The following is a 57,197-nucleotide window of genomic DNA, read 5'->3' on the forward strand; positions in this document are numbered from 1 at the left end:
TCCAGGTACGCCTATTGGTCACGCTTAGTTGCAAGGAGGTTGCATCGGGGCCGATCACCTCAGGCTGCTCCCGGCCAACCCGCCGCGCCGACCCGAACGTATTGACGGTCACCGATGACGTGACTACGGTCGACTGTGGGAGCGCTCCCGAAGGGCTGTGAGACACCCCGCCAGGCACCGTCGCCCGTCAAGGAGGGCCCCGTCATGCCACTCCCACGAACCCGCCGGCTCGCCGCCCTCGGCGCCGGCCTGCTCGTCGGCGTCAGCACGATCACCACCGCCGGCGGCGTGGCCCGCGCCGCCGACCTCTCCCTCGCCGTCGACCTGACCGCCGCGACCCACCCGATCAGCGCGTACGTGTACGGGATGAACTTCGCCGAGGAGGCGCTGGCCAAGGAGTTACGCCTGCCGGTCCGCCGGTGGGGCGGCAACGCCACGACGCGCTACAACTACCTGCTGGACACGACGAACCGCGCCTCCGACTGGTTCTTCGAGAACATCCCCGGCAACACCCCGGATCCCACGAAGCTGCCGGACGGGTCCGAGTCCGACCAGTTCGTCGACCAGGACGTGCGCACCGGTACCGACTCGATCCTCACCCTCCCGCTCATCGGCTGGGCGCCGAAGGCCCGCGAGAAGGCGTGCGGCTTCAGCGTGGCGACGTACGGGCCGCAGCAGAGCACCGATCAGTGGGCACCGGACTGCGGCAACGGGGTCCGGCCGGACGGCACCCAGATCACCGGCAACGACCCCCACGACACCAGCGTCGAGATCGGACCGGAGTACATCAAGGGCTGGCTGGGCCACCTGGCCGGCCGGTACGGCGACGCCGCGCACGGCGGGGTGGCGTTCTACAACCTCGACAACGAGCCCGACATCTGGTTCTCCACGCACCGCGACGTCGCACCCGTCGGCGCCACGTACGACGAGATGCGCGACCGCACGTACGCGATCGCGGGCGCGGTGAAGGCCGCCGACCCGGCGGCGAAGACCCTCGGCCCGGTCGGCTGGGGCTGGTCGTCGCTGACGCTGTCCGGGTACGACCAGCAGACCTGCTCGAAGACCGGCTGCTGGAGCAACCCGCCGGACCGGGCCGCGCACGGCGGCGTCGGGTTCGCCGAGTGGTACCTGGCCCAGATGAGGGCGTACGAGCAGGCGCACGGCGTCCGCATCCTCGACTACTTCGACAACCACTGGTACCCGCAGGGCAGCGGGGTCACCAGCGGCGACCCGGGCGACGCCGCCACCCAGGCGCTGCGGCTGCGCCAGACCCGCACCCTGTGGGACCCGACGTACACCGACGAGAGCTGGATCAACCAGCCGGTGAACCTGATCCCCCGGATGAGGCAGATGGTCGCCGCCAACTACCCCGGGACGAAGATCGCGATCACCGAGTACAACTTCGGCGCGCTGGGCTCGCTCAACGGCGCCCTCACCCAGGCCGACGTGCTGGGCATCCTCGGTCGGGAGGGTGCCGACCTCGCCACCCTCTGGGCGCCGCCGTCGTCGGCCGACCCCGGCGCGTACGCGTTCCGGATGTACCTGAACTACGACGGCAACGGCGGCCGGTTCGGCGACGTCTCGGTCTCGTCGACCAGTACCGACCAGGGCCGGCTCGCGGTCTACGGCGCCCGCCGCTCCAGCGACGGGGCGTTGACGCTGATGGTGGTCAACAAGACCGGTACCGATCTGACCGCACCGCTGACCGTCACCGGCGCGCTGCCGGGCCGGACCGGCCAGGTGTACCGGTACAGCGGCGCGGACCTGGCGTCGATCGTGCGTGCCCCGGACGTCACGTTCGACCAGAACGGCGCCCTGACCAGCACCTTCCCGGCCAACTCGATCAGCGAACTGGTGGTACCCGACGCCGTGGCACCTGGCGCGCCCGGTGCCGCGACGGCGGGCCGGCCGTCCCGTACCGGCGTCACGCTCTCCTGGTCGCCGGCGAGCGACAACGTCGGCATCGCCGGGTACGACGTGTGGCAGCGGTACGGAGACACCGTCGTCAAGGTGGGTAGCACCACGTCGACCAGGTTCGCGGTGACCGGCCTGACACCGGGACGGCAGTACACGTTCTGGGTGCGGGGCCGTGACGCCGCCGGGAACGTCGGCCCGCCGTCGAGGCCGGTACGCGTCACGACCCCCCGCTGACGCCGGCCTTCCCCCTGTCCCCTCTCCCCGCGAGAGGGGACAGGGTTCGAAAGATTTCCACACTTCACTCTCATCGACGGGTACTTTTTTCCGGGCGCGACGTAGATAATGGCCGGTGGTTGGCGTCGCATCCGGGAGGTCCCATGTCGTGGCATCCACGTAGTGCCCGCACCGTCTCCGCGCTGATCGCCGCGGCCGTCACGGTGGCCCTCGGCGCCGTCGGCCCCGGTTCGGCCTCTGCCGCCGACCGCGCCCCGCTGCCCGGCTGCCATCGGCCCTCGGACCTGCGTGCCTGCGCCTGGGCGCTGGCCACGCTGGCGCGGATGAACCTCGAGGAGAAGGTCGGCCAGCTCTTCGTCACGTACGCGTACGGCTCCACCGTGGACACCACCGACGCGGCGGACGTCGCGGCCAACCGCTCGGCGTACGGCGTCGACAACGCAGCAGCGCTCGTCGACAAGTACAAGCTGGGCGGCATCATCTACTTCGCCTGGTCGCACAACGTCAACAACCCGGGCCAGATCGCGGCGCTGTCCAACGGCGTCCAGCGCACCGCGGCGAAGGCCCGCGTACCGGTACCGATGCTGGTCGGCACCGACCAGGAGCAGGGCATCGTCGTCCGGATCGGCTCGCCGGCCACCCAGTTCCCGGGCAACATGGCGCTCGGCGCCGACCGCCGCACCGCCGACACCCGGACCGCCGCGTCCATCACCGGCCAGGAACTGCGCGCGATGGGAATCAACCAGGACTACGCGCCGGTGGCCGACGTCAACGTCAACCCGGCCAACCCGGTCATCGGGGTCCGGTCGTTCAGCTCCGACCCCACCCTCGCCGCCACGCTGACCAAGGAGGCGGTGACCGGGTACCAGGGCGCCGGGATCATCGCCACCGCGAAGCACTTCCCCGGCCACGGTGACACCAATGTGGACAGCCACACCGGGATACCGGTGATCGGGCACACCCGGCAGCAGTGGGAGCAGCTCGACCGGCCGCCGTTCGCCGCGGCGATCGCGGCGAAGATCGACTCGATCATGACCGCGCACATCGTGGTGCCGTCGCTGGACCCGTCCGGCGACCCGGCGACGCTCTCGCAGCCGATCGTCACCGGCATCCTGCGCAAGGAACTCAAGTACGACGGCGTCGTGGTCACCGACTCGCTGGGGATGGCGGGGGTACGGCAGAAGTACGGCGACGACCGGGTGCCGGTCCTGGCGCTGAAGGCCGGCGTGGACCAGTTGCTCATGCCGCCCGACCTCGACCTGGCGTACCGGTCGGTGCTGACCGCGGTGCGCGGTGGTGAGCTCACCGAGCGCCGCGTCAACGAGTCGGTCCTGCGCATCCTGGTCCTGAAGTACCAGCGCGGCCTCGTGGCGAACCCGTACGTCGACGAGTCCACGGTGTCGACCACCGTCGGCACCGCCGATCACGTGGCCGTCTCCCAGGCTGTCACCGACCGGACCACCACCCTGGTCCGCAACGACCGGTCCACGCTGCCCGTGGCGGCCCGGCCGGGCCTTGCCACCCTGGTCACCGGCTGGGGCGTGGCCACGACCTCCACCCTCGCCGCCACCCTCGGCCGCCGCGGCCTGGCCACCGACGCTCTGACCACCGGGATCAGCCCGACGCAGGCCCAGATCGACGCCGCCGTCGCGGCCGCCGGCAGCCACGAACTGACCGTGGTCACCACCAACGGGCTGCGGTCCAACCCGCAGCAGCGGCGGCTGGTCGAGGCGCTGCAGGCCACCGGTACGAAGCTCGTCGTGGTGGCCGTGGCCGAGCCGTACGACATCGCGTACGTCCCATCCGTACCCACCTACCTGGCCACCTACAGCTACACCGCGGTCGGACTGGAGTCGTTGACCCGCGTGCTGCTCGGCGAGGTCTCCCCGACCGGCCGCCTGCCGATCACGATTCCCGCCGCGGAGTCGCCCTCCACCGTCCTCTACCCGTTCGGGCACGGGCTGAGCTACCCCGGCTGACGGATCACCGGCTGACGGATCACCGGCCCAGTTGGTGCACCATCGGGTAGAGCGAGAGGGCTGGAGCCGCCGGGTGGCTGTCCAGGACGGCCACCTCGTCCACCGGGCGGTTGTCGACCGGGTGATTGTCGACCGGGCGGTTGTCGACCGGGCGGTTCTCGACCGGGCGGTTGTCGACCGGGCGGTTGTCGACCGGGCGGTTGTCGACCGGGCGCGGATCGTCCGGGCCGAGCGGCGGCGGCTTGATCCGGTCGAGGTGCGCGCCGAGGCGCTCACCGGTCACGGTGGCGCGCTCGCGCAGCGCGGCCAGGCGTACCGCCATGTCCCCCGCGCGTAGCGGGCGCTCGTCCCACAACCGGTCCACCGCGGCCATCAGCGGGCCGCACGCCTCCCGTACCACGCCGCGAAGCGCGGGCGCGCCGATCTGCTGGGCGAAGTCGAAGACCTTGCCGGCGTAGGGCAGCGGGAGCACCGGGACGCCGGTCATCGCGGCGAAGATCAGGAAGTGCAGCCGCATGCCCACGGCCAGGTCGATGTGGCGCATCAGGCCCAGGATCTCGCTGGGCCGGTAGGTGCCGTGCAGCACCCGGCACTGGTCCACCGCGGTCATGTACGACAGCACGGCGTGCGCGTGGCCGATGTCCTGGCGCTCCATCGGCACGAACACCACGTTCGCGTCCAGCCGGTGCACCATGAAGTCACCGAGATGGGCCAGGAGCTGGTGGTACGCGTCGACGTCGAGGGTCTGGGCGGCCCGCCCCGGCTCCCGTACGCTCATCCCGACCAGTCGCCGGCCGTTGCGCACCACCCATTCGCCGCGCTCCGGGTCACCCGGAAACTCCTCCGGCTCCAGCAGCAGCGCCGGATCGGCGGTCACCGTCACCGGGCAGCCCAGGCCGGCCTCCTCCAGGGTGAGCTTCGACTCCTCGTCGCGCACCGTGATCTCCAGGCAGCGCTGCAGGACGCTCCGGGCCATCCCGCAGTCGAGATCCTCGGTCAGCGGGCCGGCGCCCAGCGCGTACACGAAGACCGGCACCCCGAACTCCTGGGCCGCGGCGACCACACGCAGGTACCGGCGGGCCTCGGTGTCGTACAGGATCCCGCCGCCGCCGAGGACCAGCAGGTCGAGCCGGCGCAGGACCTGGGCCATCCGCTCGCGGATGACCCCCTGCCAGCCGATGGCTTCGACGTCGGGGAATGCCCAGCGGGTGTGCTCGGGCTCCCGGGAGAACACCACGACCCGCGCGTCGGGGCGGCGGCGCCGCAGGTCGCCCAGCACGCTCGTGAGGATCGCCTCGTCGCCGAGGTTCCGCCCGCCGTACGAGCCGAATACCCCGACGGTGAGGACAGGTTCGTTTGCCATCACCGGACCCCTTGGCGTCAACCCCGCGACCGATTCCCACCCGCAGCCCCGTCGCGACCGCCACCGATCCGACCATGACCGGCGTCGCCTACGGTGTCCGGCGCGGTCGCCCGGGTCCGGCGTACGACCCTGCAGTGGAGGGCGGCCACCGCTGTAGCAGCGCGAAGGGAACGGCCGAGAACGGCAGATGCAAAGACCTTGTTCGAGGGTCGGCATCACCCGCCTCACACTCGCCGTGGCCGAACGAACGGCCTCGTGGTGGACCCCGGCGCGGACTACCCCCGCCCGGAGGGCGGAAACGCACCCGCCGCAACTCGTGCGGATTCAGTACGTACCGGTCGGCGCCGCCGGTCACGGACGGTCGTCGAGCCCGTGGTTGTGGCTCCAGCAGCCACCGACGGGGCTGTTGTCGAAGCGCGCGGCCTCGACCGCGTTGCCCTCGAAGTTGTTGTCCTCGATCCACCCGTACCCGCACCTGCCCCGTTCGGTGATCCAGAAGCCGTGCGTCTGGGTCTTCGGGTGCTGGCTGTCCCAGACCCGGTTGCCGCGTACGGTCATCCGCTCCGCGACCTCGGCCAGGGTGACACCGGCGCGGGTGGCGGGCGAGTGCGCGAGCCGGTACGGCGCGCCCTGGGGCGGCGGGTCGGCGGTCCACGCGGTCGTCTGGCCGGGGCTGCGGGGCGCCAGACGCAGTTCGGTCGCGGTGTTGCCGATCACGATCACGCGCTCGGTGCCCACCGCCAGCCACTTGCCGAGGTGGCCGTCCGGCAGCCAGTCGGCGCTCGGGTCGCACAGTGACGCGGGTCCGTAGCTGACGTTCTCCGCCTCCCTGCAGACGCCGGGTTCGCAGCGCCTGCCGTTGTTGCGGATCCGGTTGTCGACCAGGGCACCATCGGTGAGCGCCGCGTCCACCCGGATGCCGTCCAGCGCGTTGGCCCAGATCTCGTTGCCGTTCAGGGCGATGTCTCCGGCCGGCTCGCCGTTACCGCCGCCGATGTTGTGCTGCCAGTACCCGTACCGGCCGTTGCCGCTGATCCGGTTCGCGGTGAAGGTGTACGGGCCTGGGGTGTTACCGATCCCGAGGCCGTCGCGGACGTTGCGGTCGATGACGCAGTTGGTCACGATGCCGCCGCGCCCCGCAATGGTCGACGTGCCGAGCGCCGAGACGTCGTACCCGGCCTCGTGGTTGCGGATCATCGTGCAGGCCGACACGATCAGCCCCTCCGCGCCCCAGTCGGAGATGCCGAACCGGTTGCCCTCGGCGTGGCAGCCGATGATCCGGATGCCAAGGGGCGGCGGCCACAGGTGCTGCTGCATCTCGACGAAGATCCCGTTGGCGCCGTTGTCGACGGCGGTGCAGTCGGCGATCGTGAGGCGTTCGACCGCGCCCCAGCCGCCGATCCCGATGCCGATGCCGGCGCCGCCCATCTCCACGCCGCTGCCGAGCCGGCCGCAGCGCTCGGCCACCACGCTCTCGATCATCGTGTCCTGCAGGTGGTCGCAGCCGAGGCCACTGGCGCCGGTGTCGTGGATGTACAGGTCGCGGAACCGGGCCCGCAGCATGTACTGCATGCCGAGCCCCTTGGCGAGCACGTTGTACTTCGACAGCGCCACCCCGGAGCCATCGATCTCGAAGCGCGCGAACGTGCAGTCGGCCAGGTGGTTGTCCCGACTGGCGCCGTGCTGCACCGCGGTGAAGAAGGCCAGCGGCGTCGGGTCGGCGTGGTTGCCGGGGTTGGCCAGCAGGAACCGGGTCACGCCCGGGCCGGCGCCGACCAGCGACACCCCGCTGCGCCACCGGGTGCCCTCGTCGCGGATCGAGTACCGGCCGGGCGGGCAGTAGATGATGCGCCCCTGGCCGTCGGCTTCGTACGCGTCGCCGACCGCGTCGACCAGCGCGGCCAGCGCCGGCTGGTCGTTGGTGATCCCGTCGCCGGCCAGGCCGTGCTCGCGAGCGTTGTAGATCAGCGGGTCCGCCGGCCGCGGCAGGACCTGGACGCCGCTGCCGCGCCCGTCCCCGCCGCTCGGCTGGGTACGACCGGATGCCGTCACCTCCCCGCGCCGGCCGTCCCCGTTCCCGTGCGACGCGGCGGCCAGGCTGACGGTCCGCTCGGTCGCCGGCAGCTCCATGGAGTACGTGCGGCTGGGGGCGTCGGACCACCGCTCGGTCACCCGGTACGTCCAGCCCGCCGGCGTGACCCCCTTGGCGTCCGTGGCGAGCAGTTCGAGGCTGAACCGGCCGGACTCGTCGAGCCGGGCCTCCGCCCGGCCGAGCACGATGAGGCCCTGCTCGGCGCTGCTGAGTTGGGCGGGCTCCGGCTCGACGAGTACGCTGCCGCGACACGGTCGGCCGTCCGGGTGCAGGTACTGCCCGGTCACCACGACCGTCTGCAGACCCTCCGGAAGACTCATGTCCGGTTTGCGATTCCCCCGTTGCCGCCGATCAAACGCGGATCACCGATACTTGCTCCGCGCTTACTCCGCTGCTCACTCCACCAGCGGCGGCGTGACCTTCGTGATGGCACCGCCGGGCAGCCACCCCCCTCGTACGCCGTGGTCGTGCGCGAACTGCGCCGGCAGGTAGGAGACGGTCGCGGCGGCGTACAGGTGGACCGGCCCCCCGGCCGCGGCGCCGGCCGCCGGGCCGGCCGTGGCGCCGGCCGCCTCCAGCCAGTTCTCGTACCCGGCGGCGGTGGCCGGTTCCCCGGCGAACGCGTCGCGCAGGGCCTTCGCGTACCGCAGCGGCAGCGGATCGCGCGGGTCGTACCGGAGCGCCACGACGGCTCCGGAGCCGTACCCGAGCAGGCGGGCGTTGGCCAGCCACGGCGCCAGGTAGGTACCGGCGCCGGGCACCTCCCCCCTGGCCACGCCGCGCACCGTCGCGTCGCCCGCGGACCAGCCGGAGACGACGACGACCGTGCTGTCCGGCCGGGGCGCCGGGGTGAGCTCCACCCCGTGCAGCGCCGCCGCGTCGCGGACCACCCCGGCGGCCGTACGGGAGCGGGGCGAGGGGTCGTCCAGCACCGTGACCGTACGGACCCCACGGCCGGCGAGGAACGCCACGAGGGCGCGCAGCGAGGCCGCGTCGCGATCGGCCAGTCGGTCGGCCGGGCAGGTGTCCGGTGTCCGGTCCTGCCCGGCGGCCAGGTAGCCGAGGACCGCGCTCACGCACTCCGGTCCGTCCGGGCCGGTGATGCCGTCCGTCGGCACGGCGGTCCCGGTTCTTCCGGTGCCGGTTCGTCCGGTCCCGGTTCTTCCGGTGCCGGTTCTTCCCGTGTCCAGGCGCAGCGACGCCAGCCGGCCGCCCTGCCGGACCCACAGCCTGCTCTTGCCCACCGGCAACCGGACGGCCGCCCAGCCGCCGGTGACGCCGGGCCGGGGCGTGGCCGGTACCGGAGCGCTCCGGTCCACGCCGACGGCGGCGTCGACCGCGCCCACGTGTACCAGGTTCCACCCCGGCCGCTGCGGCACGACGACGACCGGCAGCCGGGTGGTGCCGGTGGCGACCGACCGCAGCAGCGGCACACCCGGTACCGGGGGCGCGGGCGGGGCCTCGACCGCCGCCAGCGCCGCGCCCGCGACGAGCGCACCGGCCAGGCCGAGCGCCGAGGCCCCCGGGAGCCCGCCGGGCACGCGCCGGTGGGCCGGCCGGCGGCGTACCAGTCGCCGATGGGCGAGCAGGCCGAGCCCGGCCGCCCCGGCCAGCAGTACGGCCTTGAGCGCGACCACCCGCCCGTACGCGCTCTCCACGGTCGTGGCGTCCGGGCGCAGGCCGTCGAGCCGGGCCTGTGCCGCGCCGGTGGCCGCGACCAGGACGGCGGCGCCGACGGCGACCGGCGCGAGCCGCCGCAGCAGGGCCGCGCGGGTACCGGGGTCGGCCGCCGCCACCGCGGTCGCCGCCGCAACCCAGACGGACCCCGCCGCGGCATGCGCCACCCCGACGGCCAGTACCACCCACCCGCCCGCCGGGACCGCCTCGACCGCGAGGGTCCCGGTCACGACGAGACCGCCGACGGCCGCGACGACCGGTCGACCCAGGACGGCGGCTACCGCCGGGAGAACGAGCGCCTGGGCGCCGGCCACCCACCACGACGCCCGGCCCGAGGACGCCATCTGGAGCAGCCCCGCGGCCGCGACGACGGCGGCGACGCCGGCGATCCGGCGCGTCGCGGCGTTCACCGGCCCGGTCAACGGCCGCAGCAGCCCGAGCCCGCCGACCAGCGCACCGGCGACGAGGATCAGGCAGCGCACGACCGTGGCGTCCCAAGTGGTGAGCCCGCCGGCGGGTGCCTCGTGCGCCCACGCCGGCGCCGCGGCGAGCAGGATCAACGCGTTGTCAGCGGAGGTCATCGTCGGCCACCACGAACAGTTCCGCGTGCGGCTTGGCGGCCCCGTGGTCGCCGTGCGGCCAGTGCGTCCGGTTGAAGGTGACACACACCGTTCCCTCGTTCTCGTCCCGGAACGACGTGTCCAGCGACAGCCGGCCGCCCGCGTCGGCGTCGACCATGCAGACCTTGTGGTTGCCGTCGATGCCGCTGCGCGCCACGAAGTAGTTCGAGATCGCGATCCGGCGTACGTCGGTGGTCTCGTGGAAGTACCCGTCGTCGCCGAGCCGGAAGTTGTCCAGGGTGCCCCAGTGCGGGCCGCCGGTCGTCACGTCGTCGACCGGCAGGGTGCTCACCAGCCTCGGGCAGTCGGCCTCGGCGCCGCCGTCGTAGACCTCGCGGATGTCGTCGATGGCGCAGGACGGGTTGCCGCCGCTGGCCAGCAGGGCGCTGATGTCGAGCGCGTACACCATCTTCGGCGACCCAGCGTCGGTGGGACTCTGCGAGCCCGGGGACCGGCCGATCACCGCGTGGTACAGGTAGCGGTCGTCCAGGCTGGTCTGCACCCAGCCGCCGCCGTCGCAGCCCGCGCCCTCGGTCACCGTAGGGTCGATCGCCCTGGCTGCGGTGGTGTCGTCGAAGACCTCCCGCCACACCGGCCTGGGTACGGTGATGTCGGGCGCGTAGTAGATGACCCCGCCGCACATCGTCGCCACGAACGCGCCGCGATGGTTGGGCAGGTTCGTCACGGTCGTCTCCATCGCCGCGCTGTTCTCCTCGTGCGCCGGGTTGCGCTCGGTACGCGGCCCGTCCGGCAGGACCGAGACCGAGGCGAGCCGGGGCGCGTTGCGGTCGGCGATGTCCCAGGTCCGTACCGTGTTGCGGGTGACGTACGGGGACGGCGTCTTGACCGGGTCGAAGAGGATGTCGCGCGGCTCCGCGTAGTCGCTGGTCACCATCCGGTTCAGGTCCTCGCGCACCTGGATGCCGTGCGGGTTCGCGCAGGAGGCGGCGAGCAGCGGCGGTACGGAGACGCACCGGGCCGGATCCTCCGGCGTCGCCTGTGCTGCGGAGGTCTGCGACAGTACCGCGCCGTTCGGACCGATCCGCACGACCTCGCCGGGGGTTCCGGCGTACCCGTTGCCGAACCGGATCGCCCCGTTGGAGTAGACGCAGGGCCCCGGCAGTACGGGGCCGCCCATGTAGGTGCCGTAGGCGGTGTGGTCGCTCAGTACCCAGTAGGCGTCCGGCACCGAGCCGCAGGCCGTGTCGGTCGGCAGCGTGACGCCGGACAGCTTCACGTCCGGCAGGGCGCCGACGTCGAAGACGTACGTCGCGGACGAGAAGAGCCCGCCGGCGAAGATCTTGTCGCCCCGGTGGTAGATGTACTGCATGTGGTGCGGCTCGTTCTCCACGAGCGGGCCCACGGTGGCGGTGTTGACCACCTTTCCGTAGGTCGGCGAACCCCTGTCCGCGTCGATCACCGCGAGGAAGTCCGGTCCGGGCAGCGCGTCGCCGAGGTCGGCCGGGAGCATCGCCGGGGTGACCCGCAGCGGGGCGTTCCGGATGTCCGCCCCGGTGGTGTCGACGACGTTGCGGTCGCCGGCCCACACCACGAGCCACTCGCGGGGGCGGCGCGGTTCGGCGGTGCCGGAGACCGCGCCGGTCACCAGATGGTTGGTGACCGTGAAGACGGTGCCGTCCGACCCGGTGACGCTGGACGTACTGACCCGCACGGATTCGGCGTTCGCGGGCCGGGAAGAGTTCACGACGACGGTCGCGCCCGCGACGGAAAGCACGGCAAGAGGCGCCGCCCATCGCAATCGCGATGAAATCAAAACCATGTAATCCCCCCAATGTGACCAACCGCGCCACAGGCGGACCGGCACGCGTGACTCCACGTGTGACGGACGGTTTCCGCTGCGCACGGCAGAAAGCGGATGAACCGTTGAGAAGACGCCGGACGTCGGAGTGCGGTCCGGGCGGAAAGAACGCGCTACTGCGCTACGGCAAGCGGAAAGTCATCATGATCCTGAAGGCGTTTCCGTGCTCCCACGCGGAAACGCCTTCAGGATCATGGCAAGATATCGTTTTCTGCCTGTTCGCTCATCCGGAGATGGCCCCCCTTCTCCACGGACACCCTGCGACGTAAGCAATATCCTCGTCACAATGACCGGGAGACCGGTATCGAGCGTTGGCACACGTCGATGGAACGCTATGGCGCCGGTCGATGCCTTAAAGGAGGAGTCGATGCCTTTAAGGATGAAGAGTGCCCACCCAGAAGGCGGAGAGTGCCGGCCGCGTCACAGGCAGTCGGAGTCGATCGCGACCGCGCACACCGCGACGAGCCGCAGCAGGTACCAGTCGGCGTCCAACCAGTCCACCTCGCCGGGATCGGCCGGCAGCAGGCGACCGGTACGCATCGCGTCGCCGAGGATCACGGCCGCGTAGTCGGCCAGCGCGACCGGTTCGACGCCGACGGCGTCCAGCGCGACGCTGTCGCGCACCTCGGCCTCGTGGAGGTTCACGAGCGTCATCAGCTCCGGGTACCGCAGCGCGGCGACGAGGCCGTCGACACCGACCCGCGCCATCAGATGGTCGAGGAACCGGATCGACTTCGCGTGGCCGTACCCGGCGGTGACGGCGGGCACGAGGGTGGACAGCGTTTCCATGCCATGACCGTAGGGAGAAAATTGTCCCGAATCAGGCGAGCAACCGGGCCGCACCCCCGCCCTACCGGCCTTACTCCGGTACGGACCCGCCCGTTCCACGATCCGCGCGAGGTGTCACCCTGTGCCGCCGAGCCGAGGCCGCAAACACGACACCTTGCGCGGATCGTGGAGGTTCACCCCGAGGTCAGGCGTTGATCTCCCTGCGGCCGGCGCCGCTGGCGATGGCGATCTTGCGGGGCTTGGCCTGCTCAGCGACCGGGATGCGGAGGGTGAGGACGCCGGCTTCGTAGCTGGCCTCCAACTGGTCGGTGTCGAGCGTCTCGCCGAGGAACATCTGGCGGCTGAACGTCCCCATCGGACGCTCGGTGATGACCGATTCGACGCCCTGGCGCCGCGGGCGCTGGCGCTCGGCGCGCACGGTCAGCACATTGCGCTCCACCGTGAGGTCGATGCTCTCCGGATCGACGCCGGGCAGGTCGAAGTGGACGTAGAACCAGTCGCCCTCCCGCTCCGCGTCCGCGTACATGACGGCCGGCCGCCCCGGGGTGCCGAAGAACTGCTCGGCCAGCCGGTCGATCTCACGGAAGGGATCGGTACGCATCAACATCGTCATGCCTCCTTGGTGCTCCTCACACCGGTCCTGGGTTGAGTCGCGTTGACTCAAGTTATCTGACCGTTTACAACGAAGTCATGTCGTTGTCAAGCACGAACCTCGGACCGGCGGGAGGCTTCGGCACCGGCCCCGATCAGGGGCTGTACCCGATCTCGGTGGTGACCGAGCTGACCGGCATCAGCGCCAACACGCTGCGCGGCTACGACCGGGCCGGGCTGATCAGCCCGTCCCGCACGGAGGGCGGTTCCCGCCGGTACAGCGACAACGACCTGGCCCGGCTACGCCGGATCACCGCCCTCACCGACGACGGCGTTCCTGTCCTGAAACGCCTCACCGGCGCTGGGCCGCGACCTCCGGCGCTGCGTGCTCCAGCGGTACGGCCGGCGACCGGACCAGGCCCAACTGCACGGCCTGGCGCGGCAGTACGGCGTTGAGCAGCCAGTCGGCGGCGGTACGGGTGCGGTTTCCCGGCAGCGCCAGCAGGTGGTAGCCACGGGTCACCACCTTGGCCGGCAGCCCGGACAGCGGCACGCCGAGCGGGTTGGCGACGGCGTCGGTACCGCCGAGGTCCACGACGAAGCCGAGGTCGCGGTGGCGGTAGGGCGCGCGGCGGCCCAGGCCGTACGACGCGGCGATGTTGTACGCGACCTGCGTGCCCTGGCGCTGCGCGTGCTGCGCCGTCATCGGCGTGACCTCGCCCGACCGGGTCAGGTCCGGTACCGCGGCGGCGTCGCCGCAGGCGTACACGTCCGGGTGTCCGGGCACGTTGAGGTACTCGTCGACGACCAGCCGCCCCTTGACCGTCGCCAGGCCGAGCACGTCGACGAGCGGGTCCGGGCGTACCCCCACGCACCAGATGAGGGAGCGGGTGGGCACGAAGGAGCCGTCGGTCAGCCGTACCCCCTCGTGGGTGGCCTCGGCGACGGACACGCCCAGCCGGACGTCGACCCCCCGCTCGCGCAGCACCCGGTCGGCGGCGCGGGACAGGCGCTCGTCCAGTTCGGGCAGCACCCGCGGCGCCACGTCCAGCAGCAGCCAGCGTGGTCGCCGGTCCCCCAGCCGGGGATGGCGCTCGTGGAGCAGGTCGGCGTAGAGCACGCCCTGCGCGGCGACCTCGGTGCCGGTGTACCCGGCGCCGACCACCACGAACGTGGTCCGGGCCTCGCGTTCGCGCGGGTCGTCGGCGTCGTCGGCCAGCTCGAACTGGCGGGTGACGTGGTCGCGCAGGTACAGCGCCTCCGGCAGGCCCCGGAAGCCGTGCGCGTGCTCGGTCACGCCCGGGATCGGCAGCAGCTTGTTGACGCTGCCGGCGGCGAGGACCAGCCGGTGGTACCCCATCCGGCCGCGCCCGCCCTCGGGGTCGGTCCACCCGACCTGCCGGCCGGCGAGGTCCACCTCGTCGACCTCCCCGAGGACCAGGCGTACGCCCGGCAGGGTGTCGGGTACCGAGACCGTGACCCGGCGCGGTTCGAGCAGCCCGGCGGCGACCTCCGGCAACATCGGCACGTACAGGAAGTAGTCGGTCGGGTTGATCACCACGATCTCGGCCCTGCCACCCGCCAGCCGCGACAGCGTACGGGCGGCGTGGTAGCCGGCGAACCCGGCGCCGACGATCACGATCCTGGGCGTGGCCAAGCCGAACCCCCTCCGGTCGTCCCGTCGCGGTTACCCCCGCCAGGAAACGACTAACTCACGGGGTCGGCCCACGCGCCGGCGGCGCCGATCCCGCCGGTCAGGACCGGATCTTCGGAGTACGCCTCTCACCGCAAGCCGACACCGCTATCGCACTCCCTTGATCCGGGTGACCAGGATGGCGGCGAGGAGGAGGCTGATCGCCGCGATGCTGAACAGCAGCGTATAGCCGCCCATCATCAGAACGGCGGGGGCGATCGCGGGGGCGAGCGACTGCGGCAGCGCGTTGGCGATGTTGATGACGCCGAGGTCCTTGCCGACCGTCTCCGGGTCGGGCAGGACCTGGGTGATCAGGGCCAGGTCCACGGCGAGGAACAGGCCGTTGCCGAGGCCGAAGACGACCTCCGCGACCGCGAGCGCGGCGAACGTGGGCCCGGTCGCGATCAGGAACAGTCCGACCCCGATCAGCACGGCGGCGCCGACGACGAACGGCTTGCGGCGTCCCATCCGGTCCGACAGCCACCCACCCGGGCCGGCGACGGCCACGGTGCACAGCGAGGAGATCATGATCAGCGCGGCGGCCTGACCGGCCACCCTGTCGGGGCTGGTGCCGAGCCGGTCCGGCAGGAAGTAGACCAGGTAGGCCTGTGGGATGGCGGTGCCGAACAGGGCCAGGAAGCGGGTCATCCAGGCCCACCCGAAGTTGGGGTGCGCCTTGGGGTTGACCCAGAAGCTGCCCAGGAACTCGCGGACCGAGAACGGCGCCGGGCGGCGGGTGAGCGGGCGGTCCGGCAGTCGGACGCAGAACAGGCCGACCGCCGCGATGGCGATGGTCGCCGGGACCAGGAACTGGAGCACCGGCCGGGTGACGAAGGCCGAGGCGACGAAGGCGCCGAGCATGAGCGAGCCCTGGATGGTGAGCCCGAACAGGCCGGAGACCCGACCCCGGTGCGCGACGGAGAACTGGTCCGGGATGGTCGCGGTGAGCGCCGCGAGCAGGGCGTTGAAGGCGAGCTGGGAGATGGCCCAACCGACCATGATCGCCGGGATGGACGGCACGGTGGCGATGATCGCCAGGCCGACGAAGCCGCCGAGGGCGCCGCCGATCATCCACGGCCGGCGGCGGCCGAACCGGGACATGGTCCGGTCGGACAGGCGGCCGATCAGCGGGTTGGCGACCGTGGCCAGGAACGCGCCGACGCCGAGGATCAGGCCGAGGCTGCGCTCCTTGTTGGCCGGGTCGATCTGCTGTACGCGCAGCGCCAGGGTGACCACCACCGGGGTGAGCAGCGCGAGCCAGGTGGCGAAGCTGGCCAGGGTGAACCGGCTGATCAGACCGAGAGGCATGCGCGCGGGAGCGGGATCGGCACCCGCGGGAGCGAGTGAAACGCCCGCGTCATGCGCGGGCGTGCGCGGTGCGGGGACAACACTCTCCGCAGCCGTCGTGGACCTTAGTGACACAGCCGACCTCCCTGTCGACCAGCGCCGGGCCCCGGCGGCGCCGGCGCGGTGGGCGCTCGTCGACGGCCGGGCAACGGCCCGAAAAACCGCGCGACGCCAGGCGACCGCGCGAACTACCGAGTAGTAGGTCGGCAACGTTACCTGTCCGTTATCTCATCGACCAGCTAGGCTCCCCTCCGTTGACCTGCCAAGATCCCGTGACCTGCCAAGATCCCGTGACCTGACAAGATCCCGGAGGACGCCCGATGGCCGAGCCCGACCCGCCCCGGGCGGAGCAGCGTCGCACCTGGCGCTCGCCCGACCGGCGCGACGAGATCCTCCGCGCCGCCTTCGCACTGTTCGCCGAGCGCGGCTACCGGGGCACCTCGCTGGCCGCCGTCGCCGACCGTGCCGGGCTGAGCCAGCCGGGGCTGCTGCACCACTTCCCCGGCAAGGAGGCGCTGCTCGCCGGCGTACTCCAGATGTACGAGAAGATCGACGCCGGGCGACTGTTCACCGGCCCCACTGCCACCACGGCCACCGAGACGTCACTGGACCGGCTGGCCGAGGTGATCGAGTACAACGCGTCCCGGCCCGACGCCGTCCGGGCGCTCGCCGTCCTCGCGGCCGAGAGCGTCACCTCCGACCACCCCGCCCGGGCCTTCTTCGTCGAGCGGTACGCCGAATTCCGGAAGGGCGCGGCGCGGGCACTGGAGGCCGAGTTCAAACGACGCGGGCAACTCACTTCCGAACAGGCCGCCGCCCTGACCATCGCCGTCCTGGACGGCCTGCACCTGCAGTGGCTGCTCCAGCCGGACGAGATCGACGTGCCGGACCTGTTCACGGCGTTCCTGTCCCTGCTGCGCCAGCGACCGATTGACAACAACTGATCGACATGGGTAGATGACCAACGGATAACGTCGTCGCTCGGGGACGCGAGGTGGTGTGCGTGCCGGATCCGCCATCGCCCGCGCTGCTGTCCGCCGCCGGCGTCGTCAAGCGCTTCGGCCACGTACAGGCCCTCCGCGGTGCGGCGTTCGACGCCTACGCCGGTGAGGTCGTCGCCCTGATCGGCGACAACGGCGCCGGCAAGAGCACCCTCGTGAAGGTGCTCTCCGGCGCCCTGCGGCCCGACGCCGGCTCGATGACCCTGGGTGGCGAACCGCTCGACCTGCGCGACCCGCTTGACGCCCAACGGCTCGGCATCGAGACCGTGTACCAGGACCTGGCGCTCGCGTACGACCTCGACGCCGCGGCGAACCTGCACCTCGGCCGGGAGACGCTGCGCCGGCCGCCGCTGGGCTGGCTCGGCATGCTCGACAAGGACGCGATGCGCGCCGGCGCGGTCGAGGCGTTCCGGAGCCTGCGGATCACACTGCCGGACGTGACCGTACCGGTCCGGTCGCTCTCCGGTGGGCAGCGGCAGTGCGTGGCGGTGGCCCGCGCGGTGGCCTGGGCGACCAGGGTCGTGTTCATGGACGAGCCCACCGCCGCGCTCGGCGTGGTGCAGCGCCGCCAGGTACTCGACGTCATCCGTCGGGTCCGGGACCGGGGCGTCGCCGTCGTACTGATCAGCCACAACCTGCCCGAGGTGCTGGCCGTCGCCGACCGGGTCGAGGTGCTGCGGCTGGGCCGGCGGGTGGCCCGGTACGCCAGCGCCGACGCCTCCGTGAAGGACCTGGTACGCGCGATGACCGGCGCCGTGACGACCGAGGACCCGCCATGACGCGGCCGTCCGTTGCGGACATCGAGCCGGTCGGGCCGGCCGGGCAGCGCGGCCGGTTGGCGCGGCTGGCGCGTACCAATGTGGTCTGGACGCTCGGTGTCCTGGTCGGCCTGGCGGCGGTCTTCGCCGCCCTGCGGCCGGAGGCGTTCGCCGGCCCGTTCAACATCCGCACCATCTTCATCAACGCGGCCATCCCGGTGGTGCTGGCGGTGGGCATGACCTTCGTCATCATCACCGGGGGCATCGACCTGTCGGTCGGCTCGGTCCTGGTCTTCTCCGGCGTCGTGGCGGCGAAGGTGATGGCCGCGAACGGCGCCGCCGACGCCGACTGGACCGTCATCGCGCTCGGCTCGGTGGCCGGCGTGGCGGCAGGCACCGGCTGGGGCCTGGTCAACGGCCTGCTCGTCACCAAGGGACGGATCCCGCCGCTGATCGCCACGCTCGGGACGCTGGGCATGGCGCTGGGGCTGGCCCAGGTCGCCACGGACGGCTCCGACCTCGGCGCTCCCCGCCGGCTCACCGACGTCGTCGGCAACCACCTGATCGCCCGCCAACTCCCGGTCCTCGCGCTGGTGGCCGCGGCGGTCGCCGTGGTCTTCGGCTGGCTGCTGGCCGCCACCCGGTTCGGGCGGCACACGTACGCCGTCGGCTCCAACCCCGAGGCCGCCCGGCGGGTCGGGATCAGGGTCGACCGGCACCTGATCCGGGTGTACGCGCTGTCCGGCCTGCTGGCCGGTGTGGCGGGAGTGCTCAACCTGGCGAAGTTCTCGAGCACCACCATCGCCAGCCACACCGAGGACAACCTGAGCGCCATCGCGGGCGCCGTCCTCGGTGGTACCAGCCTGTTCGGCGGCTCCGGGACCATCGCCGGGACCGTCGTGGGCGTCCTCATCCCGGTCGTCGTCAACGACGGCCTGATCATCCTCGGCGTGCAGCAGTTCTGGCTGTTCGTCGCGGTCGGTGCGGTCCTCGTCGTCGCCGTCTTCTTCGACCAGTTGCGGCGCCGACTGCGGGACCGGGACTGAGTCGACCGCTCCAGCAGAAGGTCTGAATAGTTAAGGAGGGGCCATGCGGACCAACCGAACCCTGGCCACCCTCGCCGTCGCCGTCCTGGCCGTGGCCGCGTCAACCGTGGCCGGCTGCGGCAACGCCGACGACAGCGGCGGCAGCGGCGGCAGCGGGAAGAAGAAGATCACCCTCATCCAGGGCGTGGCCAACGAGCCGTTCTACACCTCGATGTACTGCGGGGCGAAGGACGAGGCCGCCACGCTGGACGTGGACCTCGAGGTGACCGCCGCCGCGAAGTGGGACGTGGCCCAGCAGACCACGGTGGCGAACGCGGTGACCGCCAAGCGCCCGGACGCGGTGCTCATCGCGCCCGTCGACAAGGAGGCGATGGCCGGCCCGGTCCGACTGCTCGCCGGCAGCGGCAGCAAGGTGATCTTCGTCGACACCGAGCTGTCCGACACCTCCCTCGGACTGTCGCGGGTCGCCTCGGACAACCGGCTGGGCGGCCACCTCGGCGCGAAGTCGCTGGCCCGGCTCGTGGGCGACAAGGGCAAGGTACTGGTACTCGCCCCGGCCCGCGGCATCGCCACCACCGACGACCGGGTGGCGGGCTTCAAGGCCGAACTGGCCGCCCATCCCGGCGTCGCGCTCATCTCCGAGCAGTATCCGGGAGACGACGCCGCGAAGGCCCAGGCGGTGGTCTCGGCGACCTTGGCCGCCCACCCCGACCTCGCCGGGATCTTCGCCGCCAACCTGGTGACCGGCGAGGGCGCCGCCAGCGCGCTCAAGTCGGCCGGCCGGACCGGTGCGGTCAAGCTCGTCGAGTTCGACGCGAGCCCCGCCCAGGTCGAGGCACTGAAGGCGGGCGCCATCCAGGCGCTGATCAGCCAGGAGCCGCTCGACATCGGCCGGCAGGGGGTACGGCAGGCGGTCAACGCGCTGGACGGCAAGCCGGTACAGGCCCGGATCAGCACCCAGCTCGTCGAGGTCACCAAGGACAACCTGAACGACCCGAAGGTCGCGCAGTACCTGTACCGCAGCACGTGCTGATCCTATATAGAGAGATTGCTGTCCCAATAATCGGAACACGGCTGCTACCGTCGAGGCATCGGACCGACTCGACGAGGAGCACCACGATGCACGCCGTCTACACCCATGGACACCACGAGTCCGTGCTGCGCTCGCACCGGTGGCGCACCGCCGAGAACTCGGCCGGGTACCTCCTGCCGCACCTGACGCCCGGAGCGTCTGTGCTCGACGTCGGTTGCGGACCGGGCACCATCACCGCTGACCTGGCCGCCCGCGTCGCGCCCGGCCGGGTCACCGCGGTCGAGGTGACCGCCGACGCCCTCGAACTGGCCCGGGCCGAGGCGACCGCGCGCGGCCGTTCGAACATCGACTTCGTCGTCGCCGATGTGCACGCGTTGGATTTCCCCGACGACACGTTCGACGTCGTGCACGCCCACCAGGTCCTCCAGCACGTCGCCGACCCGGTGCGGGCGCTGGGCGAGATGCGTCGGGTGTGTCGGCCGGGCGGCGTCGTGGCGGCCCGCGACAGCGACTACGCGGCGTTCGCCTGGTACCCGGGCGTGCCGGAGCTGGACGAGTGGATGGACCTGTACCAGCGGGTCACCCGGGCCAACGGCGGCGAGCCGGACGCCGGCCGGCGGATGCTGGCCTGGGCGCACGCCGCCGGGTTCGCCGACGTCACCGCGACGTCGTCGACCTGGTGCTTCGCCACCCCCTCAGACCGCAGCTGGTGGGGCGGGATGTGGGCCGAGCGGATCCTGAAGTCCGACATGGCCCGGCAGGCCCTCGCGTCCGGAGCGGCCACAATGGATGATCTGGACCGCATCTCGGACGGTTGGCGGACCTGGGCCGCCGACGACGACGGCTGGTTCTCGCTGGCGCACGGCGAAATCATCTGCCGGGCCTGACCGTCCCGCGGCGCCCGTCGCCACCGCCGCCACGGAAACCCCGAACGACAGGCCCGCCTGCACGAAGAAGGCCGTCGTGGTCTTGCGCTGTATCGGTGTGGACATGCCGACAGCGTGCCGGTTGTCGCGGAGCGCGCGCCTGAGTACGGATACCTAGGCGCCGCAACGCTTTCGACTCAACTCCGAGCGGGTCTCCCATACCAAAGCGCGCCACGGGAGTCGACAGGTCGCGGCACAGATTCATCCTATGGCAAAGGCCACAGTAGCCCGGCGACCCGGGCAACCGACTGACCTGCGGCGATACCGGCCGCAAGTGGATCATGACGCATTGCCATCGACGGGTCACGGTGGTTGACTTCATGATCGTGTCAGAGCACGTGATCGGGTACAGGTCCGTAACACCATGAAACAAACCGTTATGCACGTCGAGGCCACCCGATGAGCCGGCGACTCACGTGGCGCCAGCGGATGGCCCGCCGGCTGGACCCGACCCTCGAGCCGATGCCTTCGCCCCGCGTGATCGATGCGCCGCCGCCCCGCCCGCACGACGACCGCGCCCAGAACCTGTGGCCCGCGATCTGTGAGCAGTTCGCGCTGCGCGTACTCGCCACGGCGTACCAGATGGGCAGTCACCTGGAGGCGGCCGAGTCCGAGGAGCAGGACGAGGAGCGGCTGGAGAAGCTGTACCGGATCGACCACGCGAACACGCGGATCCGGCGGCAGGCGGAGAACCTCCAGGTCCTGCTGGGCCGCAGGGTCGACGACGCGGGCAGCCAGGTGACGTCGCTGGTGGACGCGGTCCGGGCCGCTACCTCGGCGATCGAGCACTACTCGCGTGTCCACGTCGGACGTACCGTCGACCTGGCCGTGGTGGAGTTCGCCGCCGACGACGTGATCCGGGTCCTGACCGAACTGCTCGACAACGCGACCCGGTTCTCCCCACCGACCTCGAACGTGATCGTGTCGGCGTACCTCACCGAACAGGGCAGCGTGCTGCTGCGGATCGAGGACTCCGGGGTCGGCATCAAGCCCGACCAGCTACCCGCGCTCAACGCGATGCTCGCCGGCTCCGTGCCGCCACCGCTCCACGGGGACCTCGCCGCACACCTGGGCCTGGTCGTCGTGTCGCGACTGGCGCTCGCCAACCGACTGCGGGTCCACCTCACCAACCGGCAGACGGGCGGGACGACCGCGACCGTACTGATCCCCGACGCCCTGCTGTGCGAGGTCGCCCCGGCCGCCGCGCCGGTGCCCGGTCCGGGTCCGGCGCCCGTGCGCGACGTACCCGTTCGCGACGTGCCCGTTCGCGACGTGCCCCGTACGGCGAGGCCCGCCCACCGGATGCCGACCAGCGGCAGCCCGTACCAGGCGCCGCCACCCTCGCATCTCATGCTGGTCAACGGGCAGCCGCCCGAGGACGGCGGCCGCCACGGCAGGCGGGACCTCGTCACCGGCGCTGGCCTGCCCCGCCGCGTACGCGAGAGCCTGCGCGGCGAGTCCGGGCAGCAGCCCGGCGCGGTCCACCCGTTCCCGCCCGCCATCCCCGAGTCCCGCATCTCGCCGGAGTTCCGCACCCCGCCGGCGTCCGAACTGGACCGGGACGCATGGCCCGACGAGACCGCTGACTTCGCCGCCGGCATCAACGATTTCGCCGCCGGCATCAACGGTGCGGCCGCCGGCACCTCCGACGCTCAACTGCCCTCCCCCGACGAGCAAGCCGAAGGACACCCCTGATGATCCCCTACAGCAGCGGTGCGTCCGCCCACCCGGCGCCGGTCCGCGGACCGCAGGACTGCGCGTGGCTCGTCCGGCAGTTCGCCGACGAGGTACCCGGCGTCACCCACGCGCTGATCGTCTCCCTGGACGGCCTGCAGCTCGCCGCGTCCCGGATGGTCCCCCGCGATCTGGGCGACCAGCTCGCCGCGCTCACAGCCGGGCTGCTCAGCATGGCCGACCGCAGCTCGGCCCTCCTCGATCTGGGCTCCTCCGAGTACATGACGATCCGGCTGCCGCGCGGGCACCTGCTGTTCATGCGGGTCGGCGAATCGGCGGGCCTGGCCGTCGCCGCCGCGGTCGGCTGCGACCTGCGGGTCGTCGCGTACCACATGAACCAGTTCGTCGGTGCCGTCGGGCACGTCCTCACCCCCGCGGTGCGTCACGAGCTGCACCGGATCACCGCCAGCCAGCAGCACCGCTGAGCAGGCCGAATCCGCAGACCGAAGCCAAGGAGCGAACCACCGTGGCCACCACGCACTGGAAGGTGCGGCCCTACGTCCTGACCGGCGGACGCACCCGCACCCGACAACCCCTGCTCATCCACACGCTGGTGTCCGCGCCGTCCTACGACGCGGTCTTCGCGGCGAGCCTGCTGCCCGAGACGCGATCTCTGTACGAGAACGCCCGCGAGGTCAAGTCCGTCGCCGAGCTGTCGGCCTGCTCCGGAATGCCACTCGGCGTGACCCGGGTCGTCGTCGACGACCTCGTCGCCACCGACCGGCTCGTCGTCCACGTCGACCCGTACAGTTCCCCGTTCGACTTCCGCCTCCTGGAGAGACTCCGCGATGGCCTCCGCCAGCTCGCCTGACACCATGCTGACCTCCGCGAAGATCGTCATCGCCGGTGGCTTCGGGGTCGGCAAGACCACCTGTGTCGGCTCCATCTCCGAGATCCCGCCGATCAACACCGAGGCGTGGATGACCGCGGCCAGCGAACCGGTGGACCGGCTGGATCCGGGCATCGACAAGACCACGACGACCGTGGCGATGGACTTCGGCCGGCTGACGATCGGCCAGGACCTGGTGCTGTACCTGTTCGGTACGCCAGGCCAGGCGCGGTTCTGGCCGATGTGGGACGACCTGTGCCGGGGCGCGGTCGGCGCGCTCGTACTCTGCGACACCCGGCACCTGGACGCGTCGTTCGCGGCGATGAACTACTTCGAGCAGGACAGCGACGTGCCCTTCGTGGTCTGCGTCAACCTGTTCGACGGCGTGCTGACACACGACCTCGAGGAGATCCGCGAGGCGCTGGCCCTCTCCCCCGACATACCATTGATAACTTGCGATGCCCGGGACCCGTCGTCGGTCGCCCGGGCGCTGATGGCGGTCGTCGAACACACCATGCGGCGTACCGCAGGATCGGCCACGGGCGCCCTCACCGCCCGTTAGCAAGAACCACCCCCCAGGAGATGGAATGCGCAGAATTCTGATCGTCGGCGCCGGGCAGTCCGGGCTCCAACTCGGGCTGAGCCTGCTCGCCGAGGGGTACGACGTCACCATCATGTCCGCCCGTACCCCCGACGAGATCCGCCGTGGCTGGGTGATGAGCACCCAGGCCATGTTCGACGTGGCACTGCAGAGCGAGCGCAAGTACGGCCTGAACCTCTGGGAGGACGAGACCCCGCGGATCGAGGGGCTGCACGTGTCGCTGTCCGCCCCGCCCGGCGAGCGCGCCCTGCGCATCCCCTGCCCGCTCGACGCGTACGCGCAGAGCACCGACCAGCGCGTCAAGATGGCCGCCTGGCTGGAACTGTTCGAGCAGCGCGGCGGCACCGTCCACTACCAGGGCGTCACCACGGCCGACCTGGACGGGCTGACCACCATGGGGCGCTACGACCTCACCATCGTGGCCGCCGGCAAGGGCGACCTGGTCAGCGCGTTCGACCGCGACCCGGACCGCTCGCCGTACACCGCACCGCAGCGCGGCCTGGCGGTGGCGTACGTGCACGGCATGACGCCGGATCCGACCTGGCCGGTGCACCAGGTCAGCTTCAACGCGGTACCCGGGCTCGGCGAGCTGTTCGTCATGCCCAGCTACACCCTGTCCGGGCCGTGCGAGATCCTGTTCTGGGAGACCGTCCCGGACGGCCCGCTGGACCAGTTCAAGGAGCGCCTGGACCCGGCCGAGCATCTGAAGCGCACCCTCGACCTGATGCGCCGGTACACCCCGTGGATCTACGAGCGGGCCCTCGACGTGGAGCTGACCGACGGGCGGGCCACCCTGTCCGGCCGGTACACGCCGACCGTGCGCCGCCCCGTGGCCGACCTTCCCGGCGGCGGCCTCGCCCTGGGCATGGCCGACGTCGTGGTCGCCAACGACCCCATCACCGGCCAGGGCAGCAACACCGCCGCGAAGTGCGCGTACTCGTACCTCCAGTCCATCCTGGCCCACGGCGACCAGCCGTTCGACCGGTCCTGGATGGAGCAGACCTTCGAGCTGTTCTGGGAGGGCACCGGCCGGGCGGTGGTCGACTGGACCAACGCGATGCTCCAGCCGCTGCCCGAGCACGTACAGCAGATCCTGGGCGCCGCCGCCGGCAACCCGACCATCGCACGCCGGTTCGCCAACGGCTTCTCCGACCCGAACGACTACCAGCACTGGTTCATGGCGCCCGACAAGGCCGCCGCCTACCTCGCGTCGGTCTCCGCGAGCTGACGCGTCGCTCTCCCCGTGATCACCGAGGCTCTGGGGTGCCATCGCGCCATAAACTCTCGGTGATCACGGGAGAGTGTGGGGTCCCGGGGTAGGCGCCCACCATGCGAGTCAGGGACGCGGTCGTGGTCGTCACCGGCGCCTCCAGCGGCATCGGCCGGGCCACCGCGCTGGCCTTCGCCGACGCCGGCGCGGACGTCGTACTCACCGCCCGGGCACCGCAGCCGCTCGCCGAGGCCGAGCGCGAGTGCGCCGACCGGGGCGCCCGGACGCTGTCGGTAGCCGGTGACATCAGCGACGAGGCCGTCGTCGCCGAGGTACGCGACCGCACCCTCGACCGGTTCGGCCGCATCGACGTCTGGGTCAACGCCGCCGTGCTCGGCATCTTCAGCCCGTTCCTGCGGCTGCCCATGGCCGACGCCCGGCGTGTCATCGACGTCAACATCATGGGGTACGTCTACGGCAGCCGGGCCGCGCTGGAGCAGATGCGCGCGCAGGAGTCCGGCATACTGATCAACATCTCGTCGGTCACCGCGTTCGCCCCGACGCCGTACAACCACCCGTATGTGATGTCCAAGGCGGCGATCCGCGCCCTCGACGTCAGCCTGCGCCAGGAGCTGCGGCTCGACCGCGCCCGCGGGGTCCGCGTCTGCACCGTCCTGCCCGCCTCGATCGACACCCCGTTCTACGACCACGCGGCCAACTACACCGAGCGGAAGGTGCGACCGATGCCCCCCGTGTACCCGCCGGAGCGGGTGGCGCGCGCCGTCGTGAACCTGGTACGGGTACCGCGCCGCGAGGTGATCGTCGGCCCGGCCGGCTGGCTCCTGCGGGTGCTGTCCAAGCTCGCCCCGGGCCTGGTCGAACGGCTCCTCGCGTACTACGTCGACCGTACCCACCTGTCCCGCGAGCCGACGCCGATCCACGACGGCAACCTCTTCCAGCCGTGGCCGGACACCGAGAACCTCGACGGCGGCTGGGGCGGCCGGCGCCGTACCACGGTGCGCCGCGCCGCGACCGCCGGCGCGCTCGTCGCAGCGGGCGCGCTGGTACGCCGGCAGATGGTTAGCCGGGCCCGGCCCGGGTAGGTTGCCCGTTTGCGATGACGGGGTCTTGCCGATGACGGGGTGTTTGCGTTGACACAGGACAAGGAGAGCAGGCGGCACGGGATACCCGAGGACGCCGATGTCACGCCGGCCACCACGGCCGACACGAGGGTGGAGCCGAAGCCCAACACCGCCCTGCAGGAGGCGATCGCCACGTCGGACATCGTCACCGAGGACGCGGCCGGTATGGCCGGCGGCGCGTCGGGCAGCAGCAGCGGCGGCTCGGGGTTCGAAGGCCACCCGGACTCGCCGGACCCGGACCAGGCGCCGACGCCGAAGCAGATGGGCTCCCCGCACCCCGGGCCGGAGCCCGACGAGGCGCCCGAGCCGATGTGAGCCTTCCGCCCGGCCGGCTTCGTGGTGTGTCCACGCTGCCGGCCGGGCGTCGGCGGTCACGGCTGGTAGGGCGCCTTCGCCTTGCCTGCCACGTACATCAGCGCCGGCAGGTTCTTGTTCCAGTCGGTCGTGGTGCATGAGTACGCCGGGGTGAAGCTGCCGCAGCTGGCGAGCTCGGTGGTGAAGCTGGCGATGCCGAGCTCACCGTACGACCAGTCGTCGCTGGTACCCGAGGCGTTGTAGAGGATCTCGCCCGGCTGCCCGTACTGGTATCCGTTGTACTGGCTCATCTGGGCCGCGATCCGGCGCAGGGCCGCGTCGTTGGCCGAGTCGCGGGTGCTCCAGCCCCACGGGAACAGGTTCATGCCGGCGTACGAGTGGAGGCTGATCATCGCGCCCCGCGTGGTGGCCGGCGCCGCGTCGCTGTCGTTCGGGCCGCGCTGGTCGGCGTACAACCGGCGGAAGAGGTTGTTGATCGCCTTCGTCTCCGGCTCGCTGTCGGCGCTGGTACCGGGGTAGGTCTGCGCGCAGCGGCTGGAGCTGACGCCGGAGGTACCCCAGTGGTTGGCGGTGTTGCGGTTCAGGTCGACGCCGACCTGGTTGGAGCTGGTCGGCGGGTTGGCGCAGCCGGCCGCCCCGTTGAGGTTCTTGCGTTGCAGGTACGGCCGGTTGCCGCCCTGCTGCACCAGGTCGACCCCGTCGGGGTTGACGATCGGCACGACCCAGACCTCGGTGCTGTCGAGCAGCGCCGTCACCTGGGCGTTGGAGCCGTAGCCGTTCACCAGGTGGTCGATGAACCGCCAGGCGATGTCCCCGGTGACGATCTCACGGGCGTGGATCTGGGTCATCAGCAGGAACCTGGGCTTCGGCGCGCTTGGGGTCAGCGAGCAGTCGCCGCTCAGCTTGCGGGTCAGGCAGATCGCCTTCAGGTCGTAGCCGGTCGCCGGGTTGCGGGTCTTGAGGTACGAGTCGCCGTAGTCGACGACCGTGGCCAGGTCCGGGCGGTTGGCGGCGACCTGGTCGAGGTGCGCATGCTGGGCGCGGACGGTGTGGTACCCGCCGTAGTACGTCTCGTCGACGGGGGCGACGACCGGAGCGGCGGCGTCCGGTACCAGCCGGGTGGACGGCGCCTTCCACGTGGTGGGCTGAAGCTTCTCACTCACCGCCGGCCGGAAGCCCGCGCCGCGCAGCCGGGCGGCGGTCGCCTCGTCGCCGAGCACGAACAGGTCGGTTCCGCTGCGGTTCTCGAGCACGTCGAAGCCGTGGTCGAGCAGGCGTTGCGCCGCCGCCTCGGAGGTCGCCGGGACCCGGTAGACGAACAGTTGGGTGGAGTCCGCGACGGCGCTGGGCATCTGCGGCCCGATCACGAGGGCGACGGCCGCGCCCGCCGCCACCAGGGTTGCCAGGACATGTCGTCGACGCATGGGTGCACCTCCGGTACGGGAGTCCGCGCACCGCTCCGGGGGGTATCGACATGACCGACCCTTATGGGATCGATGACGGCGAATGGAACGGTGCACTGAGGACAGCACGTACCAGCGCAGGTGTAAATGCTCGACTCAGAATGCTCGGGTACGGACAAGGGGGCCCGAACGTCGGTACTAGGACCGCGCCTTCCGGGTGGCGCTGCGGTTGGCCTTCTTGATCGCCTGTACCAGCTCGCCCTTGTCCATGGTGGAGCGACCGCGGATGTCGAGCTTGCGCGCGACCTCCATCAGGTGGGTCTTGGTGGCGTTCGCGTTGACCCCCTCCGCCGTCTCACCGGCGGGGGACGGGCCCTTCTTGGCCGCCTGCGAGTCGCTGGGCCCCTTGGAGCCCTTGGCCTCCCAGTGGTCGCCCACCTTCTCGAAGGAGTGCTTGAGCGACGCGAACGCCGTACGGTGCGCGCGCTCGCCCTCGCCGTACTCCTCGACGGCCGAGTCGTGGGTCTTCGCCCAGGTGTCCTGGGCCTTCTTGGGTGAGCGCTTGAGGGTGCTCGGCATTTCCTTACGGGCGGGCATCGGACACCTCCAGTTCGAGAAGATCAATATTGTTGGTACCCGGTGTCGTCACAGGTAAACAGCTGCATTCAGGAATGAGCGCGGCGATCGGGGGGAAGAGGCGGATCACGGAAGAGGTCAGCGCAGTTCGAAGACCGCGACCCGGCCGTTGTCGTAGCGCGGCGTCGCGAGCGTGCCGAGCAGCGGCGAGACCGTACCCACCCGGCGGTCGGCGACCAGCCAGCGTACGTGGTGCTCGTCCCGCAGCCGGCCGAGCACCTCGGGGGTCGGGGCGGTGAACGCCGCGTCGTTGAGCGCGAGCAGCGGCTGGTCCCAGAACGGCACGACCAGGGTCGGCGACGCGGCCATCCGCGGCGCGAACCGCCAGCCCTCGACCAGTACCTCACGCTCCGCGTAGGCGCTCAGCCAGAACGAGCGGCTGTCGCAGGTGTCGCCGGCCCCCTCCAGGCAGTGCACGTTGGTCGCCAGGGTGTCCCCGGTACCGCTGTGGCCGCGTACCCAGCGGGCGGCGTCGACGCGCGAGCGGGGCAGCTCGGGCAGGGGCAGGACCTGGGCGTCGCCGTTGACCGCCCGGCCGGTGGCGTACGCGTCCACCACCAGGCCGGGGGCGCCCGCGACGAAGACCATGGTGAGGGCGACCAGGACGCCCTTGCCACGCAGCGGGCGTACCCAGTGCCGCAGCACCAGCCAGCCGACCGTGGCGACCAGCCCGGCTGCGGCGAGGGCCAGCGACCACGTCGCGATCGGTACCAGCGGGCTGTAGAAGCGCCCGGTCGGCGTCGGCCCGGCGTACCGCAACTGGGCGGCGACCAGCGCCACGGCCACCGCGGCCGCGGTGGCACCGAGGATCGCGCGGCCCCGCGCGGACAGCCCGGCCCGCTCGGCGAGCAGCACGTACCCCCAGGCGGACAGGATGACGCCGAACGTGAAGCCGGCCCGCGTGAAGTACTGGGCGTTGATGCTGCCGAGGGTCAGGTACAACGCCGGCCCCGCGAGCGCCCCACCCAGCAGCAGCCACTGCACCGGGGCGAGCCGGCGGCGCGCCAGCACCACCGCGACGCCGGCGACCCGAGCCTGCATGTTGATCAGGAAAGCCGCGAAGACCCCGCCCTCGACCAGCAGCTGCTTCCAGGCCGGGCGGGGCTCGCCCATCGGGTACCAGAACCACTTGATGTTGCCCAGCGGCGCCAGCGACAGCCCGTACGTCTGGAAGTTGAACAGCACCGCCATGGCGAACAGCTGCGCGACCCCGGCCAGCGCCCCGGCGGCGACGACGCCCCAGGGGATGCGCCGCCGTGTCACCAGCAGGACCGCCCCGGCGAACGCCAGGGCCGCCACCGTGACCGGCAACGAGCTGGCCTTGGCGCCGCTGGAGGCGACCAGCAGCAGCGCGGCCATCACGTACGCGCCGCGCCCGAGCGCCGGCACCGGGTTTCCGTCTGCCCGGCCGACGATCTCCCCGAGCACCCCGATCAGGGCGATGAGCAGCACCCAGCTGTAGATCATCGACATGCCGTGCCAGACGACCAGGGTCACCTGGGTACCGAACGGCTGGCTCATCGAGGTGGTGAAGTTGACCTCGCCCACCACCCAGAAGAGCACCGCGGTGATCACGCCGACGTACGGCCGGCCACTCACCCGCCAGCCGACGACCGCGGAGAGCACGATCGCGGCCACGCTCAGCGCGGGTACCGCCAGCCGTAGCGCCACCACAGGCAGGTCGATGTGGCCGACGAGGCTGGTCATCGCCATATGGACATAGCCGAACCAGTGGTAGTACAGCGGCTCGCCGGCCACCTGGGGCAGGCCGAGCGGCAGGTGGTGCTTTGCCTCACCGGCCAGCGAGAGCTGGTACGGCAGGTCGACGTACTGCCGGGTCGTCTCCGAGGTCGGCAGGATCGGGTTGCGCAGCAGGAAGACCTGGGACAGGTACCAGGTGAAGAAGGCGACCACGCCGGCGACCGACCACGACCAGCCCAGCGGGGTGGGCGCGTAGCCGCGTACCCGCCAGTGCTGGCGCAGCCGGGGCACGGCGAGGAACGGCACGACGACCGCCAGCGGCCACAGCCAGGCCGCGGCGCGCAGGTCGAGCGCGGAGAAGACGGCCCAGGCCGCCAACTCCAGGGTGAGGCCGAGGGCGGTGCCCATCGCCACGTCCTCGACGAACGTGTGCGGGGTCCGGCGCAGCGCGCGGTAGAGCAGGGTGCCGGGCAGGGCCACCGTCAGCACCGCGTAGCCCGCGTACCGGGCCAGGTCGACCACGCCGGTGTCGGCGTACAGCAGAATCGCCACCGTGACGGCCAGCCCGGCGGCGAACGGCGCCCACCGCGCCGGCAGCGACGGCGATCGGCCGCTCAGCCGGGCCGGGGGGACACCGGGCCGCTCGGCGAGCTCCGGCGTCGCCGGCGCGCTCATCGCCCGGTACCGCCGGGTCCGGACAGCACCGGCTCCGCCTGCGTCGGCTCCTCCTCGGCCGAGTCGTAGCCGATGAAGTAGCTCGGGCGCCCCTGCACGGCGGTGTAGATCCGGCCGACGTACTCGCCGAGCAGACCGAGGCAGAGCAGTTGGACCGCACCGAGGAACAGGACGGCCACGTACAGTGACGCCCAGCCCGAGACGGTCGAACTCGTCAGGTAGGCGAAAAAGCCGATCACCGCCAGGGCCGTGCACAGGACCACGCCACCGATGCCCAGCAGGGTCGCGATGCGCAGCGGCGCGGCGGAGAAGCTGGTGACGCTGTCGGCGGCGAGCAGCAGCATCTTGTGCAGCGGGTACTTGGTCCGCCCGGCCGCCCGCTCCTCTCGCGCGTACACCACCTCGCCGCTGGGGAAGCCGACCCACGGCACCAGCAGCCGCAGCACGCCGGTCCGCTCGGGCAACTGCCGAAGAACGTCGATCGTCGCCTGGCTGAGCAGTCGGAAGTCCCCCGCGTTCGACGGGACGCCGTTGCCGACCAGGCGGCGCATCATCCGGTAGTAGCCGGAGGCGGTCCACCGCTTGAAGCGGGTGTCCGTGGTCCGGTCGTTGCGCACGCCGTAGACGATGTCGAGCTGCTTCTCCCGGGCCAGGGACAGCATCTCCGGGATCTTCTCCGGCGGGTCCTGCAGGTCGGCGTCGATGCTGACCACGTACGCCCCGCGGGCGCGGAACAGGCCGGCGGTCAGGGCCGCCTGGTGCCCGCTGTTTCGCCGCAGCCGCACCACGCGCAGCTGGGGCCAGGAGCGCCGCAGCCCGACCAGGGTGGGAAAGGTCGTGTCGGAGCTGCCGTCATCGACCGCGACCACCTCGTATGGCTCGTTCAGGCCGTCGAGCACCGGCCGCAGCCGGCCCGCGAGCAGGCCGATGACGGCCTCCTCGTTGTACATGGGGATGACGACCGACAGCGTCAGATCGGTCTTGTCCATCGCCACCGTTCTCTCCGATCGACGGCCCACCTGCAACCCTGACTACGGTCGGCCATGCTACGGGCTCCCCCGGCGCCGACAGCGTCAGGGCGGAGCAACCGGACACCCGCGTGTCACGCGGCGATGACGCTCGCTGTCGCGCGTCGGGTGCGGCCGCCGGCCGGGCCCCATTAGGATGTGGCGGTCCTCCGGGGCCGCGGACGCCGGATAGCAACAAAACGGACAGAGGTGCTCGACCCCAGTGAAACTGTCGATAGTCAAACTGGCAGCCGTGGCCGCCGCCCCGACGGACCTCGCAACCGGGCCCACCGTCGACGCCCGGGCCGCCGCCTCTCCGCGCTGGCTGCGCTGGCCGCAGGGCCGCCGGGCCGACCTGCTCGCGTACGCGGCCTTCGTCGCGGCGGCGCTGTACGTCATGGCGCACCTGTGGGTCGACCCGCTGCACCGGGTGATGGGCTTCAACCCGAACGACCAGGCGTTCGCCGAGTGGATGTACGCCGACCAGGCGTACGCCCTCACCCACCTGCGCAACCCGTTCTTCAGCCACGGCCAGAACGCGCCGCTGGGCATCAACCTGATGGGCAACGCCGCCACCCAGCTGGTGAGCTGGGTCCTGGCGCCGATCACCCTGCTCTTCGGGCCGGCGCTGACGTTCGCCGTCGCCATCACCCTCAACCTCGCCGGTACCGCCGCCGCGTGGTACCACGTGCTCTCCCGGCACCTGGTGCGCCACCGGGCGGCCGCGTTCATCGGCGCGGCGTTCTGCGGCTTCTCCCCGGGGATGATCTCCGAGAGCAACGCGCACGTCCACATCCCCGCCCAGTACCTCGTGCCCTTCATCGTCTGGGCGGGCGTCCGGCTGCGCGAGCCGGGGCGCTCGGTGCGCACCGGCCTCGTCCTCGGCGCGCTGGTGACGGCGCAGGTGTTCATCGGCCTCGAGGTCCTCTTCCTCGCCGCGATCGGCTGCGGCCTGATGGTCGTCGCGTACGCCGTGATGCGCCCGCGCGAGGCCCGCGCCGCGCTGAAGCCGTTCCTGACCGGGGTGGGCGTCGCGGTCGGCGTGGTACTGGTCGTCTGCGCGTACCCGCTGTGGATGCTGTTCCTCGGTCCCCGGCACTACCACGGCATCATCAAGGTCTACAGCGCCGACCTGACCACGTACTTCTCGTTCCCGACCTCGTCCATCGGCGGCCTGACCGCCGGCAAGGCGTACGTGCCCAACCAGGCCGAGGAGACGGCGTTCTTCGGCTGGCCGCTGGCGCTCGGCGCGCTGGGCCTCGCCGTCCTGCTGTGGCGGTCGATGGCCGCCCGGCTCGCCGCCCTCGTCGGGGCGGTCTGCGCGGCGCTCTCGCTGGGCGACCGGATCATGTGGAAGGACCATTACACCGGTATCCCCGGCCCGTACCGGCTGCTGATCCACCTGCCGGTCTTCGACAGCCTGATCACGTTGCGGCTCGCGCTCGTCACCGCGGTCACCATCGGCCTGCTGCTGGCGTTCGCCACCCAGTGGGTCGTCGACCGGGCCCCGGCGGCCCGCGAGGCGGGCGTACCGCTGCGGGCGGTCGCCGCGGTCGCCGCGATCGCGATCCTGCTGCCGCTGGCCCCCCGGCCGCTGCCGGCCGTCAGCCGGCCGTTCGTGCCCCGGTTCATCACCTCCGGCGAGTGGCGCGGGTACGTGCGGGAGGGCCGCACCCTGGTACCGGTGGACGACGCCGACCGCACCGAGCTGCGCTGGGGCGTCGCCGGCGGGGGCGCCTTCGCGGTGCCCCGGGGCTTCACGCTGGTACCCAAGGATCCGCCCCGCGACATGACCGGCGTCTTCAACGTGCCGCTGCTGCCGACCGAGGGCCACCTGTGGAGCATCTCGACGGGCCGCCCCACCGAGATCGGCCCGGCCGAGCGGCAGCGCGCCGCCGAGGACATGCGGTACCTGCGGGCCGACGCCGTGGTGCTGAACGCGACGCTGCCGGCCGCGGCCGACATGGCTACGAAGATCACGTCGTTGCTCGGCGTCCAGGCCGAGCGGGTGTCCGACGTCTACGTGTGGCGGGTCCGGGACCTGTAGATCTCAGCGGCGCTGCGGGTTCGCGCCCTCGATGAAGTACCGCTGGGCGGCCAGGAACAGCAGGATCAGCGGTACGGTCGCGATCACGCTCGCGGCCATCACCAGCTCCCACTGGGCCTCGCCGCCGGCGCCGAACCGGTCGAGCACCCGCCGCTCAGGCGTACAGCGCCTCGGCCGGGCCGAAGAACTCGAGGTGGATGCGCTCGTCCGGCACGTCGAGGGCGCGCAGGCCGATGGCGAGCATCCGCATGAAGCCGCGCGGTCCGCAGAAGTAGAAGTCGGCGTCGGCGACCGGGAGGGCGCCCTTGAGCCACTCCATCGCGATCCGCCCCGGCGCGTCGAAGTCGCGGCCGATCACGTCCTCGGGCAGGGGATGCTCGTAGAACACGACCGCGTGGACCGCGCTGCTCACGGCGGCGAGGTCCCGGATGTGCCGCTTCATGGCGTGCTGGCGACCGTCCGGCGCGGCGTGCACGTACCAGATCTCGCGCGCCGGGCCGCGGTCGACGAGATACTCCAGCATGGACACCGTCGGGGTCAGCCCGACGCCGCCGCTGAGCAGGGCCACCGGCCGGTCCGACGCCTCGTCGAGGACGAACTCACCGGTCGGCGGGCTCACCCCCACCACGGTGCCCGGACCGGCCTCCTCGTGCAGGTAGTTGGAGGCGAGGCCGGGCGGCGCGTACGGCGCCTCCGGAGGTGGCCCCTCCCGCTTGACCGAGATGCGGTAGTAGTCGCGCCCCGGCGCACTGGAGATGCTGTAGTTGCGCAGGACGTCGCCCTGGCCGGGAACGCCCAGCCGGACGGTCAGGTACTGGCCCGGCCGGAACTCCATCAGCGGGCCGGCGTCGGACGGGCGCAGGTAGAAGGACCTGATGGTCTCGCTCTCGCCGACCGTGCTGGCGACGGTGAAGTCGCGCCAGCCCACCCAGCCGCCCGGGGTGAGGGCGCGCTCGTCGTAGAGCTCCAGCTCCCGGCTCATCAGCGTGTACGCGAGGTAGTCGTACGCCTGGGTCCACGCCGTGATGACGTCGGAGGTGGCGGCGTCCTCCAGGACCTCGATCAGCGCCCCGATCAGCGCCCGGCCGACGTACGGGTAGTGCTCGGGCCGGACGTGCAGACCGACGTGCTTCTGCGCGATCCGCTCGATCAGCGGTACGCAGTCGGAGAGCCGGTCGATGTTGTCCGCGTACGCGTGGATCGCCCCTGCCAACGCCCGTGGCTGGCTGCCGGACTGCCCGTGGTGGGACTGGTTGAACAGGTTCTTGATCTCCTCGTTCCGGAAGAGGATCTCGTACATCCGCCGCGAGATCTCCAGCCCGCGCTCGCGCAGGATGGGCGCTGTCGACTTGACAGTGCGGATCGTGCAAGGACTGAGCGCCGTACCCGCCACCCGGCGCCGCTACCCCGCCTACCGGGCGGTATGCGCGGATCCCATCGTTAAACCACCTACGCAGGGGGTAGCGCCGACCGCGTGACGACGCAGAGGCAGGGCGAGCGCCCACCCAAGGTCAGGCGCAACACCATCCCGACGCGGCGCTTCCTCGACCGCACCCTCCTGTTCTTCGCCGAGGGGTACACGTTCACCACCCGCCGGTACCGTCGCTGGCGCGCCCGCGCCTTCGACACCCGGGTACTCGGCCGGCGGACCGTCTTCATGTCCGGCCGCGACGCGACCAGCCTGTTCTACGACGGGTCGAGGATCGTGCAGTCCAGGCTGGTGCCCTGGCCGATCCGCACGACGCTGTTCGGTGAGGGCGCCGTGCACTTCCTCGAGGGCGAGGCCCACCGCCACCGCAAGGCGATGTTCCTGTCGCTGGTGACCCCGGACGCGGTCGCGGCCCTGGCCGCCGCCACCGCGCGACGCTGGGACGCCGCGATCGACCGTTGGACGCCGACCAGCCGGATCGTGCTGTTCGACGAGGCCGTACAGATCCTCGGCTCCGCGGCGTTCGCCTGGGCCGGCATCCCGCTGGAGCGGGTCGACTCCGGGCGACGGGCCCGTGACCTGGCGACGATCGTCGACGGGTTCGGCAGCATCGGGCTGCGGCACCTGCGGGCCCGGCTGGCCCGTACCCGCAGCGACCGCTGGGCCCGGCGGTTGATCGCCGATTGCCGCGCCGGTCGGCTGCACCCGCCGGCGGGCAGCGCGCTCGACGTCATCGCCCGCCACCGCGACCCCGACGGCCGGCCGCTCGACGAGCGGGTCGCCGCGACCGAACTGCTCAACGTGGTACGGCCGACGGTGGCGGTCGCCTACTTCGTCACCTTCGCCGCGCTGGCGATGCACACGTACCCCGAGTGGCACCGGCGCCTCGCCTACGCCGACGAGGCGTTCGTGGAGGCCTTCGGGTACGAGTTGCGCCGGTTCTACCCGTTCGCGCCGGTGCTCGGCGCGCGGGTACGGCAGGAGTTCGTCTGGCTGGGCCGCCGGTTCCCCCGGGGCCGCCAGGTCATGCTGGACGTGTTCGGCACCGACCGGGACCCCGAGGCGTGGACCGACCCGGACCGCTTCGACCCGTACCGGTTCGTCGGGCGTAAGCCGGACAAGCTCGCCTGGATCCCGCACGGGGACGGCGACCCGGCCACCAGCCACCGCTGCGCTGGCGAGGGGGTGACGACCGAACTGCTGAAGACGGCCGTACGCAAGCTGTGCCAACTGCGCTACGACGTACCGCCGCAGGACCTGGACGCCCCGTTGAACCGGATGCCGACCCGCCCGCGCAGCGGCTTCGTCATGGCGAACGTGCAGCGCGTCCCCGTACGGGCGATGGCCGGCTCGCAGGTCAGGTGAGGCCGACCGCGTCCCCGATCACCTCGAGGGACGCGATCCGCAGGTGCCCCTTCGCGGTGTCCGGGAACGCGCTGGTCATGGTGAGCCTGACCCGCGTGGTCGTCACCGGCTCGAACGTCAGCGCGTCCGGAGTGACGGTCAGCCCACGGACCGGGACCTCGCGGGTGCCGTCCCAGTAGGTCACCTCGATCCGGGCCGGCGGCGCGCAGGTGGCGCTGGTGACGAAGGACGTCCTGATCGTGCCGAAGCGCTGCGGGTTCGCCCAGCTCACCGATACCCAGTCGCGGTGCCGTGCGGTGTTGAACCTCGGCAGCAGTGCGGTGGGCGCCTTGTCGAAGGCGCTCGACCAGCCGGTGGCCGGGTCGCCGTCGAGCATCGCGGCCGGCAGCGTGGTGGGTGCGCCGGAGTAGCTCGCGTCCGCCACCGGCCGGGTCGGGGAACCGGCCGACGCCAGGTTGGTGGCGGGCGCGAACTGCTCGACGCCATCGCTGTGGGCGACCCGCAGCGCCGCGGGCAGGGCCGGCGCGGTCCCGACCGGTACCGCGGTGGACCAGGTCTCCACGCTCGCCGGCCGGTACACGCTGATGACGGCCCGCGCCCGCAGGTCGGTGCCGGGTACTTCACCGTCTACTGTGTAGTCCCCTGGGTCGCGCCGGACCTGGAACCGCCCCCAGTCGACCGACACGGCCCGTTGCGAGCCGTCCGCCGAGACCGCTTGCACGGTACGGGGTAGCCGGGGCTGTTCGCCGAGCGGCACCCGCAGCCGGACCGGGTCGAGACCGATCACCTGGTGGCCGGTGCGGTCGGTGCAGTGGACCGTCTCCACCGCGGGCAGCAGCCCGTCGGCGGTGGCGGTGACGGTGATCTCGCCCGGCCGGGTGCCCTCCACGATGGCGAGCGCCTTGCCGTTGAACGCGTGCCGCTGCGGCGACTGGTAGTTCTCGGCGCTCTCCTGCCGGCCGTTGTCGGCCCCGGCGAACCGGCCGCCGGTCACGGTGAAGCTGACGAGGTCGTCGGCGGACGGTACGACCACGCCGTGCGCGTCCACGACCTCCACCGTGAGAAACACCAGCGACCTGCGCCCGGCGGCGATCACCTTCCGGTCCGGGGTCAGGCGCAGCGCGTACGCCGGGCCGGCGGTGACCAGCTCGTCGCGGGCCACCTCGGCCCCGCCCCGGCGGGCCACCGCGACCAGCTTTCCTGGTGCGAACGGTACCCGCCAGGTCAGGTGCAGCTTTCCGGCGCTGCCGGTGGGGCTGGTGTAGCTTCCCGGGTACGGGCCGACGGTGACGGTCTTGTCGTCGTGGGTGGCCTCCGTGGTCTCCAGATAGGACCGCCCGTCGACCGTCGTCTTCCGGTCGAAGGTACGCACGCCCTGCGACACCCCGTTGAGGAACAGCTCGATGGTGTCCACATTGGAGTAGGCCCAGACCTCGACGACCGCGCCGGGCTCGTGGTCGGTCCAGTTCATCGGTACCAGGTGCACCATCGGCTTCGTGGTCCACTGGCTGCGGAACAGGTGGTACATGTCCTTGGGGAAGCCGGCTGTGTCGACGGCGCCGAAAAAGGACGCCTTGACCGGGAAGACGTCGTACGGGGTCGGCTCCCCGATGTAGTCGATGCCCGACCACAGGAACTCTCCGGTGAAGTACCTGCGGTCCCGGTCCTTCTTCAGCCCGTACTCGCCGCTCATCGTCCACGAGGCGAGGTTGTTGTCGTACGACGAGGTCCCCCGCCGGCCCGGGGTGTGGTTCTCCCCGGTGTTGAGGTGCTGCGGCTCCTGGTACACCCCGCGCGTGGACGTCTCCGACGAGGACTCCGACTCGAACAGGAACAGGTTCGGGTACGCCGCGTGCAGCGCGTCGACCGAGCCGGCGGTGTTGTAGTTGAGGCCGAGGCCGTCGAGCTTGGCGAGCATCAGGTCGGCGGCCGAGCCGCGCGCGGGCAGGCCGCGGTACTTGTCGGAGCCGATGACGACCGGCCGGGTCGGGTCGGCGGCCTTGACCGCGTCGATCAGCCGCTGCGCCATCGCCAGCCCGGCGGTCGAGGTGGAGTCGGGGATCTCGTTGCCGATCGACCACATGATGACCGCCGGCGAGTTCCGCGCGGCGTTGACCATCTCGGTGATGTCGGCCTCGCAGTTGGCGTCGAAGAAGCGGCCGTAGTCGTAGGTGTTCTTGCCGTGCTGCCAGCAGTCGAACGCCTCGACCATCATGACGATGCCCATCCGCTCACAGACGCCGATGAGCTCGGGCGCGGGCGGGTTGTGGGAGGTACGCAGGGCGTTCACGCCCATGCTCCGCATGATGGTCATCTGACGGGTCAGAGCGTCCACATTGATCGCCGCGCCCAGCGCCCCCTGGTCGTGGTGCAGGTCGACGCCCTGCAGCTTCAGGTACCTGCCGTTGAGGAACAGGCCCTCGTTCGGATCGATGCGGAAGTACCGGATCCCGAACGTCGTCCGGTACGTGTCGAGGGTCTTGTTGTTTGAGATCAGGTCGGTCCGCAGCGTGTAGAGGTACGGCTTCTCGGTCGACCACAGGGTGGGGCGGCGCACGGTGATGTCGACCGTGTCGGTGTGCCCTTCGGGACCGACGCCGGCCGCCGAGGACTCGGCCCGGCCGACGGTGCGGCCCGCGGCGTCTTCAATGGTCGACACGACGCGCAGGTCCGCTTTGCTGCCCTCGTTGACCATGCTCGTCTGAACGCGCACGTTCGCGTACCCCGACGTGATCGTCTTCTCCAGGTCGGGCGTGGTCACGAACGTGCCCCAGCGCCGCACGTGGACCGGGTCGGTCACGACCAGGCGCGCCCGCCGGTAGATCCCGCTGCCGGAGTACCACCGGCTGCTCGGCTGCCGGTTCTGCACCTTCACCGCGAGCACGTTCGGCGTGCCGTCGGTCTTGACCCAGGGCGTGGCGTCGAAGGCGAAGCCGGTGTAGCCGTACGGGTGGTTGCCGACGAGGTGGCCGTTCACGTAGACGTACGAGTCCATGTAGACGCCGTCGAACTCGACGCTGACCCGCTTGCCCGTGTACGCCTTCGGCAGCGTGAACGTCCTGCGGTACCAGCCGAGGCCGCCGTGGAAGAACCCGGTACCGCTGGCGGTGTCCGGCGCGACCTCCGGATCGTGCTCGATGCTCCAGTCGTGCGGTACGGCGACGGTGCGCCAGTGTGAGTCGTCGAACCCGGGGTCGTGGGCGTTCGCGTACTGCCCGGTCGGGTCGGTGATCCCGAACGGGTTGACCAGGGCGAACTTCCATCCGTCTGCGAGGTCGACGCTGCGCGCGCCGTCGCCGGTTCCATGATCGGCCGTGGCCGCTCTCGCAGGCGCGCCGCCAAGAGCGAGCGGAACGATCGGGGCGGCGCCCCCGGCCACCAGCAGCGAACGTCGCTTGAGTCCCACGGCCAACCGCCTCCCTCGCGCCGCTTGGTGGCGCGCCGCCGCGCACGTTCATCGAAGCGCATCGACACTATTCATCGGATCAATGCGTGGTCAAGCGCCGTTCCCCCGTACGGAATCGGAAGCCGCGTCCTCGGCTTGTCGCACCGTGGCGGGCTGCACGACGGCGGTCGCACCGGGAGCTCTCAGGCGAGTTCACCTAGGACCGGCCGTAGAACGTCTCCCAGCGTCGCCGGGTCGGCGCGGAGCGCCTCGCTGACAAGCACCTGGTGCTCGTCTGGCCGGTGGGTCCAGGTGCCCGCCACCGGGAGGGTCGTGATAGTCAGATCGAACGGACGGGCGGGGCGGCCGAGCGTCTCGACCACGGCGGCAACGATACGGCCCACCGCGAGGCGGTCGTTGCGGGCACGGTCGGCACGGGCGACGACCTGCTCGATCTGGTCACGCTTACGCTGGTCGGCCCACGCGAAGGCGGACCGCCACACCTCCTCCGACCAGCCGCCGAAGGCCGTGCCCGACGCCGCCCATCGAAGGCGGGCACGAGGATCATCACGCGGAGTGACGGCCGTCCGGTCCCGCAGGAGCGTCGACCACCAGGAACGCCAGGCCCGCCCGGCCGTGGAGGGGTCGATCGAGTCTCGCAGCTCGCGGTCGGTCGGGACGGCCGGCGATAGAGCCGGAGGATCGGCGGCGTGGTCACGGTCTCGTAGTCCCGCAACGTCGCGAATGAAAAGGGCGGCCGTAAGATCCCACCCCTCATCCTCCGCGATCCGCCAACTTGGCACCTGATCGAATCGCACGATGATCCCCTTTGTCGCCGCGCGGATTGAGATGGCACATGTCAGAATAGCGACGGCAAAAATTTACCACAGCATCAGATGCGGGGTACGTGTGCCGGGCGGACCACATGGTTCGCCCGGCACAATTAACTTTCGATTAGCCGTCGTTTCATTCGCTTACTCAGTGCTGGATACCGGTCAGTACAAATTCGTTGACTGCCACGGTCCGAGCGTGTTACACGTCCTGCCATCCGCCAGGTACGCATGACCGTTAGTGACCTGCGCCCACGAGTATCCCGTGGTTCCGTGGCTCGTCGTCCACGTGTCGTCCCAGCTGTAACCGACATGCGGGCCGCCCCACGGCTTCGAGCCGACGCCGATATTGTCGGTCACCGCTACGGTCCAGTCATAGGCGAACATCGGCGCCGCGGTGGTCAGGTCGAAACCCGTGTAGACCTGTGCCTTGCGACCGCCCTGAGCAGCGTAGTAGAGGAACGACGTGCCGCAGTTGCCGGTCACGACAGGGTTGTCCATGGTGGTGACCACCGGCTCCTGCGTGATCGGATGGTTGGCCACCTTGACCGTGTCCAGCTTGCCGTCCTTGACGATTACCTTGTACCCGTTCCGGTTCGCGACCTGCTGGTCGATGCCGGTGACGACGAGCTGGGCCTGGAAGGTCTCGGCGGTCGTCGGAGCGGCGGACGCCGCCGCAGCCGGAATGAGCGCCGTCGCTCCGACGACCGCCGCAGTGGCCGCGATCTTCAGCGTTCTGTGCAGCATGCTTTCATCCTCCGATTGGATCGGCTGTGGCACTTCATAGAGCAACACGCGCCGAGCCCCGCCAAATGCTGCACGCCACATCAATTTTCAGACTCTGCAATCCGAGTCTCATCTGTCCTGTCTTGGCATGAATCACTGACGCCCCTCGATTGACTTACTTGTTTAGATTGCGTCGAGGCGTCTACGACATTTGGCGGCCAATCTCACGGGGGATGTGTTGAACGGCCATCGATACGATCATGAATTCGAGACGTACGCGCGTGGCAGCCGGGCGCGGCTGCACCGGGTGGCCTACCGGATGTGCGGCGACTGGCATCAGGCGGAAGACCTGACGCAGCTCACCCTGCAGAAGGTGTACGAGCAGTGGGACAGGTTGACGCAACACGATCAACTGAACGCCTACAGCCACAAGGTCCTGCTGCGCGTCTACCTGAGCGAGCATCGGCGCCTGCGCTGGTCACGTGAGGTGCTGACGCGGGTGAACGTGCCGGAGCCGGCCGCCTGGGATGACCCGGCGGACGACCGGGTCACCCTGCTCGCGGCCGTCAACCGCCTGGGGCGAAGCCAGCGGAGGATCATCATGCTGCGGTTCTGGCTCGACTGCAGCGTCGAGCAGACCGCCCGCTTGCTCGACTGCTCGGTCGGCACGGTCACCGGCCAGACCACCCGGGCGCTCAGGACCTTGCGGAACTCGCTGAGTTAGCCACCGTGGTCGGCCGGCGCGCCAATTGATCGCCAAGGTACTGGCAAGCCTGTGAACCCAGTCGGATGACGGACTAGGCGGCTCTCCCCTGTCGCTGCCCGAGTAGCTGCTGCGCCCGCTCGGCGGCGGTGTGCAGCCGCGCCACGGCACTGGCCAGCTCCGCCGCCGGGTCCTGCTCGGTACCCTCGTCGCGCGCCAGGCCCTCCTCGATCCACCGGCGCACGGTCTTGCTCCAGTCGCTGCCCATCTTCTCGGCCACGGTCTCGATGCGGGCCACCATCGACATCGGCACCCGCACCGACTTGCCGACCATGACCTCCTCGCTGACCTCGAACCGCTCGTCGGTCACGCGCGCCTTGCCGAAGTGGGAGTCGTCCAGCGGCTGCCCGGAGCGGGCCTGTTCCATCAGCTCCCGTGCCCTCATCGCAGCTCACCCTCCCGCGCGTTGTGCCACCGCGCCTTGCCGTCCATGCCGGCATCGAACGCGCCGATCACCTCGTACCAGTCCGCGTCGGCCCGGACCAGCCAGACCTCGACCAGACGACCGGTCACGTCGGTGATGACCCGCCATCCGTCGCCGCCCTCGAGGGGCAGAAGAAGACGCCGACCTTCCGCACCCACGGCCTGGTTGACCTCGGTGGGCGGCACGCCCATCTCCTCGACCAGGCGCATCGCGTCGCGGGACCAGACGATCATCATGGTAGCACTGTATGACGCGCGTATGACATTCTCATTCACGCAGGTCAGTGCCGGCGTCCGCCGCGATTGCCGGTCGGGAGGCGGGTGCGGCAGTCGGGAGACGCGACCCGGGACGCGGGCAGGGCTAGATCGACGCAGGCAGCCGCAGGTCCTGCTCGATCAGGCGCGCCGTGTCGAGCAGCGGCGGCAGGAGTTCCCGGCACACGTCCTCGGCAGGACCCCGGCTCGCGTGCACCGAGACGTTGACCGCCGCCGCGACCCGGCCGTCACCACCCCGGACCGGTACCGCGATCGAGCGCAGCCCCTCCTCCAGCTCCTGGTCGATCAGCGCCCAGCCCTGCCGGCGCACCCGCGCCAGTTCGGCACGCAGGCGTCCCGGCTCGGTGATGGTGCGCGCGGTCCTCGCCGGCAGCGTCGACGAGGACAGGTACCCGTCGAGCCACTCGTCGGACTGGCCTGCCAGCAGGACCCGCCCCATGGCGGTGGCGTACGCCGGGAACCGGGTACCGACACTGATCGCGATCCGCATGATGCGCTTGGTCGGCACCCGGGCGACGTAGACGATGTCGTCGCCGTCGAGCACGCACATCGAGCACGACTCGTGGACAGCCGCCACGAGCTGCTCCATGTGCGGCAGCGCGACCTCGGGCAGCGACAGGCTGGACAGGTACGAGTACCCGAGCTCCAGGATCCTGGGGCGCAGCGAGAACCGGCGCCCGTCGGTACGCGCGTAGCCGAGCTGGACCAGCGTGTGCAGGAACCGCCGCGCCGCGGCTCGGGTGAGGCCGGTCGCCGTGGCCACCTCGCTGAGCGTCAACTCCGGGTTGTCGGCGTTGAAAACGCGGATCACCGCGAGTCCCCGCTCCATCGACTGGACGAAGTCCGAGTCGCGGACCGGGGCCTCTGTCACGGAGCGTCCGGGATGTCGGCGAGCACCCGCTGCGCCACCGCGAAGGCGGTGTTCGCGGCCGGCACCCCGGCGTAGATCGCGACCTGGAGCAGGACCTCTTTGATCTCGTCGCGGGTCAGCCCGTTGCGCAGCGCCGCCTTCACGTGCATCGCCAGCTCGTTCTCGTGGCCCAGCGCCGCGAGGATCGACAGCGTGATGCAGCTGCGGGTGCGCCGGTCCAGGCCGTCGCGGGTCCAGATCTCACCCCAGGCGTACCGGGTGATGAGGTCCTGGAAGTCCGCGGTGAACCCGTCGGTGCGCGCGATGGCCCGGTCGACGTGCTCGTCGCCGAGGACCGCCCGGCGCACCGTCATGCCGTCGCTGTACGTGTCGGACATCCCGCTCTCCCGTCAGTTGCTCAGTTACTGAAAGGCGCTCAGTTGCTGAAATGCGCTCAGTTGCTGAAATGCTCAGTGAGCAGCCGGTTGACCTCGGCCGCCTGCTCGACGCTGGCCAGGTGCGCCCCCGGCTCCACGACCGCGAGCCGCGCCTCCGGCACCCCGGCGACGATCGTCTCGCTGTGCGCCACGGGTGTCGCCGGGTCGTCGGCGCCCGCGATCACCAGGGTCGGCGCGCCGATCCGCGAAAGTACCGGCCGCAGGTCCATCGCCGCGATCGCCTCGCAGCAGCCGGCGTACCCCTCCGCCGGTACCTCCGTGAGCCCCTTGACCAGGTCCCGCACGGTGTCCGGCTGGGCCGTGGCGAACGGCGGGGTGAACCAGCGGGTCGCCACCGACTCGGCCACGCCCGCGGTGCCGCCCTCGCGTACCAGCCGGGCCCGCTCCAGCCAGCCGTCGGCCGGGGGCAGGTACGCCGAGGTGCACAGCAGCGCCAGCCGGTCGATGCGCTCCGGCGCGTGCGCGGCGAGCCACATACCGATCATCCCGCCGAGCGAGAGCCCGGCGTACGACACCCGGTCGGCGCCGACCTCATCCAGCAGGGCCAGCACGTCGGCGCCCAGCTCGTCGAGGGTGTACGGGCCGGTGGGCACCTCGGAGGCGCCGTGCCCGCGGTGGTCGAAGGCCAGGACGCGCCAGCGGCCGGCCAGCTCGGCCACCTGCGGGCGCCACATCGCCCGCGTCGTGCCGAGGGAACCGCCGAGAACCAGGAGCGGGGCGTCCTCCGGCCCGCTCAACTCGTACCCGAGACGGGCCGTCATGAGGTTTCCTTCCAGGAGAAGTGCGCCCGCAGCGCGCGGTCGACGAACACCTCGGCGGCGCCGAGGTACGAGGCCGGCTCGAGCGCGGCGTCCAATTCGTCGCTGCCGACCGCGGCCCGAACCTCGGGGTCGTCCAGCAGCGCGTCGCGCAAGGTACCGCCGGACTCACGGGCCAGCTTCGAGGCGGCCGTGACGGCGGCCCGGGCCCGCTCGCGGCCCATCGCGCCGGCCAGCCGCCCGACCGCGCTCTCGGCCATCGTCAGCCCGCCACCCGCGTCCAGGTTGGCCCGCATCCGTACCGGATCCACCCGCAGGTCGGCCAGGAGCGCCCGGGTGTGGCCGGCGGCACCCCCGGTCAGCCGGAGCAGCTCGGTGACGGTCTCCCACTCGGCCTGCCACCGCCCGGCGGCCCGCTGGGCCTCCTGCGGCAGCGCGGCGAAGACGGTCGCCACCAGGCCCGGTACCCGGTGCGCGCACGCGTTGACCAGGACCGAGCGGGCCGGGTTGCGCTTGTGCGGCATGGCCGACGACCCGCCGCCAGTGCCCTCGGCCACCTCCGCGACCTCGGTCTGCGACAGCAGCGTGACGTCGAGCGCGACCGTACCGAGGGCGCCGGCCACCACGCCGAGCGCCGCGGCCAGTTCGGCGACGCGCCCGCGCGCGGTGTGCCACGGCAGCGTGGGCGTGGCCAGGCCCAGTTCGTCGGCGAGCAGGTCGGCTACCCGGGGGCCGTGCTCGCCGAGCGAGGCGAGGGTGCCGACCGCGCCGCCGAGCTGGACCGCCAGCCGCTCGGCGCGGACCCGGGCGAGGCCGGTACGGGCCTCGTCCAGGGCGACGAGCCAGCCGGCGCAGACCACGCCGAACGTGGTGGGCAGCGCCTGCTGGAGCAGGGTCCGTCCGATCTGGACGGTGTGGCGGTGCTCGTCGGCGAGGGCCGCGAGCCGGTCCGCGCAGGCGGCGAGGTGGGACTCGATCACCGCCGACGCGCGCTTGGCGACCAGGGACATCGCGCTGTCGACGATGTCCTGGCTGGTGGCGCCGGCGTGCACGTAGTTGCGCGCCTCGCCGCCGACCAGCCCGCGCAGGTCCTCGACGAGCGGGATGACCACGGTGGCCGAGCCGACGGCCCGGCGGGCCAGGTCGGCCGGGTCGAACCGGTCGGCGACGCAGGCCGCCGTGATCGCCTCGGCGGCGGCCTGCGGTACCAGCCCGGCCCGTGCCTCGGCGCGGGCGAGCCCGGCCTCGACGTCCAGCAGCGCCTGCAGCCAGGCCCGGTCGCCGGTCGCCGCGTCCACGCCGGGATCACCGAACATGGGCCCAAAAAGCGAACCGCCAGACAGCGAGCCGTCAGACATCGAAGAAGACGGTCTCGTTCTCGCCCTGCAGGCGGATCTCGAGGTGGTACCCGTCGGGGGTCGCCTCGGCGATGAGGGTGGCCCGCCGGTCGGGATCGACGGCGTTCAGGACCGGGTCGGCCGCGTTCGCCTCCGCCTCGTCCGGGAAGTACAGCCGGGTCACGACGCGGTCGAGCAGGCCGCGCGCGAAGACCGACACGTTGAGGTGCGGCGCCTCGGTGTCGCCGTCCGGGGTGGGCAGCGGGCCCGGCTTGACGGTGACGATGCGGAAACTGCCGTCGGCGTCGGTGTTGCAGCGGCCGAAGCCGCGGAAGCCCGGCAGCTGGGACTCCACGGCACCACGCGGGTCGTCGGCGTGGGCGAACCGGCCGTCGGGGTCGGCCTGCCAGGTCTCGACGAGCCCGTCGGTCACCAGCTGGCCCTGGCCGTCGTACACCCGGCCGGTGACCAGAATGCTGCCCGGCGTATCTTCGGGCACCACGTACGGGCCGTCTTCCCAGGTCAGGCCGATGGACAGGTACGGGCCGACGGTCTGGGACGGGGTCAGGCCCAGGCGCTCACTCGTCGTCGTCATCGTGAGGGTCCTCCATCGGGGTAGCGTCCGAACCGCGCAGCACGATGTCGAACTCGTACGCCAGCGCCCACTCCGGCTCCGTCGTCTCCATGTCGAAGCGGGAGATGAGCCGGTTGCGCGCCTTCTCGTCGCGTACCGTGATCAGCATCGGGTCGTACTGGTGCAGCGGGTCGTCCGGGAAGTACATCTGGGTGACCAGGCGCTGCGTGAACGCCCGCCCGAACAGCGAGAAGTGGATGTGCGCCGGACGCCAGGCGTTGTGGTGGTTCTTCCACGGGTACGCACCGGGCCTGACGGTGGTGAACCGGTAGCGGCCCAGGGAGTCGGTGACCGTGCGGCCGACGCCGGTGAAGTTGGGGTCCAGCGGCCCCGGCCAGTCGTCGACCACGTGCTTGTACCGGCCGGACGCGTTGGCCTGCCAGATCTCCAGCAGGGTGTCGGGGACCGGGCGGCCGTCGCTGTCGAGCACCCGCCCGTGCACGATGATCCGCTGCCCGACCGGCTCGCCGTCGTGCTGGCGGGTGAGGTCGTTGTCGGTCTCGGAGATCCGGTCCGAGCCCAGCAGCGGGCCGGTGATCTCGGTGAGGTTGTGCGGCAGCAGGACCAGCGGCTTCGACGGCGCGCGCAGCACGGTCGAGCGGTACTCCGGGCTGAGCAGCTCGGGGTGTACACCGAGCGGGCGCTCGTAGCGCGGCAACAGCAGGCCGCTGGGTGTTCTCACGGACTCGGTCACGTGGCGCTCCCTTACGCTTCCAGCACGACGGCCAGGCCCTGGCCGACGCCGATACAGATGGCAGCGAGGCCCCAGCCTCCGCCGCGGCGGTGCAGTTCCCAGGCAAGTGAGCCTAGGATGCGGGCTCCGGAGCAGCCCAGCGGGTGTCCGATCGCGATCGCGCCGCCGTTGACGTTGACGATGGCCGGGTCCAGGTCGGGCCACTCGGCCAGGCAGGCCAGGGACTGCGCGGCGAACGCCTCGTTGAGCTCGACGACCGACAGGTCGCCCCAGCCGATGCCGGCGCGGGCCAGCGCGGTACGGGCCGCCTCGACCGGGCCGATGCCGAACAGGTGCGGGTCGACGCCGGAGACCGCGCGGGCGGCGATGCGGGCCAGCGGGGCGCGGCCGAGTGAGTCGGCGGTGGCCCGGTCGGCCAGCAGCAGCGCCGCGGCGCCGTCGTTGAGCGGCGACGCGTTGCCGGCGGTGACCGTACCGTCGGGGCGGAACACCGGCTTGAGCTTGGCCAGCCCGGCGAGCGTGCTGTCGGCCCGGATCGACTCGTCACGGGACAGGTCGGCGCCGGGGACGTCGATCACCTCGTCGGCGAAGCGCCCGGCCTCCCAGGCCGCCGCCGCGTTCTGGTGGCTGCGCAGCGCGAAGGCGTCCTGCGCCTCCCTGCCGATGCCGTACTTGTCAGCGAGGATCTCCGCGCCCTCCCCCAGCGCGACGGTCCACTCCGACGGCATGTTGGGGTTGACCATCCGCCAGCCGAGCGTGGTCGAGTGCAGCGTCTCGTGCCCGCGCGGGTACCCGCGCTCGGGCTTGAGCATCACCCACGGCGCCCGGCTCATCGACTCCACGCCGCCGGCGATGCACAGCGACGCGTCGCCGACCGCGATGGCCCGGTTCGCGCCGATGACGGCTTCGAGGCCGGAGCCGCACAGCCGGTTGACGGTCGCACCCGGCACCGACGTGGGCAGCCCGGCCAGCAGGCCGGCCATCCGGGCGACGTCGCGGTTGTCCTCGCCGGCGCCGTTGGCGTCGCCGAGCACGATGTCGTCGATGCGGGCCGGGTCGAGGTCGGGGGTCCGGTCGACCAGCGCCCGTACCGCGGTCGCCGCCAGGTCGTCGGGGCGCTGGTCGGCGAGCGCGCCGCCGTACCGGCCGATCGGGGTACGGACGGCGTCCAGGATGAACACGTCCTGGCTCATCGCTTGCCCCCCTTGGTCTTCTCGAGTTCGCGCAGGATGGTCAGCTCCGCAGGCGTAGGCGGCTCGGTGGTGCCCAGGTCGTCGGCGACCGCGATCTCCCAGCCGGTCGCCTCGCGTACCTGCTCGACGGTCACGCCGGGGTGCAGGCGGGTGAGGGTCAGCTCGCAGCTGACCGGGTCGGGCTCCATCACGCCGAGGTCGGTGATGACGGTACGGGGACCGCCGCCGCGTAGCCCGTACCGCTCCCGGTCACCGGGGCCGGCGCCGAAGCCGACGCTGGTGACGAAGTCGACCCGGTCGACGAAGGTGCGCTTGCTCTGCCGGACCACCACGATCACCTCGCGGCAGGAGGCGGCGATCTCCGGAGCCCCGCCCGCGCCGGGCAGCCGTACCTTCGGGTTGGCGTAGTCGCCACCGATCACGGTGGTGTTGATGTTGCCGTACCGGTCGAGCTGTGCCGCGCCGAGGAAGCCGACGTCGATGCGGCCCGGCTGCAGCCAGTAGTTGAAGATCTCGGGCACGCTCACCACCGAGTCGGCGGTGTCGGCCAGGATCCCGTCACCGATGGACAGCGGCAGGTAGTCGGGCTTGGCGCCGATGGTGCCGGACTCGTAGACCAGCACCAGCCCGGGCGCGGTCGTACGGCGGGCCAGGTTGGCGGCGGTGCTGGGCAGTCCGATACCGACGAAGCAGACGGCGCCGTCGCGCAGGGCGCGCGAGGCCGCCACCGTCATCATCTCGTCGGCGCTCCAGTCCGGAGCGGCGGTAACCTCGGTCATCTCTCTCCGTTCTCCGGATCAGGCCGACGCGGCCGTGGCGAAGACCGACTCGTCCAGCCACCGCTGGAAGCTGTCGCGGTCCCGGCTGATGGCGTCCCACGCCTGGTAGTACTCGTTGTCGCGCACCGAGTAGCCCTGGGCGTACGACGGGTGGGCACCGTTCGGCGCGACCGACACCTTGGTGACGACCCACGACGGCAGCACCACCGCACCCGGCAGGGGCTCCAGGGTGTCGACCACCTCTTCGACCGTCACCAGGCTGCGACTGGACGCGAGCACGGCCTCCTTCTGGACGCCGGTGATGCCCCACATCTGCACGTTGCCGTCGCGGTCGGCCCGCTGGGCGTGCACGACCGCGACGTCGGGGCGCAGCGCCGGTACCGCGGTCAGCACCTCGCCGGTGAACGGGCAGGTGATCGGCTTGATGGTCTCGGTCTGCTCGGCCAGGTCGGTGCCGGTGTAGCCGCGCAGCACGGCGAACGGCAGGCCGGCGGCGCCGGCCACGTACCGGTTGGCCATGCCGGCGTGGCTGTGCTCCTCGATCTCCAGCGGCACCGGCCAGGAGTTCTGTACCGCGTCGCGGAACCGGTGCAGCGAGCCGACGCCGGGGTTGCCGCCCCAGGAGAACACCAGCTTGCGGGCGCAACCGGCACCGATGAGCTGGTCGTAGATGACGTCGGGGGTCATCCGTACCAGGGTCAGGTCACGGCGACGCTGGCGGATGATCTCGTGGCCGGCCGCGAACGGGATGAGGTGCGTGAAGCCCTCCATCGCGACGGTGTCACCGTCGCGCACGAGTTCGGACACGGCGTCGGCGAGCGGGACGATCTCAGCCATCGGCGGCACTCCGTGGGTCACGGGAACAGGGTGACGGGTCAGGGATCACCGGGACAGCGGTAGATCAACTTGTTCGCTGCGCGAACGCCCGTTCTGCTAGCGCACAATACGGCGAATTGCGCGCCTCGTCAACGCACCCGGCTCCCTGCTCGACCCCTCCGGCAGACCGGCCGGCAAGCCAGCCAGCGCGTGGCAGATGAGTAGCGAGTGGCGAGCAGGCGGCGCCGGGACATCGACCGGGTTGACCGCTGACGCGGAATGTGACGCAGCTTTGTTCGCTTCATGCACACTCGTTCGTAAGACGCACGCGTGGGGGTGTCGCTACGCCAGCAGGCGCCGTGAGCGGCAAACCGAGGGTGGCTCCGGGCGAGGCAGCGCAGCAGCAGAGCGGCACATCACGCAGCCCTGTCGTTTGTCCCACCCCTGGTCCGGGTAAACGGCCGACACAGGGATCGACGGCAAGGAGAGCGGCGGGTGCGGATGCTGGGCGGGCGCTACCAGCTCGAACAGCGCATCGGTGTGGGCGGAATGTCGGAGGTGTGGCGCGGGTACGACCGCGTGCTCGCCCGGCCGGTTGCGGTGAAGCTGCTCACTCCCGAGGCCGCCGTCCGTCATCTACCGCCCCGTCACGCGCGCGTCCGCTACACCATGGCGCCGGACCTCGTCGCGTCGGACCCTGTCGCGTCGGATCCCGTCGCCGAGGCGGCCCGCGCCGAGGCCCGCTCCGCGGCGCAGCTCATCCACCCCAACGTGGCCGGCGTCTTCGACTTCGGGAGAGCCGCGGCCGGGCCGGCCGGGCGGCCGGGGCCGTACATCGTGATGGAGCTCGTCGAGGGCGCGACGCTGGCCGAGCACCTGGCCGCGGGGCCGCTGGACTGGGACATCGCGGTACGGATCTGCGCCGAGGTCAGCGCCGGCCTGGCCGCCGCGCACAGCCACGGCATCGTGCACCGCGACATCAAGCCGGCCAACATCATGCTCACCCCGTCCGGGGTGAAGGTCCTCGACTTCGGCATCGCGACGTCGGCCGGGCAGTGCGATCAACAGCCCGACGGCACCGTACTCGGGACGCCCGCCTATCTCGCACCGGAACGGATCAGCGGCGGACCGGCGACGCCGGCCACCGACATGTACTCCGTGGGTGTGCTCCTGTACGAGTGCCTCACCGGCCGGCTGCCGTGGCCGTGCGACACCCCGACCCGGATGCTGGAGGCGCACCGGTACGGTCGCCCGGCCCCGCTGCCGGCCATCGCCGGGCTGGCGCCCGAGGCTGCCGACCTCTGTACCGACTGCCTGAACGAAGCTCCGGCGGAACGCCCGACCAGCCACGTCGCCGCGCTCGTCCTGGCCGAGGCCGTCGACGCCCGCGTCTACGTACCTCCGGTCGGCGCATCCGCACCGCCGCCGCCGACCGCCCGCGAGCACGTCGGCAGGCATCGCGCCGCGACGGAGCCCGATGCCTGGCTGTCCCGCCCGACGGAAGCCTCCCGTCGTCCCGCACCGCGTGGTTGACGCTCCCCTCGGCCGCTCGGGCCTTCACCCACGCCGCCCCCACGCCGCCGGGCGCCGTCGACCGCACCGGCGTTGGTCCCGGTTCCAGGGACCTTCTCCCCTGCTGATCTTGGGGAACCGTGGTGCAGGCTGGACCGGGACGACTGAACGGGAAGGACCGACGTGCCATTCAGCGACCGCGTCGAGGCGGGGCGACGGCTGGCGCTCGCGCTGACGCACCTGGCCGGAAGCGACGTCGTGGTCCTCGGCCTACCGCGGGGCGGTGTACCGGTCGCGTTCGAGGTCGCACGCGCCCTCGACGCGCCGCTCGACGTGATCGTCGTACGCAAGATCGGCGTGCCGTGGCAGCCCGAGCTCGCGATGGGGGCGGTGGGCGAGAACGGCGCCACCATCGTCAACACCGCCGTGGTGCAGGCCGCCCAGGTCGAGCCGAGCGAGTTGGCGGCCGCGGCCGCCGCCGCCCGGGGCGAGCTCGACCGGCGGGTCGAGCGCCTGCGCGGCGACCGGCCCCGCGTCGACCTGGCCGGCCGGACCGCGATCGTGGTCGACGACGGCATCGCCACCGGGGCGACGGCCCGTGTCGCCTGCGGAGTGGCGAGAGCGCAGGGCGCCGACCGGGTCGTCCTCGCCGTACCGGTGGGGTCGCCCCACGCCGTCGCGGCGATGGCGGACGCCGCCGACGAGGTGATCTGCGTCGAGCAGCCCGCCGGCTTCCAGGCCGTCGGCCAGTACTACGAGGACTTCAGCGCGACCACCGACGCGGACGTGACGGCGCTGCTGGCCCAGGCCGCGGCGGCGCGCGGATCATGACCATGTCGGGGCTCTACACGGACCTGTACGAGCTGCGGATGGCGGCGAGCTACCTGCGTCGCGGCCTGGTCGGGCCGGCCACCTTCAGCCTGGTGATCCGGGCGCTGCCGCCCGAGCGGGGATTCCTCGTCGCCGCCGGCCTCGCCGACGCGCTGACGTTCCTGGAGCGCTTCGACTTCGACGACGCCGAGCTGGACTACCTGCGTACCAGCCGGAGCCTGCCGGACGACGCGGTACAGGCCCTGCGTGACCTGCGGTTCACCGGCGATGTGTGGGCCGTACCCGAGGGCCGGATGGTCTTCGCCGGCGAGCCGCTGCTCGAGGTCACCGCCCCGGCCGCGGAGGCCCAGCTCGTGGAGACAGCTCTGCTCAACATCGTCACCCACCAGACCGCGATCGCGTCCAAGGCCGCCCGCTGCCGGTTGGCCGCCGGCGGCGCCGACCTGGTCGACTTCAGCTTCCGGCGTACCCACGGCCTGGAGGCGGCGATGGCCGTCGCGCGGGCCTCGGCGATCGTCGGATTCGCCGCGACGAGCAACACGGAGGCGGGCCGCCGGTACGGGCTGCGGGTCACCGGCACGATGGCGCACTCGTACGTGGAGTCGTTCCCGGACGAGCGCAGCGCCTTCGCCGCGTTCGCCACCGACTACCCCACCGACACGGTCTTCCTCGTCGACACGTACGACACCCTCGGCGGTGTACGCACCGCAATCGACGTGACCCGGCAACTGCGCCTGTCCGGCCCGATCGGGGTACGCCTCGACTCCGGCGATCTCGCCCGGCTCGCCGTCGCCGCCCGTCAACTCCTCGACCGGGAAGGGCTGACCGATGCCCGCATCGTGGCCAGCGGCGGGCTCGACGAGTACGCCATCGCCGACCTGGTCGGCTCGGGCGCGCCGATCGACGCGTACGGCGTCGGCACCAGGATGGGCGTGTCCGCCGACGCGCCGTACCTCGACAGCGCGTACAAGTTGGTCACTTTCGGCGACCGGCCGGTCATGAAGCTGTCGCCTGGAAAGGTCACCCTGCCCGGGGCCAAGCAGGTCTTTCGCGGTGCTGGCGGCGGCGCGGATGTCATCGGCCTGCGGACCGAGGTCGCGCCGCCCGGACACACCCTGCTGCTGCGCCCCGTCATGGCGGTCGGCCAACGCCTGGCCACCACCGACGAGTACGGCCCGGCGGACGATGTCGCCGCGGCGCGTCACCGGTTCGACGACGACCTGGCCCGCCTACCCGAACCGACCCGCCGGGTGTACGACCCGAGCACGCCGGAGCCGACGATCAGCCCGGCGCTGCAGCGGCTGCGCGAGGACGTACTGGGTGCGCTTCTCGACCGTCGAGCCGCCGAGCGCCTACCGGTATCGGGATGATCGTGATGCTGGGTGATCGCCATGTGGGCAGTGGATCCCGGCCCGTCGTGGTCGGCGTCGACGACTCAGCCGCCGGGCTCGCCGCGGCCCGGCTGGCCGCCGCGGAGGCCGTACTGCACCGGCGGTCACTGCGGTTACTGGCGGCCGATCCCGAGCCCGCGGTCGGTGCGATCCGGGACGACCATCCGGCGCTTCCGATCGAGCGCGAAACGGTACCCGGAGACCTGGCCGACGCGCTCGTCGAACGCTCCCGCGCCGCCCATCTCGTCGTGGTGGCCACCGGTGCTGCCGGCATCGGCTCCTCGCCGCAGGTCGCTGATCCGATCGGCGTACGGGTGGCCGCGCACGCCGGCTGCCCGGTCATCATCGACCCGGCCGGGCGCGCGGCGCTGACCGGCCCGGTCCTGCTCGGCATCGACGAGGAGGCGGAGGAGCCGACGGTCGTCGAGTACGCCTTCGCCGAGGCGCTGGTCCGGGGCGTACCGCTGTGCGGCGTACACATCTGGGCCGGGCTTCCCGGCGAGGCGCTCAGCACGCTCGACCCGTTCGCCTACGACGCCCGGGCGGCCGACGACGACGTCGATCGGCTCCTGGCCGAGGCGCTCGCCGGCTGGGCCAGCCGGTACCCGGACGTGCCGGTGCAGCGGCGCGCGGTACACAACCCGAACACCGCCCACGCCATGATCGAGCTGAGTACCGACGCCGCGCTGATGGTGGTGAGCGCCCGCCGCCACGCCGGCCTCAGCGGGATGCTGCTCGGGTCGGTCACCGGCGCCCTGATCGGGCGGGCGCGCTGCCCGCTCGCGATCGTGCCCGCGCGCTGCGTCTGGCCCGGTTGAGTTGTCTCGCCGCCGACGCCGTACCGGCCCCCGCCGCTTCAACGCGAGCAGATCGGGGATGGGGGTCGCGCCCTGCTACCGGTATGATCTGTGTCGTGCTGCACGCTTCCCGCACCTGGTGGTGGCCGTCCTTCCGGCGGCCGTGACCTGATCCTGTCTTGAGCCGCCTTCGGGCGGCTCGGCGGCGCACATACTCTGGCAGCGCGACCGTGACGGCGAAGGTGGCTCCCAACCTCCGGGAGATACCCGTGACCGTTGTCGCCGACGACTCCTTCGCTGTCGTCGCCAACCGCAGCGCCCAGCTTGAGCACGAAATCGCCGAGCATCCCGATCGATTCCGCGTATTGACCGGGGACCGGCCCACCGGCCCACTGCACCTCGGGCACTACTTCGGAACCCTCGCCAACCGGGTCCGCTTGCAACGCGCCGGTGTCGAGGTGTTCCTCGTCATCGCCGACTACCAGGTCATCACCGACCGCGACAGCGTCGGCAACCTGTCTGGCAACGTGCGAGAGCTTCTCCTTGACTACCTCGCCGCAGGCGTCGATCCGACAACCGCGACCATCTTCACCCACAGCGCGGTACCCGCCCTCAACCAGCTGATGCTGCCGTTTCTCAGCCTCGTCAGCGTCGCCGAGTTGCACCGCAACCCTACGGTCAAGGCAGAGGCCGAGGCGGCAGGCGGACGCGCGTTGAGCGGCCTGCTGTTCACCTACCCCGTCCATCAGGCCGCCGACATCCTCTTCTGCCGAGGCAACCTCGTCCCGGTCGGCAAAGACCAGCTTCCTCACGTGGAGATGACCCGGCTCATCGCCCGCCGGTTCAACGAACGCTTCGCCGCCGGAGCCGAGGTCTTCCCGGCGCCAGACGCACTGATCAGCGACGCACCGCTGCTGCTCGGCGTCGACGGGACCAAGATGAGCAAGAGCCGTGACAACGCGGTCGAGCTGCGCGACAACGAAGACCGCACGGCGCGGCTCATCCGTCGCGCCAAGACCGACGGCGAACGGACCGTCAGCTATGAACCTCACCGCCGCCCTGAAGTGGCCAGCCTGCTACTCATAGCCGCGCTGTGCACCGGACGAGCACCGCAGGACCTTGCCGAGGAGATCGGCGGCCGCGGTGCCGCCGCGCTCAAGGCCCTCGTCACCGAGGCCATCAACGAGTACCTGCGACCACTCCGGAAGCGGCGCCAAGCCATCGCCACCGACCCCGGCTATCTGCGTCAGGTCCTCCTCGAAGGCAACGCTCGTGCGAATCAGATCGCGGAACAGACCCTCCAGCAGGTCCGATCGGTCATGGACATGGCCTACTGAGTTCTCACAGCCGCAGAAGGACTCCAGGGCTACCGGGATCGTCCGTAGTGCTCCGGCCTTCAGGCCGGGGGTGAAGCGGACCTTCCCGCGTAGCGGGACAGGGTCCGTCTATCCGCCGTCAAGGCGGATAGACGTCGGGACCCCTCCCCCGGGTGTGTGAGTGTCTTGTCGTACGCCTGTGGCACGGTCACCGGTGTGCAGCTGCGTTACAACTTCCGCGTCTACCCGACGCCCCGTCAGCAGATCGAACTGGCGCGGGCGTTCGGGTGTGCGCGGGTGGTGTTCAACGACGGGCTGCGCGCACGTCGGGAAGCTCACGAGGCCGGCCTGCCCTACGTCTCGGACGCCGAGTTGTCCAGGCAGGTCATCACGCAGGCCAAACAGAGCCCGGATCGGGCCTGGCTCTGCGAGGTCTCGGCGGTGGTGCT

The 57,197-nt window shown here is 71.5% G+C and carries 51 protein-coding genes and 1 pseudogene; 24 read left to right on the forward strand and 28 right to left on the reverse strand.

Features of this window, described 5'->3' with window-relative positions; genetic code table 11:
- The first annotated feature begins 204 nt into the window (after positions 1 to 204).
- Both Pme01_RS27330 and Pme01_RS27335 read left to right on the forward strand, forming a co-directional pair.
- Entirely contained in the window at positions 205 to 2,151 is a 1,947-nt protein-coding gene (locus tag Pme01_RS27330) for a glycoside hydrolase family 44 protein (protein WP_168117451.1), read from the forward strand.
- Positions 2,152 to 2,294: 143 nt separating this feature from the next.
- Positions 2,295 to 4,130 (forward strand): glycoside hydrolase family 3 protein, encoded by a 1,836-nt coding sequence (locus Pme01_RS27335; protein ID WP_168117450.1) that lies wholly within the window; start codon positions 2,295 to 2,297, stop codon positions 4,128 to 4,130.
- A 241-nt stretch (positions 4,131 to 4,371) separates the two neighbouring features.
- Here the strand turns inward: Pme01_RS27335 and Pme01_RS27340 are convergent.
- The 6 genes and pseudogenes from Pme01_RS27340 to Pme01_RS27365 form a co-directional block, all read right to left on the reverse strand.
- Positions 4,372 to 5,493 (reverse strand): annotated as a pseudogene (locus Pme01_RS27340) (polysaccharide pyruvyl transferase family protein); the annotation flags it as partial.
- 351 nt (positions 5,494 to 5,844) lie between these two features.
- Positions 5,845 to 7,905, reverse strand: coding sequence for a right-handed parallel beta-helix repeat-containing protein (locus Pme01_RS27345; RefSeq protein WP_168117448.1), 2,061 nt, complete (start codon positions 7,903 to 7,905; stop codon positions 5,845 to 5,847).
- 75 nt (positions 7,906 to 7,980) lie between these two features.
- Complete coding sequence (locus Pme01_RS27350; protein ID WP_168117447.1) at positions 7,981 to 9,843, reverse strand: hypothetical protein; 1,863 nt, start codon at positions 9,841 to 9,843, stop codon at positions 7,981 to 7,983.
- Positions 9,830 to 11,554 (reverse strand): hypothetical protein, encoded by a 1,725-nt coding sequence (locus tag Pme01_RS27355; RefSeq protein ID WP_203935909.1) that lies wholly within the window; start codon positions 11,552 to 11,554, stop codon positions 9,830 to 9,832. Before Pme01_RS27355 ends, Pme01_RS27350 begins: the two co-directional genes overlap by 14 nt.
- Positions 11,555 to 12,121: 567 nt before the next feature.
- On the reverse strand, positions 12,122 to 12,490 hold the full coding sequence (locus tag Pme01_RS27360) for a DUF6401 family natural product biosynthesis protein (RefSeq protein WP_168117445.1): 369 nt from the start codon (positions 12,488 to 12,490) through the stop codon (positions 12,122 to 12,124).
- A 184-nt stretch (positions 12,491 to 12,674) separates the two neighbouring features.
- Positions 12,675 to 13,097, reverse strand: coding sequence for an Hsp20/alpha crystallin family protein (locus tag Pme01_RS27365; RefSeq protein ID WP_168117461.1), 423 nt, complete (start codon positions 13,095 to 13,097; stop codon positions 12,675 to 12,677).
- An 83-nt stretch (positions 13,098 to 13,180) separates the two neighbouring features.
- On the opposite strand from Pme01_RS27365, the gene Pme01_RS31600 reads away from it, so the two are divergent.
- Positions 13,181 to 13,537 (forward strand): MerR family transcriptional regulator, encoded by a 357-nt coding sequence (locus Pme01_RS31600; protein WP_168117444.1) that lies wholly within the window; start codon positions 13,181 to 13,183, stop codon positions 13,535 to 13,537.
- Here Pme01_RS31600 and Pme01_RS27375 read toward each other — a convergent pair.
- Positions 13,434 to 14,738: an NAD(P)/FAD-dependent oxidoreductase gene (locus Pme01_RS27375; protein ID WP_168117443.1), complete on the reverse strand. Its 1,305-nt coding sequence runs from the start codon at positions 14,736 to 14,738 to the stop codon at positions 13,434 to 13,436. The genes Pme01_RS31600 and Pme01_RS27375 overlap by 104 nt on opposite strands.
- Before the next feature lie 144 nt (positions 14,739 to 14,882).
- Entirely contained in the window at positions 14,883 to 16,082 is a 1,200-nt protein-coding gene (locus Pme01_RS27380; RefSeq protein WP_168117442.1) for an MFS transporter, read from the reverse strand.
- Between the two features lie 359 nt (positions 16,083 to 16,441).
- On the opposite strand from Pme01_RS27380, the gene Pme01_RS27385 reads away from it, so the two are divergent.
- The 12 genes from Pme01_RS27385 (at position 16,442) to Pme01_RS27440 (ending at position 26,716) form a co-directional block, all read left to right on the forward strand.
- Positions 16,442 to 17,065, forward strand: coding sequence for a TetR/AcrR family transcriptional regulator (locus tag Pme01_RS27385; protein WP_168117441.1), 624 nt, complete (start codon positions 16,442 to 16,444; stop codon positions 17,063 to 17,065).
- 59 nt (positions 17,066 to 17,124) lie between these two features.
- Positions 17,125 to 17,901 carry an ATP-binding cassette domain-containing protein gene (locus tag Pme01_RS27390; protein ID WP_239088500.1) on the forward strand — a complete coding sequence of 259 codons (777 nt, stop codon included), beginning with the start codon at positions 17,125 to 17,127 and terminating at the stop codon, positions 17,899 to 17,901.
- Positions 17,898 to 18,926 (forward strand): ABC transporter permease, encoded by a 1,029-nt coding sequence (locus tag Pme01_RS27395; RefSeq protein ID WP_168117440.1) that lies wholly within the window; start codon positions 17,898 to 17,900, stop codon positions 18,924 to 18,926. Before Pme01_RS27390 ends, Pme01_RS27395 begins: the two co-directional genes overlap by 4 nt.
- 43 nt (positions 18,927 to 18,969) lie before the next feature.
- Positions 18,970 to 19,959, forward strand: coding sequence for an ABC transporter substrate-binding protein (locus tag Pme01_RS27400; RefSeq protein WP_168117439.1), 990 nt, complete (start codon positions 18,970 to 18,972; stop codon positions 19,957 to 19,959).
- Between the two features lie 86 nt (positions 19,960 to 20,045).
- A complete protein-coding gene (locus Pme01_RS27405) occupies positions 20,046 to 20,846 on the forward strand; it encodes a methyltransferase domain-containing protein (RefSeq protein WP_168117438.1) in 801 nt (266 codons plus the stop codon).
- 438 nt (positions 20,847 to 21,284) lie between these two features.
- Positions 21,285 to 22,580 carry a sensor histidine kinase gene (locus tag Pme01_RS27410; protein WP_168117437.1) on the forward strand — a complete coding sequence of 432 codons (1,296 nt, stop codon included), beginning with the start codon at positions 21,285 to 21,287 and terminating at the stop codon, positions 22,578 to 22,580.
- Positions 22,580 to 23,044, forward strand: coding sequence for a roadblock/LC7 domain-containing protein (locus Pme01_RS27415; RefSeq protein WP_168117436.1), 465 nt, complete (start codon positions 22,580 to 22,582; stop codon positions 23,042 to 23,044). Before Pme01_RS27410 ends, Pme01_RS27415 begins: the two co-directional genes overlap by 1 nt.
- A gap of 41 nt (positions 23,045 to 23,085) precedes the next feature.
- Positions 23,086 to 23,430 (forward strand): DUF742 domain-containing protein, encoded by a 345-nt coding sequence (locus Pme01_RS27420; protein ID WP_168117435.1) that lies wholly within the window; start codon positions 23,086 to 23,088, stop codon positions 23,428 to 23,430.
- Entirely contained in the window at positions 23,408 to 24,010 is a 603-nt protein-coding gene (locus tag Pme01_RS27425; RefSeq protein ID WP_203935910.1) for a GTP-binding protein, read from the forward strand. The genes Pme01_RS27420 and Pme01_RS27425 overlap by 23 nt, the downstream gene beginning before the upstream one ends.
- Positions 24,011 to 24,035: 25 nt before the next feature.
- On the forward strand, positions 24,036 to 25,277 hold the full coding sequence (locus Pme01_RS27430; RefSeq protein WP_168117434.1) for a styrene monooxygenase/indole monooxygenase family protein: 1,242 nt from the start codon (positions 24,036 to 24,038) through the stop codon (positions 25,275 to 25,277).
- Positions 25,278 to 25,378: 101 nt separating this feature from the next.
- The gene (locus Pme01_RS27435; protein ID WP_168117433.1) at positions 25,379 to 26,362 is read left to right on the forward strand and encodes an SDR family oxidoreductase; all 984 of its coding nucleotides are present in this window, start codon (positions 25,379 to 25,381) and stop codon (positions 26,360 to 26,362) included.
- A 48-nt stretch (positions 26,363 to 26,410) separates the two neighbouring features.
- Positions 26,411 to 26,716 carry a hypothetical protein gene (locus Pme01_RS27440; protein ID WP_168117432.1) on the forward strand — a complete coding sequence of 102 codons (306 nt, stop codon included), beginning with the start codon at positions 26,411 to 26,413 and terminating at the stop codon, positions 26,714 to 26,716.
- Between the two features lie 56 nt (positions 26,717 to 26,772).
- Here the strand turns inward: Pme01_RS27440 and Pme01_RS27445 are convergent, their stop codons facing one another.
- From Pme01_RS27445 to Pme01_RS27460, 4 genes are all read right to left on the reverse strand, one after another.
- Complete coding sequence (locus Pme01_RS27445; protein WP_168117431.1) at positions 26,773 to 28,140, reverse strand: M14 family zinc carboxypeptidase; 1,368 nt, start codon at positions 28,138 to 28,140, stop codon at positions 26,773 to 26,775.
- Between the two features lie 177 nt (positions 28,141 to 28,317).
- Complete coding sequence (locus Pme01_RS27450) at positions 28,318 to 28,716, reverse strand: ChaB family protein (protein ID WP_168117430.1); 399 nt, start codon at positions 28,714 to 28,716, stop codon at positions 28,318 to 28,320.
- Between the two features lie 117 nt (positions 28,717 to 28,833).
- A complete protein-coding gene (locus Pme01_RS27455) occupies positions 28,834 to 31,131 on the reverse strand; it encodes a hypothetical protein (RefSeq protein ID WP_168117429.1) in 2,298 nt (765 codons plus the stop codon).
- Entirely contained in the window at positions 31,128 to 32,120 is a 993-nt protein-coding gene (locus tag Pme01_RS27460) for a glycosyltransferase family 2 protein (RefSeq protein WP_168117428.1), read from the reverse strand. The genes Pme01_RS27455 and Pme01_RS27460 overlap by 4 nt, the downstream gene beginning before the upstream one ends.
- A 241-nt stretch (positions 32,121 to 32,361) precedes the next feature.
- Here Pme01_RS27460 and Pme01_RS27465 point away from each other — a divergent pair, with 241 nt between their 5' ends.
- On the forward strand, positions 32,362 to 34,185 hold the full coding sequence (locus Pme01_RS27465) for a hypothetical protein (RefSeq protein ID WP_168117427.1): 1,824 nt from the start codon (positions 32,362 to 32,364) through the stop codon (positions 34,183 to 34,185).
- 3 nt (positions 34,186 to 34,188) lie between these two features.
- Here the strand turns inward: Pme01_RS27465 and Pme01_RS27470 are convergent, their stop codons facing one another.
- Both Pme01_RS27470 and hmpA read right to left on the reverse strand, forming a co-directional pair.
- A complete protein-coding gene (locus Pme01_RS27470) occupies positions 34,189 to 34,332 on the reverse strand; it encodes a hypothetical protein (protein WP_203935911.1) in 144 nt (47 codons plus the stop codon).
- Positions 34,333 to 34,339: 7 nt separating this feature from the next.
- Positions 34,340 to 35,578, reverse strand: coding sequence for an NO-inducible flavohemoprotein (gene hmpA / locus Pme01_RS27475; protein ID WP_168117426.1), 1,239 nt, complete (start codon positions 35,576 to 35,578; stop codon positions 34,340 to 34,342).
- An 81-nt stretch (positions 35,579 to 35,659) separates the two neighbouring features.
- Here hmpA and Pme01_RS27480 point away from each other — a divergent pair, with 81 nt between their 5' ends.
- Entirely contained in the window at positions 35,660 to 36,979 is a 1,320-nt protein-coding gene (locus Pme01_RS27480; protein WP_168117425.1) for a cytochrome P450, read from the forward strand.
- Here Pme01_RS27480 and Pme01_RS27485 read toward each other — a convergent pair.
- The 3 genes from Pme01_RS27485 to Pme01_RS27495 form a co-directional block, all read right to left on the reverse strand.
- Entirely contained in the window at positions 36,972 to 40,385 is a 3,414-nt protein-coding gene (locus tag Pme01_RS27485; protein ID WP_168117424.1) for a glycoside hydrolase family 2 TIM barrel-domain containing protein, read from the reverse strand. The genes Pme01_RS27480 and Pme01_RS27485 overlap by 8 nt on opposite strands.
- Positions 40,386 to 40,567: 182 nt before the next feature.
- Positions 40,568 to 41,182 carry a hypothetical protein gene (locus Pme01_RS27490; protein WP_168117423.1) on the reverse strand — a complete coding sequence of 205 codons (615 nt, stop codon included), beginning with the start codon at positions 41,180 to 41,182 and terminating at the stop codon, positions 40,568 to 40,570.
- A gap of 177 nt (positions 41,183 to 41,359) precedes the next feature.
- The gene (locus Pme01_RS27495) at positions 41,360 to 41,941 is read right to left on the reverse strand and encodes a hypothetical protein (RefSeq protein ID WP_168117422.1); all 582 of its coding nucleotides are present in this window, start codon (positions 41,939 to 41,941) and stop codon (positions 41,360 to 41,362) included.
- A 190-nt stretch (positions 41,942 to 42,131) separates the two neighbouring features.
- Between Pme01_RS27495 and Pme01_RS27500 the strand changes: the two genes are divergently transcribed.
- Positions 42,132 to 42,644 carry a SigE family RNA polymerase sigma factor gene (locus Pme01_RS27500; RefSeq protein ID WP_168117421.1) on the forward strand — a complete coding sequence of 171 codons (513 nt, stop codon included), beginning with the start codon at positions 42,132 to 42,134 and terminating at the stop codon, positions 42,642 to 42,644.
- 73 nt (positions 42,645 to 42,717) lie between these two features.
- On the opposite strand, the gene Pme01_RS27505 is transcribed toward Pme01_RS27500, so the two are convergent.
- The 11 genes from Pme01_RS27505 to Pme01_RS27555 form a co-directional block, all read right to left on the reverse strand.
- The gene (locus Pme01_RS27505; protein ID WP_168117420.1) at positions 42,718 to 43,068 is read right to left on the reverse strand and encodes a hypothetical protein; all 351 of its coding nucleotides are present in this window, start codon (positions 43,066 to 43,068) and stop codon (positions 42,718 to 42,720) included.
- On the reverse strand, positions 43,065 to 43,343 hold the full coding sequence (locus Pme01_RS27510) for a hypothetical protein (RefSeq protein WP_168117419.1): 279 nt from the start codon (positions 43,341 to 43,343) through the stop codon (positions 43,065 to 43,067). The genes Pme01_RS27505 and Pme01_RS27510 overlap by 4 nt, the downstream gene beginning before the upstream one ends.
- Before the next feature lie 124 nt (positions 43,344 to 43,467).
- Positions 43,468 to 44,253 (reverse strand): IclR family transcriptional regulator domain-containing protein, encoded by a 786-nt coding sequence (locus Pme01_RS27515; RefSeq protein WP_168117418.1) that lies wholly within the window; start codon positions 44,251 to 44,253, stop codon positions 43,468 to 43,470.
- The gene (pcaC, locus tag Pme01_RS27520) at positions 44,250 to 44,630 is read right to left on the reverse strand and encodes a 4-carboxymuconolactone decarboxylase (protein WP_168117417.1); all 381 of its coding nucleotides are present in this window, start codon (positions 44,628 to 44,630) and stop codon (positions 44,250 to 44,252) included. The genes Pme01_RS27515 and pcaC overlap by 4 nt, the downstream gene beginning before the upstream one ends.
- A 56-nt stretch (positions 44,631 to 44,686) precedes the next feature.
- Positions 44,687 to 45,451 (reverse strand): 3-oxoadipate enol-lactonase, encoded by a 765-nt coding sequence (gene pcaD / locus Pme01_RS27525; RefSeq protein WP_168117416.1) that lies wholly within the window; start codon positions 45,449 to 45,451, stop codon positions 44,687 to 44,689.
- Entirely contained in the window at positions 45,448 to 46,764 is a 1,317-nt protein-coding gene (gene pcaB, locus Pme01_RS27530; RefSeq protein ID WP_239088501.1) for a 3-carboxy-cis,cis-muconate cycloisomerase, read from the reverse strand. The genes pcaD and pcaB overlap by 4 nt, the downstream gene beginning before the upstream one ends.
- A gap of 34 nt (positions 46,765 to 46,798) precedes the next feature.
- The gene (pcaG, locus tag Pme01_RS27535) at positions 46,799 to 47,380 is read right to left on the reverse strand and encodes a protocatechuate 3,4-dioxygenase subunit alpha (protein WP_168117414.1); all 582 of its coding nucleotides are present in this window, start codon (positions 47,378 to 47,380) and stop codon (positions 46,799 to 46,801) included.
- The gene (gene pcaH, locus Pme01_RS27540; protein ID WP_239088502.1) at positions 47,364 to 48,113 is read right to left on the reverse strand and encodes a protocatechuate 3,4-dioxygenase subunit beta; all 750 of its coding nucleotides are present in this window, start codon (positions 48,111 to 48,113) and stop codon (positions 47,364 to 47,366) included. Before pcaH ends, pcaG begins: the two co-directional genes overlap by 17 nt.
- 11 nt (positions 48,114 to 48,124) lie before the next feature.
- On the reverse strand, positions 48,125 to 49,306 hold the full coding sequence (locus Pme01_RS27545) for a thiolase family protein (protein ID WP_168117413.1): 1,182 nt from the start codon (positions 49,304 to 49,306) through the stop codon (positions 48,125 to 48,127).
- Entirely contained in the window at positions 49,303 to 50,085 is a 783-nt protein-coding gene (locus tag Pme01_RS27550; RefSeq protein ID WP_168117412.1) for a CoA-transferase subunit beta, read from the reverse strand. The genes Pme01_RS27545 and Pme01_RS27550 overlap by 4 nt, the downstream gene beginning before the upstream one ends.
- 18 nt (positions 50,086 to 50,103) lie before the next feature.
- On the reverse strand, positions 50,104 to 50,922 hold the full coding sequence (locus Pme01_RS27555) for a CoA transferase subunit A (protein ID WP_168117411.1): 819 nt from the start codon (positions 50,920 to 50,922) through the stop codon (positions 50,104 to 50,106).
- Between the two features lie 474 nt (positions 50,923 to 51,396).
- Here Pme01_RS27555 and Pme01_RS27560 point away from each other — a divergent pair, with 474 nt between their 5' ends.
- From Pme01_RS27560 to Pme01_RS27585, 6 genes are all read left to right on the forward strand, one after another.
- A complete protein-coding gene (locus Pme01_RS27560; protein WP_168117410.1) occupies positions 51,397 to 52,434 on the forward strand; it encodes a serine/threonine-protein kinase in 1,038 nt (345 codons plus the stop codon).
- A gap of 162 nt (positions 52,435 to 52,596) precedes the next feature.
- The gene (locus Pme01_RS27565; protein WP_168117409.1) at positions 52,597 to 53,244 is read left to right on the forward strand and encodes a phosphoribosyltransferase; all 648 of its coding nucleotides are present in this window, start codon (positions 52,597 to 52,599) and stop codon (positions 53,242 to 53,244) included.
- Between the two features lie 2 nt (positions 53,245 to 53,246).
- Complete coding sequence (locus tag Pme01_RS27570) at positions 53,247 to 54,614, forward strand: nicotinate phosphoribosyltransferase (RefSeq protein WP_168117457.1); 1,368 nt, start codon at positions 53,247 to 53,249, stop codon at positions 54,612 to 54,614.
- Between the two features lie 23 nt (positions 54,615 to 54,637).
- Positions 54,638 to 55,453, forward strand: coding sequence for a universal stress protein (locus Pme01_RS27575; RefSeq protein ID WP_168117408.1), 816 nt, complete (start codon positions 54,638 to 54,640; stop codon positions 55,451 to 55,453).
- Positions 55,454 to 55,701: 248 nt separating this feature from the next.
- Positions 55,702 to 56,769: a tryptophan--tRNA ligase gene (trpS, locus tag Pme01_RS27580; RefSeq protein ID WP_239088503.1), complete on the forward strand. Its 1,068-nt coding sequence runs from the start codon at positions 55,702 to 55,704 to the stop codon at positions 56,767 to 56,769.
- Positions 56,770 to 56,964: 195 nt separating this feature from the next.
- The coding region (locus Pme01_RS27585; RefSeq protein WP_203935912.1) for a helix-turn-helix domain-containing protein at positions 56,965 to 57,197 on the forward strand (233 nt) is incomplete at its 3' end.

Origin of the sequence: Planosporangium mesophilum, from assembly GCF_016863255.1 — a bacterium.
Taxonomy (GTDB): Bacteria; Actinomycetota; Actinomycetes; order Mycobacteriales; family Micromonosporaceae; genus Planosporangium; species Planosporangium mesophilum.

Coding starts and splice junctions, on each gene's coding strand:
- Pme01_RS27330 (WP_168117451.1), top strand. CDS start 205: ATGCCACTCCCACGAACCCGCCGGCTCGCCGCCCTCGGCGCCGGCCTG.
- Pme01_RS27335 (WP_168117450.1), top strand. CDS start 2,295: ATGTCGTGGCATCCACGTAGTGCCCGCACCGTCTCCGCGCTGATCGCC.
- Pme01_RS27345 (WP_168117448.1), bottom strand. CDS start 7,905: ATGAGTCTTCCGGAGGGTCTGCAGACGGTCGTGGTGACCGGGCAGTAC.
- Pme01_RS27350 (WP_168117447.1), bottom strand. CDS start 9,843: ATGACCTCCGCTGACAACGCGTTGATCCTGCTCGCCGCGGCGCCGGCG.
- Pme01_RS27360 (WP_168117445.1), bottom strand. CDS start 12,490: ATGGAAACGCTGTCCACCCTCGTGCCCGCCGTCACCGCCGGGTACGGC.
- Pme01_RS27365 (WP_168117461.1), bottom strand. CDS start 13,097: ATGTTGATGCGTACCGATCCCTTCCGTGAGATCGACCGGCTGGCCGAG.
- Pme01_RS31600 (WP_168117444.1), top strand. CDS start 13,181: ATGTCGTTGTCAAGCACGAACCTCGGACCGGCGGGAGGCTTCGGCACC.
- Pme01_RS27380 (WP_168117442.1), bottom strand. CDS start 16,082: ATGCCTCTCGGTCTGATCAGCCGGTTCACCCTGGCCAGCTTCGCCACC.
- Pme01_RS27385 (WP_168117441.1), top strand. CDS start 16,442: ATGGCCGAGCCCGACCCGCCCCGGGCGGAGCAGCGTCGCACCTGGCGC.
- Pme01_RS27395 (WP_168117440.1), top strand. CDS start 17,898: ATGACGCGGCCGTCCGTTGCGGACATCGAGCCGGTCGGGCCGGCCGGG.
- Pme01_RS27400 (WP_168117439.1), top strand. CDS start 18,970: ATGCGGACCAACCGAACCCTGGCCACCCTCGCCGTCGCCGTCCTGGCC.
- Pme01_RS27405 (WP_168117438.1), top strand. CDS start 20,046: ATGCACGCCGTCTACACCCATGGACACCACGAGTCCGTGCTGCGCTCG.
- Pme01_RS27410 (WP_168117437.1), top strand. CDS start 21,285: ATGAGCCGGCGACTCACGTGGCGCCAGCGGATGGCCCGCCGGCTGGAC.
- Pme01_RS27415 (WP_168117436.1), top strand. CDS start 22,580: ATGATCCCCTACAGCAGCGGTGCGTCCGCCCACCCGGCGCCGGTCCGC.
- Pme01_RS27425 (WP_203935910.1), top strand. CDS start 23,408: ATGGCCTCCGCCAGCTCGCCTGACACCATGCTGACCTCCGCGAAGATC.
- Pme01_RS27430 (WP_168117434.1), top strand. CDS start 24,036: ATGCGCAGAATTCTGATCGTCGGCGCCGGGCAGTCCGGGCTCCAACTC.
- Pme01_RS27435 (WP_168117433.1), top strand. CDS start 25,379: ATGCGAGTCAGGGACGCGGTCGTGGTCGTCACCGGCGCCTCCAGCGGC.
- Pme01_RS27445 (WP_168117431.1), bottom strand. CDS start 28,140: ATGCGTCGACGACATGTCCTGGCAACCCTGGTGGCGGCGGGCGCGGCC.
- Pme01_RS27450 (WP_168117430.1), bottom strand. CDS start 28,716: ATGCCCGCCCGTAAGGAAATGCCGAGCACCCTCAAGCGCTCACCCAAG.
- Pme01_RS27455 (WP_168117429.1), bottom strand. CDS start 31,131: ATGAGCGCGCCGGCGACGCCGGAGCTCGCCGAGCGGCCCGGTGTCCCC.
- Pme01_RS27460 (WP_168117428.1), bottom strand. CDS start 32,120: ATGGACAAGACCGATCTGACGCTGTCGGTCGTCATCCCCATGTACAAC.
- Pme01_RS27495 (WP_168117422.1), bottom strand. CDS start 41,941: ATGCTGCACAGAACGCTGAAGATCGCGGCCACTGCGGCGGTCGTCGGA.
- Pme01_RS27505 (WP_168117420.1), bottom strand. CDS start 43,068: ATGAGGGCACGGGAGCTGATGGAACAGGCCCGCTCCGGGCAGCCGCTG.
- Pme01_RS27510 (WP_168117419.1), bottom strand. CDS start 43,343: ATGATGATCGTCTGGTCCCGCGACGCGATGCGCCTGGTCGAGGAGATG.
- pcaC (WP_168117417.1), bottom strand. CDS start 44,630: ATGTCCGACACGTACAGCGACGGCATGACGGTGCGCCGGGCGGTCCTC.
- pcaD (WP_168117416.1), bottom strand. CDS start 45,451: ATGACGGCCCGTCTCGGGTACGAGTTGAGCGGGCCGGAGGACGCCCCG.
- pcaB (WP_239088501.1), bottom strand. CDS start 46,764: ATGTTCGGTGATCCCGGCGTGGACGCGGCGACCGGCGACCGGGCCTGG.
- pcaG (WP_168117414.1), bottom strand. CDS start 47,380: ATGACGACGACGAGTGAGCGCCTGGGCCTGACCCCGTCCCAGACCGTC.
- Pme01_RS27545 (WP_168117413.1), bottom strand. CDS start 49,306: ATGAGCCAGGACGTGTTCATCCTGGACGCCGTCCGTACCCCGATCGGC.
- Pme01_RS27550 (WP_168117412.1), bottom strand. CDS start 50,085: ATGACCGAGGTTACCGCCGCTCCGGACTGGAGCGCCGACGAGATGATG.
- Pme01_RS27555 (WP_168117411.1), bottom strand. CDS start 50,922: ATGGCTGAGATCGTCCCGCTCGCCGACGCCGTGTCCGAACTCGTGCGC.
- Pme01_RS27570 (WP_168117457.1), top strand. CDS start 53,247: ATGTCGGGGCTCTACACGGACCTGTACGAGCTGCGGATGGCGGCGAGC.